Here is a 40,412-nt window from a genome sequence, read left to right as displayed (position 1 = left end):
CCCGGGGCGAAGTGGAGTTGGGGGCCGTGGGGGTCTTTGGAGTCGCGGACGGTGCCGGGTCGGGCGTCGTTGACCTCGATGCAGTCCCCGTCGTTGCCGCCGCTGTAGGACGACTTCCGCCACCGCTCGGGCCGGCCTTGCTGGTCAGTCCTGGCCATTCGCGTACTCCTCCGCTGCCGACTCGATCAGGGTCAGGGACGCCTCCGGAGAAAGCGCGGCGGCCCTCACGAGATCGAAGGATAGCGCGCACTTGGAAGTCGCGGACGGGTCGTCAATTAGTGTGCCTACATGGGGCCCTTCGATGTATGCCACGGGAGGGGCGTCGGCGAAGGTCATGAGGAGCAGAGTCCCTTCGAGGAGCGCATGGGCGCCCGCCGAGAACGGCAGAACCTGCACGATGATGCGGTTCTCCCGGATCAGGCCGGAAATGAAGGAGAGCTGCTCGGCCATCACGGCCGCGCCACCGACCGGTCGGCGGATCGTGGTTTCGTCCATGACCACCCACAACAGCGGGCTGGTTGGACCGTCCAAGATCTGCGCCCGGTCCATTCGCAGGCTGACGCGCTCGGAGATGTCCGATGCTGAGCGCAGGGGCTGAGCCGAGCGGAAGATGGTTCGCGCATACTCCGGTGTCTGAAGTAGCCCGGGCACGATGGCCGATGCGTAGGTGCTGATCGTCTTCGCCAACGGCTCAAGTTCGAGGGCTGCCGTGAAGTATTCGGCGAAGCGCGAACGACTGGCCAGCCGGTACAGGCGGGTGAAGTGTCCGTCCGTCCCGAGCGCGGCATCGAGCCGCTCCGACAGGTCTTCTTGCGGTCGGCGGATGGCCGACTCGATCTGGCCGATGTACGCGCCGGAGAAGAACAGCATCTCGCCCAGCGCCTCCTGGCTGAGGCCCCGGGCCTCGCGAAGGCGGCGGACCTCCGCGCCGTAGAACGCTCTGGGCGATTCGGACGGGTCGAGCGGCTTGGGGCTGGCCATGCGTCAGTTCCTCTGGCGTGCAAGGTGGTTGTTGGGCTCCGAGATCTGTTCAGCGTACGGCCGGGTGCCGAGTCTTAATGGCAGAACGCAGCCAAGCAGGAACGGAGAGTGCGCCGATGAACGTCTGCGTCGGGACCGGCGGGGGTGGCGGCAGGTGAGCAACCCGTTCTTCCGGCTCAGTGGTGACGAGCCGACGGAACTCCGCCCGAAGGGCTGGAAGTTGGGCAGGTGCTGGGTCTGCCGCCGCGACGGTGTGGTTTCCCCGGCGCTGAGCTTCGACCAGGGGGTCGGCGAGGGGCCCGTGTCGCTGCCGATCTGCCCGGACTGCGTGGGCCGCGCGGCCCGTCACGTGCACCGTGCGTGCTTGCGGGCGAACCTCGTGCGAACCGACACCGAGGGCCCGAAGCCGGATGACTCATGACCCACGACATGGCCGATCGCGACCTGGCTGCGCGGGCTCGGCAGCTGGCCCACGCGCTTCGGGAGCTGACGGGCGGGCAGGCGGCGATCACCCCGTCCCGGAGGGGTGGACTGCGCGTGACGCTCCGGGTGACGGCGCAGCTTGACCAAGCCCTCGCCGAGGCAGTGGCCCGGGTGCTCGCCCGGGGTGATCGGTTCGGGCACAGCAGGAGTCGGCGGTGGGAGCGGTTGTGGGCGGAGATCGACCCGCTGCCGGAGAGGGGAGTGGCGCAATGAGTCTGATCGAGTTCTATCCTGCCGGATTTCTCGGCCTGGACTGGAAGGCGGCGAGCGAGGACGTCGAAGGCGTTCTGCTCGCCGAGACGGGCGACGGCGTCGCCATCGCCCGGGCGACCGACCCGCGCAAGGTGCTGGTCCTCGACCCGGACGAGTGGGACGACCTGCTGCGCGCGGCCAAGTCCGGCCGGTTCGACGGCTTCCTGGGTGGCGGAGTGCTCTGCAAGTCCCCCCGGAGTCACCGCACGGGCTGCCCGCCGGAAGGCGAGGGGCGCGCGGCACTGCGCCCCAAGCCCGAGCTGTGACGCCCGCACACCTGCACGGCCTTGTCCTGCCCGGGCGAGGGTCCGCTTCAATGCCTGGGTGGTGAACTGGGCGGAAATGTATGACTGTTGCTTCGAGACCGATCGCGTCCCCGAGCTTCTGGAGCGCGTGGAGCGCGTGGAGCGCGAGAATGGCGACGCCGATGCGTGGAAGGAGCTGGGGTATCGGCTGGTCCTCGAACACGACTTGGTGTCGCCCGCCGGCTTCGCAGCGCTGCCACGTCTCGTGGGCCTCGCGTCCAGCAGCGACTCGGCGCGCTGTCTGGCCGGCGAGATCCTCGAACGCGCGGCCGGACACCACGGCTGCGACGATCTGTTCGCGTCCTGCGCGGATGCGGTCCTGGAGTTCCGGCTGCTGCTGGACCGGCACCTTCGGTCGCGACCGGCCGACTACCTCGTGGCCTTCCGTGCGCTGCTCGCCGCCGAGGAGCAGTACCACTGGGCGGCCGTCCTGGGCGACTTCACGGATGACTTCTACTGCGTGGACTGCCCCCACTGTGCTGTGGAGGTGGTGATCGCGATCGGCGACCACGGGCGTTACTCGGCGATCCGGGACTGGCACCTGGGAGATGTGAACAGGCGCGACCTGCGCCCGGCGTCCCCCGAGGATCTTTCGGGCGTCGGTCGCCGGATGCACGGCCTCGCTGCCCGCGACGGGGAGGACGTGATCGCTGCGGGGATCGTCCACCTGTTCGGCGATGCGGAGTGTCCGAGCTGCGCCTGCGTGTTCGACGTCGCGGACGAGTACACCTGCGCCAACCGCCCGACCGCTCCCGACCCGGCCGCATGCGGCCGCTAGCGATGTGCTTGCAATAGCAAGCGTTGGGGTGCAGACTGCCCGTATGGCATCACTGAACGTGGGCTCGCTCGGCGAGTACATCCGGGAGCAGCGGCGGAACGCGCAGTACTCACTGCGGCAGCTGGCCGAGGTCGCCGGGGTGTCCAACCCGTATCTGAGCCAGATCGAGCGCGGGCTGCGCAAGCCCAGCGCGGAGATCCTTCAGCAGATCGCCAAGGCGTTGCGGATCTCGGCGGAGACGCTGTACGTACAGGCCGGGATTCTGGAGGAGCGGGACGAGCAGGGGCCGGGGCTGCGGGCCGCGATCCTCGCCGACCCGCAGATCAACGAGCGGCAGAAGCAGGCCCTGCTGGCGGTGTACGAGGCCTTCCTGAAGGAGAACCAGGCCGCCGCCGCTCACCCGACCGACCCCGCGTGACCCGACCGCACGGGCGCACCCCGACCTGAAGGATTCGACATGCCGATCAGCGACGAACTCAAGAAGACCCTCACCGACCCCACCCCGCTGTACGCCCTGGCCGGCGCCGGCGACCTGGCCTACGAGAAGCTGCGTGAAGTCCCCGGCCAGCTGGAGGCGCTCGCCGCCGACCGCAAGGGCACCCAGGACAAGGCCGCCGCCGCCCTGCAGGACGCCGGCAGCAAGCTGGTCGAGGCGCAGGCGAAGGTCACCGGCGCGGTCACCGCGCTGCCCACCGACGTGAAGGAACTCCAGGCCAAGGCCCAGGAGTTCGCGATGCAGCAGGTCGGCCGGGCGCTGGAGTTCGCGGTCAAGGCCAAGGAGGTCTACGACGAGCTCGCGGTCCGCGGCCGCACCGTGGTGGACGCCGCGAGCACCCGCCAGCAGGGCACCGGCCCGGTCGTCGAGGCCGAGGTCGAGGAGCTCGTGCTGACCGAGGTCGTGGTGGACGAGCCCGCCGCCGAGTCCAAGCCCGCCGCGAGTAAGCCCGCCCGCGCCCGCAAGGTCCCCGCCGACTCCCAGTGACGAGCGGCCGGCGGCAAACTGCGGGGAACGGCACATCGCCGAAGGCCGTTGATCCGGGCAGTGTCCGTGCCAGGATGAGAGCGAGAGTGAGGAGCACCAGGTGCAGATCTTGTACATCGATCTCCTGAACCCCTTCTGGTGGCTGGCCACGGCGATCATCGGCTACAAGGTGTTCGCGTTCGCGGACGCGGCGATCCGCCGTGACGACGCGTACCGTGCCGCCGACAAGAAGACCAAGGGGTTCTGGCTGGTCGTGCTCGGCCTGGCCCTCGGCGCCGACCTGCTGTTCGGCGCCAACCCGCTCACCGGCCTGCTCACGCTGGCCGGCCTGGTCGCGGCGATCGTCTACGTGGTGGACGTCCGCCCCGCGATCAAGCTGCTCACCGACGGCCGCGGTCGCGGCCGCAACCCCGGGCCCTACGGCCCCTGGTGAGTCACCGGGCACAGGACTGAAGCAACAGGAAGGGGCGGCCCCGTACGGGGCCGCCCCTTCCTGCATGTCCGGCAGGCCGTCAGCCCATGATCACCGGGACGGGGTTGCGCTCCAGCAGCAGCACCGCGACATCGTCGGTCAGCGCCCCGCCGTTCAGCTCCTCGACCTCGGCGATCGCCGAGTCCACCAGCCGGCCCCGGGTCAGCCCGGCGGCCTGGTGGTCGGCGATCAGCTCGATCAGGCCCTCCTGACCCAGCCGCGGCGAACCCGCCCCGACCTTCCCCTCGACCAGCCCGTCGGTGTACAGCAGCAGCCGCCAGCCCGGGCCGAGCTCCAGCCGCAGCGCCGGCCAGACGGACTGGGTGGCGTCGCACGGCAGCAGGCCCAGCGCGGGGCCGGCCTGCTCGGACGGCAGCAGCACGGGGGCGGCGTCCGGCCCGAGCAGCAGCGGCGCGGGGTGCCCGGCCAGGAACAGCTCCGCGGACTCCGGCGCACCCTCCGCGCCGGGCCCGTCCAGCACCACCATGCAGAGCGTCGCGAAGATCTCGTCGCTGCGCCGCTCGTGCTCCAGCACGTGCTGCAGGGTGGTCAGCAGGTGCTGGCCGCTGAGCCCGGCGAACACCAGGGTCCGCCACGCTATCCGCAGCGCCACGCCGAGCGCGGCCTCGTCCGGGCCGTGGCCGCAGACGTCGCCGATCACCACGTGCACCCGGCCGTCCTTGGTGCGGACGGCGTCGTAGAAGTCGCCGCCGAGCAGGGCGCGGCGGCGGCCCGGCCGGTAGCGGCGGGTGAAAGCCAGGCCGGCGCCGTCCAGCAGCGGGGTGGGCAGCAGGTGGCGCTGGAGGCGGGCGTTCTCCTGGCCGCGGATCTCCGCCTCCACCAGGCGGCGCTGCGACTCGTCGGCGCGCTTGCGTTCCACCGCGTAGCGCAGCGCGCGGGCCAGCAACGGTCCGGCGGTGTCCTGCCGGACCAGGAAGTCCTGGGCGCCGGCGGCCACCGCGGCCGCGCCGAGTTCGGCGCCCGCGGTGTCGGTGAGCACCACCACGGCGGTGTGCGGGGCGCGCTGCAGCAGTTCGCGCAGCCCGTCCAGGCCGTCGTTGCCGGACGGCAGTTCGGCGGGCGCGCCGAGGTCGAGCAGCACGCACTGGAACTCGGGGTGGCGCATGCCGCGCCGGCCGTTGCCGGGCGGCGGCAGCACGGACAGCGCCTCGCGGATGCCGTCCACCCGGTGCAGTTCGGCGTGTCCGCCGAGTTCCCCGGCCAGCGACTCGAACAGCCGGTGCTCCGGCCCGTCGCCCTCGATCACCAGCACCCGGAAGTTCGCGGCCGAGGCCCGGGCCGGCTCGGCGCCGCCCTGAACGCCGCCGCCCTGAAAGCCGCCGCGCGGATGCGGTATCGGCGCGGATCCGGTGGTTCGGTGACGGCGCTGCTGCGCGCCGCGCCGGCTCTGACTGCGCTCGGCGGCCCCGGCGTCATTGGTCGCGTCGGGTGCCCGCCCGTCTCCCGTAGCGGGCATCGGTCGGTCCTTCCTTTCCCCGACAGGCCAACGGCCGGTGTCCGTCCACGGTGCCCGTGTGGCACCGGGCATCGGGGAGCTTCCCGCGACCATAACGTGATCTCCGAGGATTTCTTCGCCTGAGCGGCGCCGATGTGGTTATTGCCACGCTTCCGGTGGCCTTGTTCCGTAGGGTTTCCGCCACTGCAGAACCGGAGTTGACGGGAGTTGAGCAGCGGTGACGCGGATCACGCTGGTGCAGGGTGACATCACGGATCAGCTGGTGGACGCGGTGGTGAACGCCGCCAACAGTTCACTGCTGGGCGGCGGCGGGGTGGACGGGGCGATCCACCGCAAGGGCGGGCCGGAGATCCTCGCCGAGTGCCGGAAGCTGCGCGCCTCGCACTACGGAAAGGGCCTGCCGACCGGCCGGGCGGTGGCGACCACGGCGGGCCGGCTCCCGGCGCGCTGGGTGGTGCACACGGTGGGGCCGGTCTTCCGGGCGGAGGACCGCGAGCAGCGCACCGAGCTGCTGGCCTCGTGCTATCGGGAATCCCTTCGGGTGGCGACGGAACTGGGGGCGCGGACGGTGGCCTTCCCGGCGATCTCCGCCGGGATCTTCGGCTGGCCGCCGGACGATGCCGCTCGGATCGCCCTGACGACCGTGGCCGAGCAGGAGCCCGACCTGGACGAGGTGCGTTTCGTGCTGTTCGGTGCCGAGATGTACGAGGTGTTCGCGCGAGTGCGGGACGAGCTGGCGGGGTAGTTCGAAGCAGGGGGCGCTGAGTGGCGCTCGGGGGGCGCGCGACGGCGCATTCGAGCGCTCCCATGGTGACCCGCCCTGCCGTCAACACGCCAGGGGTATTCGATAACTCGTTCGAGTGAACTGCTGAACTGATGCCCGGATCGGCCGCGCCGACCGGGTACGGCGCCCGAACAGGCCGGCTCAGCGCGGCGCCAGCGCCGCCCAGTCCACCGTCAGCTCGCCCTGCCGCCGCCGGGCCGGCACGTCCCGCAGCGGCCAGTCCGCGGCCAGCGCCGCGCACGCCGCCACCCAGCGCTGCCGCGCCCCGAACGCCCCCAGCGGCGCGGCCGCCGCCCACGCCCGGTCGAAGTCCCGCAGGAAGGAGTGCACCGGCCGCCCCGGCACGTTGTGGTGGATCAGCGCCTTCGGCAGCCGCTCCGCCAGGTCCGAGGGCCGCTCCAGACTCCCCAGCCGGGCCGCGAAGGTCACCGTCCGCGGCCCCTCCGGGCCCAGCGCCACCCACACGTGCCGCCGCCCGATCTCGTCGCAGGTGCCCTCCACCAGCAGCCCGTCCGGAGCCAGCCGCCCGCACAGCCGCGACCACACCTCGGCGACCTGGTCCTCGTCGTACTGCCGCAGCACGTTCGCCGCCCGGATCAGCTGGGCCCGCGCCCCGCCGGGCAGCGGCACCTCGAAGCCGCCGCGCCGGAACTCCAGCAGCGGCGGGTCGGCCATCGGCAGCGCCGCCGCCACCCGGGCCGGGTCGATCTCGATCCCCACCACCCGGACGTCCGCCCGCACCGCCCGCAGCCGCGCCGCCAGTTCCACCGCCGTCCACGGCGCCGCCCCGTACCCCAGGTCCACCGCGATCGGCGGCTGCACCGCCGCGCGCAGCGCCCGCCCCGTCGTGTACGCGATCCAGCGGTCCATCCGCCGCAGCCGGTTGGTGTTCGTCGTCCCCCGAGTGATCGTCCCCACCGGCCGGCTCGACCGGCCCCGGGACAACGGCATGTCGCTTGCGGCCATGGTCACCAAGCCTACGCAGCGCCCGCCGGGCTCCCGGACGCCCGGTCCGGGCCGCTTGTCCCCCACCGGGAAGGTCGCCGGGAAGGTCGCCGGGAATACGGGGACGCGACGATGCGGTTGGCATGCTTGACGTGACTACCGCCCGCAGCTCCCGGCCGCGGGCGGCGGTGCGTGAACAGACCGAAACCGGTGCGGACGCAGCAGCGCCGCCGACGCAGCGACGGGCAGTGCCCAGGGAGGCTTCCGCAGGTGACCCACCACCTCGTCCGCACGCCCCGCGGGGAGTCGCGGTCGGCCGCAGCCCTTCCGCACCCGCGCCGTCCCCGCCGGATCGCGATGCTGAGCGTCCACACCTCGCCGCTGCACCAGCCGGGCACCGGCGACGCCGGCGGGATGAACGTGTACATCGTCGAGCTGGCCAAGCGCCTCGCCGACCTGGACATCGAGGTCGAGGTGTTCACCCGGGCGATCAGCTCGGACGACGCGCCGACCGTGCAGCTCGCCCCCGGCGTGCTGGTGCGGCACGTCACGGCCGGCCCGTTCGAGGGCCTGCTCAAGGAGGACCTCCCCGCCCAGCTGTGCGCGTTCACCCACGGCGTGCTGCGCACCGAGGCCGGCCACCGCCCCGGGTACTACGACCTGGTGCACTCGCACTACTGGCTGTCCGGCCAGGTCGGCTGGCTGGCGGCCGAGCGCTGGGGCGTGCCGCTGGTGCACACCATGCACACCATGGCGAAGGTGAAGAACGCGGCGCTCGCCGCGGGCGACACCCCGGAGCCGGCCGCGCGGGTGATCGGCGAGACCCAGGTGGTCGGCGCGGCCGACCGGCTGATCGCCAACACCGCGGAGGAGGCCGCCGAGCTGGCCCACCACTACGCGGCGCGCCCCGAGCAGCTGGCCGTGGTGCACCCGGGGGTGAACCTGGAGGTGTTCCGGCCGGGCGACCGCGCGGCGGCCCGCCACCGGCTCGGCCTGCCGCAGGACGCCGCGGTGCTGCTGTTCGCCGGCCGGATACAGCCGCTGAAGGCGCCCGACGTGCTGCTCAAGGCGGTCGCCCGGCTGCTGGAGCGCCGCCCGGAGCTGCGCGAGCGGCTGGTGGTACCGGTGGTCGGCGGCCCGTCCGGCACCGGCCTGGCCCGCCCCGAGAGCCTGCACAAGCTGGCCGCCCAGCTCGGCATCAACGACGTGGTGCGGTTCCGCCCGCCGGTCGGCCAGCGGCAGCTCGCCGACTGGTACCGCGCGGCGACCGCCCTGGTGATGCCCTCGTACAGCGAGTCGTTCGGCCTGGTCGCGCTGGAGGCGCAGGCCTGCGGCACCCCCGTGGTGGCGGCCGCCGTCGGCGGCCTGCCGGTCGCGGTCCGCGACGGCCTGACGGGCACCCTGGTCCCCGGGCACGACCCGGACGCCTGGGCGCAGGCGCTGCTGCCGTACGTCACCGACCCGGCGCTCGCCCGCGCCCGCGGTGAGCAGGCCGCCCGGCACGCGGCGGCGTTCGGCTGGCTGACGGCGGCCGGCTCCACCGCCGACGTGTACGCGGACGCGATGGCCGCGGCCCGCCCGGCGCACCGCCTCTGACGGCAGCTCACCGCGGAGCGCACCGTGACGGGGGCGACACCCCACCGCGGCGGGCGGCCGGTTAGCGTGGGGGCATGGCCGCCAAGGACGACGCACTTCCCCTCCTCCGTGCCGCGCTCGACGAGGCCGGTGTGGCCTGGGAGCCGGCCGCCACCGACCCGTACACGCTGGTCGCCACGCTGCCCGGCACCCGCAAGCTGTCCACCGCCTGCGCGCTGCGGGTCGGCGACCACACCCTGTCGGTGAACGCCTTCGTGATCCGCCGCCCGGACGAGAACCACGAGGGCGTGTACCGCTGGCTGCTGGAGCGCAACACCCGGCTGTACGGGGTGGCGTACGCGATCGACCGGCTCGGCGACATCTACCTGGTGGGGCGGCTGCCGCTGGAGGCACTGACCGCCGAGGCGGTGGACCGGCTGCTGGGCACCGTGCTGGAGAACGCCGACGAGCCGTTCAACACCCTGCTGGAGCTGGGCTTCGCCACCGCGATCCGCCGCGAGTGGGAGTGGCGCACCAAGCGCGGCGAGTCCACCTGCAACCTCACCGCCTTCGCACATCTGGCGAGCGAGAACCCGCCCACCGGCAGCTGAGCCCGGTATCCTCCCGCCCGGGGAGGAAACCGATGGATGCTGAACATGCTGCCGCACAACGGAAGTTGGAGTGGCTGGGGGTAGAACTCGACAGGGAGCTGGTGGAGCGCCGCCGCCGCCGGGACTGGGACCGCCGGCGGGCGCTGAGCCTGCAACTGGCCACCGTCAGCCTGTCCGCGCTGGTCACCGTGCTGCTCGGCCTCAAGGTCGGCGAGCCGCTGGCGAGCCAGCTGGCCGACGTGGCGCTGATGTGCGGAGCGCTGGTGACGGTGCTGGCCGCCTGGGCGGCCTTCTTCGGCTACCGGACGCTGTGGATCCAGCGCTCCGACACGGTGCACCGGCTGACCTCGCTGCGCCGCCGCCTCGCCCTGATGAGGGCCGAGTACGGGGACGCCGCCCCCGAGCCGGTGCGGGTGACGCTGCTGGTGGACGAGTACCAGGTGATCCTGGAGGACGACCACGACTCGTGGGTGCGGCTGCGGCGGAACGGCAACGGCGAGGCGGTGACCTGACGGCCGGACAGGCCCTGGTCAGACCTCCGCGCCGACCGGCTCGACGGCGGGTGCCACCGCTTCGGCGGGCTGCGGCCGACGGCGGCCGATCGGCACGAACGCGAGCGCCGCCAGCGTCCCTGCGGCGGCGCACGCGCCCCACAGCGCCCGGCTGCCCGCGTACTGCAGCAGCAGGCCGCCCGCCGCCGGGCCGAGGAAGGACGCCAGCGACCAGGACAGCGAGTACACGCCCTGGTAGCGGCCGCGGGCCCGGGCCGGGGAGTGCTCGGCGACCAGCGCCATCATGGTCGGCGCGTTCACGATTTCGCCGATCGTCCAGATCGCCACCGTCAGCGCGTACAGCCCGGCGGACGAGCCGGCCACCGCCGTCAGACCGAAGCCCCAGCCGGTCAGCAGCGCGCTCGCCACCAGCAGCGCGGTGCGGTTGCGGCCCTCCATCAGCCTGGTCAGCGGCAGCTGGAGCAGCACGATCAGTACGCCGTTGAGGCTGACCAGCAGGCCGTACTGGGCGGTCGTGATGCCGTGCTGCTCCATGTCGACCGCCAGCGTGGTCGAGCCCTGCTGGTAGATCAGCGCCAGCAGCAGGTTCACCCCGACCACCATCATGAACGGGCCGTCCCGGAACACCGCGCCCAGGCCCACCGTCGGGCCCGACGGCTCCTCGGCCGCCTCCTGCTCGGCGTGCGACAGTGTCTCGGGGACCTTCGCGAACACCACCACCGCGCACAGCAGGGTGGTCAGCGCGTCCAGCAGGAACAGCGTCAGATAGCCGTAACTCGCGATCAGTCCGGCCACCGCGGCGGAGGCGCCGAAGCCGATGTTGATCGCCCAGTAGTTCAGCGAGTACGCCCGCGCCCGGTCGGCGGCCGGCACCAGGTCGGCGATCATCGCCGAGACCGCCGGGCGGGAGGCGTTGTTCGCCAGACCCACCAGGAACGCCACCACCGCGATCGCCACCTGGCCGTGCGTGAAGCCCAGCACCGCCGTGAACACCGCCGTGGACACCTGCGCCACCAGCAGCGTGGGCCGCCGCCCGAGCCGGTCGGTCAGCACCCCCGCACCGAGCGCCGCGATCGCCGAACCCAGCCCGAACAGGCCCGCCACCAGGCCCGCGTAGGACGGCGAATAGCCGCGGTCGGCCGTCAGGTAGATCGCCAGGAACGTCACCACGAAGCCGCCCAGCCGGTTCACCAGCGTGGACGTCCACAGCCACCAGAACTGCCGCGGCAACCCGCCCGCCGCCCTGCGCGCTTCGGACACCAGACGGGCGGAGAGGGGCATGCGGGCTCCCGGAGCGGCGAAAACGGTAAGTTGCAAACCTGTTGATGGCACATTACGGCTGGCATGGACGCCCCGGCCATCGAATTTCCCCCTCCACTAAGCTGGCCCCATGGCTGACACGACCTACCGCTTGATCCTGCTCCGCCACGGCGAGAGCCAGTGGAACCAGAAGAACCTGTTCACGGGATGGGTCGACGTCGACCTCAACGAGAAGGGCGAGAAGGAAGCGGCCCGTGGCGGCGAACTGCTGCTCGCCGAGGACCTGCTGCCGGACGTGCTGCACACCTCGCTGCTGCGCCGCGCCATCCGCACCTCGCAGATCGCCCTGGACAAGGCCGACCGCCACTGGATCCCGGTCCGCCGCAGCTGGCGCCTGAACGAGCGCCACTACGGCGCCCTGCAGGGCAAGGACAAGGCCCAGACCCTCGCCGAGTTCGGCGAGGAGCAGTTCCAGCTCTGGCGCCGCTCCTACGACACCCCGCCGCCGGCCCTCTCCGACGACTCCGAGTACTCGCAGGCCGAGGACGCGCGCTACGCGGAGATCCCCTCCGAGCTGCGCCCGCGCACCGAGTGCCTGCAGGACGTCGTCCGCCGCATGCTCCCCTACTGGTACGACGCCATCGTGCCGGACCTCGCCGCCGGCCGCACCGTCCTGGTCACCGCCCACGGCAACAGCCTGCGCGCCCTGGTCAAGCACCTCGACGGCATCTCCGACGAGGCCATCGCCGGCCTCAACATCCCCACCGGCATCCCGCTCGTCTACGAGCTCGACGCCGACTTCAAGCCGGTCACCCCCGGTGGCCGCTACCTCGACCCCGAGGCCGCCGCGGCCGCCATCGAGGCGGTCAAGAACCAGGGCAAGAAGAAGTAGGACTTCCTCTCCCGATCGGCCCCCTGCCCGGTGCGACGAAGCTCCGGCCCAGGGGGCTGTTCCGTGTCCGGGTTGCCGGGGCGTCAACCGGCGGGCGGGGCAGGGTGGTTCAGACCACCGAGAATGGTTCAGACCATTGACGGCGGTCGGTGGGGCTTCTAGCGTGGGGGCCAATGCCAGCGCGGGCATGCCCAGGCCGGCCGCACCCCCACGCGGCCCCGCGCGTGTCCGCGTTCATGTACTCCATCCACCCCCACGGAGGAGCACCATGCGCAAGCGCAACATCCTGGCGGTCGGCCTCACGGCCGCCGCGGCGATCCTGGCGACGGCGATCCCCGCCGGCTCGCACGGGTACATCACCACCCCGCCGAGCCGGGCCGGCCTGTGCGGGGCGGGCGTGGTGAAGAAGTGCGGCCAGATCCAGTGGGAGCCGCAGAGCGTCGAGGGCCCGAAGGGCTTCCCGGCGGCCGGCCCGGCCGACGGCACGCTGTGCGCGGGCGCGGACCCGCGCTGGGCGCCGCTGGACGACCCGCGGGCCGGCGCCTGGCCGACCACCAAGGTCACGGCCGGTCAGCAGCTGACCCTGACCTGGAGCATCGAGGCGCGGCACGCCACCACGTCGTTCCGGTACTTCCTCACCAAGCCGGGCTACGACGCCACCACGAAGATCACCCGGGCGAACCTCGACCCGACCCCGTTCCTGACCGTGCCGATGGGCGGCAAGCAGCCCCCGGCCACGCTCAGCCACACCGCTACGCTGCCCTCCGGCCGGACCGGCCACCAGGTGATCCTGGCGGTCTGGGACATCGCGGACACCGGCAACGCGTTCTACCAGTGCATGGACGTCACCTTCTGACGCACCGCACGAAGGCATGAGCGAGGGCCGGGCACCAGGTGGTGCCCGGCCCTCGGCCGTGCCGTCAGTGGCCGCCGCCGCAGCAGTCGCCGGTCGCGCCGCCGCACTGGCAGGGTGCGCCGGACTGGCAGCCGCAGCCGCAGCCCGGACCGCAGCCGCAGCCCGCGGCGAGGACCGGTAGCAGCTTCGCCGCGGCCGGGGCGAGCGGGCTCGGCGGGGGAGTGGTCGGGTTGCCGGTCGTCTTCATCGCGCTGAAGCCTCCTCGTCCGGGCGGAGCCGGGCAGCCCGGTGGACGCCCGTCCCTTCGAGTGAAACGCCGCCCCGGCGCGCCGTCAACGGGCGCGCGGAGGCGGGGAGTTCGCGCGGCGTGCGCCCCCAGGAGGGCGCGCTGCGGAAACGATTGCTCGGCGGAGTCCCTTACTCGGCCGAGTCCGCGGTGGCGATGAACTCGTCCACGTGCTCGCCGGTGACCAGGAACACCACGCGCTTGGCGACCGAGACCGCGTGGTCGGCGAAGCGCTCGTAGTAGCGGCCGACCAGGGTGACGTCCACCGCGGTCTCGATGCCGTGGTGCCAGCGGTCGTCCAGCAGGTGCGAGAACAGCTCGCGGTGCAGCGCGTCGATCGCGTCGTCGTCCGCCTCCAGCTCCAGCGCCTTGTCCACGTCCTTGGTGGCGATCACCAGGCCGGCCTTGGCCACCAGACGCTGGGCGAGCTGCCCCATCTCCAGCACGATCGGGTGCAGGTCGTTGGGAACGGCGGTCTCCGGGTAGCGCAGCCGGGCCACCTTGGCGACGTGCCGGGCCAGGTCGCCGCAGCGCTCCAGGTCGGCGCTCATCCGCAGCGAGGTGACCACGATCCGCAGGTCGGTGGCGACCGGCTGCTGGCGGGCCAGCAGGTCGATGGCCCGGTTCTCCAGGTCGTGGTGCAGGTTGTTGATCTTCTCGTCGGCGGCGATCACGCTCTCCGCCAGCTCCAGATCCGCGTCCAGCAGTGCGGTGGTGGCCCGTCCCATCGCCGAGCCGACCAGGCGGGCCATCTCGACCAGTCCGTCGCTGATCGAGTCGAGTTCCTCGTGGTACGCGTCGCGCATTGCGCTCTTCTCCTCCAGTACCGGTGTCGGTGGCGGTGCCGACCGGACGCCCCGCACCGGGCGGCCCGACGCGGGGCCGACCGAACGGACGGCCGCTGCTGGTGGCGCGAATGGTAGCCGCGTCACCGCCCACACGGGCTTGCACGGCCCAGACTGAGCCGTTCCGGCGACCCCCCGCGGCACCGGCGGTGAATCGGCAGCATCGTGAAGGTGAATTCTCGGCAACGCGCGGCCGATGCCTTGATCGCACCCTTACGGAGCCCGCCCGGCCACCATTTACGCTGGCAGACATGGACGTGAACGTGGCCGCCGCCGCTGCCTGCGCCATAGCCGGGCTCGGCGTCGGTCTCACCGCCTCCATCGCCTTCCGCTGGAGCGAGCGCGAACAGGGCCGGGGCAAGGGCAGCAGCAGCGGCAGGAACCCCGGGCCGGAACCCCTCCAGGAACCGGCCCTGCCGCCCGGCGTGGACACCGTGCTCTCGGTGCTGCGCTCCTGCGCGATCGTGCTCGGCGAGGGCGACGAGGTGGTCAAGGCCTCCTCCGCCGCCTATTCGATGGGCCTGGTGCGCGGCGGCCGGGTGGCCGTGGACCAGATGCTCTCGCTGGCCCGCTCCACCCGCCGGGACGGCGAGATCCGGCAGATCGAACTGGAACTCACCCGCCCCGGGGCCGCCGCCCGGGCCGCCGAACCGCTGGCGGTCTCGGTCCGGGTCGCCCCGCTGGGCTCCCGGCTGGTGCTGGTGCTGGTCGAGGACCGCACCGAGCGCCGCCGGATCGAGGCGATCCGCCGCGACTTCGTGGCCAACGTCTCGCACGAGCTGAAGACCCCGGTCGGCGCGCTCTCCCTGCTCTCCGAGGCCGTCGCGGACGCCTCCGACGACCCGGAGGCGGTGCAGCGCTTCGCCGGCCGGATGCAGGTCGAGGCCACCCGGCTGGCCAGCCTGGTCCAGGAGATCATCGACCTCTCCCGGGTCCAGGACGACCAGTTGAAGGTCGACCCGGAGCCGGTCGCGGTGGACGAACTGATCGCCGAGGCGATCGACCGCTGCCGGCAGACCGCCGCCGCCAAGCAGATCGTCATCGCCGCGGGCGGCACCACCGGCCTGTACCTGGTCGGCAACCGCGGCCAACTGGCCGCCGCACTCGGCAACCTGGTGGAGAACGCGGTGAACTACAGTCCGCCGCGCACCAGGGTGGCGATCGCCACCCGCCGGATCTCCAGCGCCGCGGCGCTGGGCGAGGCGGACGGCGAACTGATCGAGATCTCGGTGACCGACCAGGGCATCGGCATCTCGGAGAAGGACCGCGAGCGGATCTTCGAACGCTTCTACCGGGTGGACCCCGCCCGCTCCCGCCTCACCGGTGGCACCGGCCTCGGCCTGTCCATCGTCAAGCACGTCGCCGCCTCGCACCGCGGAACCGTGTCGGTGTGGAGCGTCGAGGGCCAGGGTTCCACCTTCACACTGCGGCTCCCCGCCGGGCAGGCCCCGGCCGAGGACCGCGCATCCTCAGCAGCACCCACACTTCCTGCCCCGGAGGCCCGATCGTGACCCGTGTACTGGTGGTCGAGGACGAGGAGTCGTTCAGCGACGCCCTGTCGTACATGCTCCGCAAGGAGGGCTTCGAGGTGGCGGTCGCCGCCACCGGGCCCGACGCGCTGGAGCAGTTCGAGCGCAACGGAGCCGACCTCGTCCTGCTCGACCTGATGCTGCCCGGCCTGCCCGGAACCGAGGTCTGCCGCCAGCTGCGGGTCCGCTCCAACGTCCCGGTGATCATGGTCACCGCCAAGGACAGCGAGATCGACAAGGTCGTCGGGCTGGAGATAGGAGCCGACGACTACGTCACCAAGCCCTACTCCACCCGCGAGCTGGTCGCCCGGATCCGCGCGGTGCTCCGCCGCCGCGGCGAGGACGCGAACGGCGACGGCGCCGCCGCCCCCGGCGCGCTGGAGGCCGGCCCGGTCCGGATGGACGTCGACCGGCACGTGGTGACGGTGGACGGCGCCAAGGTCGACCTGCCGCTGAAGGAGTTCGACCTGCTGGAGATGCTGCTGCGCAACGCCGGCCGGGTGCTCACCCGGATGCAGCTGATCGACCGGGTGTGGGGCGCGGACTACGTCGGCGACACCAAGACCCTGGACGTCCACGTCAAGCGCCTGCGGGCGAAGATCGAGCCCGACCCGGGCGCGCCGCGCTACCTGGTCACCGTGCGCGGCCTGGGCTACAAGTTCGAGCCGTAAACCGTCCTTGCGACAGACCGGCGAAGGGGCCCCGCATCGGCGGGGCCCCTTCGTGTGTTGCCCGGTGTCAGTGCGCGGAAGCCGACGGGCTGCCCGCCGGGGCGCTCGGCGAGCCGCTCGCACCGGCGCCGGCGGACGGCGAGGACGCCGCGCCCGGGGAGGCGCTGCCGCTCGGGGAGGCGGGAGCCGAGGACGACGAGGTCTTGGCCTGCGGGCCGAAGCCCTGGTAGTAGCCGACGGCCGGCTGCACGTTGGCGTTGGCGGAGACGTCGCCGGCGCTCTTGAAGCTGAAGGTGGTGTCGGTGTAGCCACCGACCGAGACCTTGGCGTTCGGCACCTGGGCCAGCGCGGCGCCGCCCTTGCCGCCCAGCAGCACCGACTCACCGGCGTGGATGACGATCTGCGAGACCTGCGCGCCGTTCTCGTCGGTCAGCGTGGCAGCGGTGCCGCCGACCTTGACCCCGGTCAGCACCACGTCGCCCTTGGGCGCGGGGTTGGCGATGTTCACGGTGACGGCGACCGGGCCCGTGTACTCGCCGGCCGAACCCTCGGGGGCGACCACGACGATGTTGTTGAGCTTGACCGCGTTGTCGATCGAGGTCGCCGCGTTGTCCGGCTTGATCTGCAGCGTGTCGGCGTCGTTGCCCGCCGCGCAGGCGGACAGCGGGACGATCGCGGCGAGGACGATTGCGGCGGCAGCGCCGCGTCGAAGGCTCCGGCTCACGGCGGCGACTTCTCCTTGGAGGGGACGATCCCACGGAAAAGGGATCACGGTCGGTGGTCGAGGGCCAGACTACCGACCACACATATCCGGGAATCACGGGGTGGCCCCGTGTCGCGGTCCGATCACGATCCGGGCCGCTCGGCGAGTCGGAGGCAAAAACTCAAGATCCAATCATGGTTTCGGGAGCGTGACCAGAGGTTTCGCTGCCCAGGTCAGACCGCCTCCGACCTGCGAGAAGCCCCTGTCGAACACCGGTCGCAGCATGCGACGGGGGTGGTTGTCAAGCCCTGGAACCCGCCCTGACCTGCGAAAACGCCCTTCGGGTCAGCCGAAAAGCGTGTTATTCTGGAAAGCCACGGAAGGGGTCCTGTCACATGACGTTCAAGGTTGGCGACACGGTGGTCTACCCCCATCACGGGGCTGCGCTGATCGAGGCCATCGAAACTCGCCAGATCAAGGGTGTGGACAAGACCTACCTGGTGCTGAAGGTGCAGCAGGGAGATCTGACTCTCCGCGTTCCGGCGGAGAACGCCGAGTTCGTCGGTGTCCGCGACGTGGTGGGCCAGGAAGGCCTGGACCGCGTCTTCGAGGTGCTTCGCGCGCCCTACACCGAAGAACCCACCAACTGGTCGCGCCGTTACAAGGCGAACCTGGAGAAGCTCGCGTCCGGCGACGTGATCAAGGTCGCCGAGGTGGTCCGCGACCTGTGGCGCCGCGAGCGTGAGCGCGGCCTGTCGGCCGGCGAGAAGCGCATGCTCGCCAAGGCCCGCCAGATCCTGGTGAGCGAGCTCGCGCTCGCCGAGAACACCAACGAGGACAAGGCCGAGACGCTGCTCGACGAGGTCCTCGCCTCCTGAGGCTGGACAGCGTCTGGCCCAACTCGGCTTGATGCAGCGCCCGATGGTGCCCGCAAGGGCGCCTCGGGCGCTTCGCCGTGCCCGGAACGTGCGGTGAACGTGCCTGGAAGGGGGAGGCACGGCGGAGCGGTGGCGGAAGGGACGGCGCGGTTCCACTAACGTGCAGTCAGGAAGGGGGCCTGCCCGCTCGCGAATCCGCGCTCGGCACGGGCCATACCCATCGCGACCAAGGAGCCAAACCTGAACGCCTCAGCACAGCTCGCGGCAGCGGTCGTTCCGGCCGCCGGCCGCGGCGAGCGACTCGGCCCCGGCGCCCCCAAGGCGCTGCGCGAACTCGGCGGCGTCCCGCTGCTGGTGCACGCGGTCCGGGCGCTGGCCCGCAGCCGGGCGGTCGGCCTGGTGGTGGTGTGCGCACCGCCGGACGGCGTGGCGGAGGTCGTCGCGCTGCTGGACAGCCACGGCCTGGACGGCAAGGACGTCCGGGTGGTGCCCGGCGGTGCCAGCCGGCAGGAGTCGGTGCGGCTCGGCCTGGCCGCGATCCCGGCCGGCACCCCGGTGGTGCTGGTGCACGACGCGGCCCGCCCGCTGGTGCCCGTCGAGGTGGTGGACGCGGTGGCCGCCGCCGTCCGGGCCGGCGCCGGGGCGGTGGTGCCGGCGGTGCCGCTGGCCGACACCGTCAAGCGGGTCGAGCCGCAGCCGGCCGGCCCCGAGCCGGTGCTGGACACCCCCGACCGCTCCACGCTGCGCGCCGTGCAGACCCCGCAGGGCTTCGACCTGGCGGGCCTGCTCGCGGCGCACGAGAAGGCCGCCGCCGAGGGCGTCGAGGTGACCGACGACGCCGGGCTGATCGAGCGCTTCGGCGGCCGGGTGGTCGTGGTGCCCGGCCACGAGGAGGCGTTCAAGGTCACCCGCCCGCTGGACCTCGTCCTCGCCGAGGCCGTACTCGCCCGCCGGAGGGCCACCGATGCCTACTGAGAAGACCGCCCCGATCCTGCCGCGGATCGGCATCGGCACCGACGTGCACGCCTTCGAGGCCGGCCGGCCGCTGCGGGTGGCCGGGCTGGACTGGCCGGGCGAGACCGGCCTGGCCGGGCACTCGGACGCCGACGTGGCCGCACACGCCGCCTGCGACGCGCTGTTCTCCGCGGCCGGGATCGGCGACCTGGGCGCGCACTTCGGCACCGACCGCCCCGAGTGGGCGGGCGCGGCCGGCGTGGCGCTGCTCGGCGAGGCCGCCCGGCTGGTGCGGGAGGCCGGGTTCGAGATCGGCAACGTGGCGATCCAGGTGATCGGCGTCCGCCCGAAGATCGGCAAGCGCCGCGCCGAGGCGCAGGCCGCGCTGTCCGCGGCGGTCGGCGCGCCGGTGTCGGTCTCCGGCACCACCACCGACGGCCTGGGCCTGACCGGCCGGGCCGAGGGACTCGCCGCGATCGCCACGGCGCTGGTCTACGAACGGCCCGCCGCCTAGCCTGAACTGACGGACAGTCAATTCGCTGGTGCGGGAGGAAACATGGGCGTCGGGCTCGACGACAACGTGAGGAAGCTGCTGGACGCGAAGAGCTTCGCGGTGGTCTCCACCGTGCAGCCGGACGGCAGCCCGCAGTCCTCGGTGGTGTGGGTGAAGCGGGACGGCGACGACATCCTGTTCTCCACCGTCCAGGGGCGGCGCAAGCACCTGAACCTGGTGCGGGACCCGCGAATCAGCGTGCTGATCAACCCGGCGGACAGCCCGTACCAGTACTTCGAGGCGCGCGGCGAGGTCACCATGACCACCGAGGGCGGCCGGGAACTGATCGACGAACTGTCCCGCAAGTACCGCGGCCAGGACTACGCGTGGGACGGGCCGGACGCGGTGCGGGTGGTGGTGCGGCTCAGCCCGCGCAAGGTGGTCGCCAACTTCTGAGCGGGGCGCGCCAAGTGGCCGGAAGGTGGCGGGGCACCCCCCGCCGCCCACTACTCTGGACGGTGTGAGCCTTCGCCTGTACGACACCATGACCCGCCAGGTACGCGACTTCGTCCCGCTGGTGCCGGGCTGTGTCTCGATCTACCTGTGCGGTGCCACCGTTCAGGCGCCCCCGCACATCGGGCACATCCGGTCCGGACTCAACTTCGACGTGATGCAGCGGTGGTTCCGCTACCGCGGCTACGAGGTCACCTTCGTCCGCAATGTCACCGACATCGACGACAAGGTGATCGCCAAGGGGCGCGAGCAGTCCACCGAGTGGTGGAAGATCGCGCACGCCAACGAGCGTGCGTTCAACGAGGGTTACGACGCCCTCGGCTGCCTGCCGCCGAGCGCGGAGCCGCGGGCCACCGGCCACGTGCCGGAGATGATCGAGATGATGCAGGGGCTGATCGAACGCGGCCACGCGTACGAGGCCGACGGCAACGTCTACTTCGCGGTCACCACGTACCCGGAGTACCTGGCGCTCTCCAACCAGGAGTTGGAGAACCTGCGGCAGCCCTCCGGTGACAACGAGACCGGCAAGCGCGACCCGCGCGACTTCGCGATGTGGAAGGCCGCCAAGCCCGGCGAGCCGAGCTGGGACACCCCGTGGGGCCGCGGCCGCCCCGGCTGGCACCTGGAGTGCTCGGCGATGGTGCACAAGTACCTGGGCAGCTCCTTCGACATCCACGGCGGCGGGCTGGACCTGATCTTCCCGCACCACGAGAACGAGATCGCCCAGTCCAAGGCGTACGGCGACGAGTTCGCCAACTTCTGGGTGCACAACGCCTGGGTCACCATGAGCGGCGAGAAGATGTCCAAGTCGCTGGGCAACTCGGTGCTGGTCTCCGAGATGGTGCAGCGCTGGCGGCCGATCGTGCTGCGCTACTACCTGGCCGGCCCGCACTACCGCTCGATGATCGAGTACAGCGAGGAGTCGCTGCGCGACGCCGAGACCGCGTTCGCCCGGATCGAGGGCTTCATCGAGCGCGCCGTCGAGCGCTGCGGCATGGTCGACGCCGCGCCCGAGGTGCCGCTGGCGTTCGCCGAGGCGATGGACGACGACCTGGGCGTGCCGCAGGCGCTGGCCGTGGTGCACACCGCCGTCCGGCAGGGCAACAGCGCGCTCGGCGCGGACGACAAGGAGTCCACCGCCGCCCGTCTCGCCGAGGTCCGGGCGATGCTCGGCGTGCTCGGCCTGGACCCGCTGGACGACTTCTGGGCCGGCAGCGGCAGCCAGGGCGAGGAACTCACTGGCGTGGTCGACTCGCTGGTCAAGCTGGTGCTGGAGCAGCGCCAGGCGGCCCGCGCCCGCAAGGACTTCGCCACCGCGGACGCCATCCGCGACCAGCTCGGCCAGGCCGGGCTGGCGATCGAGGACACCCCGTCCGGCCCGCGCTGGACGATCAACCAGTAGCCCCTCGGGGCGCGTGGGGGCCGTACCTTTGTATGGGTGCGGCCCCCACGCACGAAGCAGACGCAGAGACAGGAAGTACAGCCATGGCCGGCAACAGCCAGCGCAGGAACCGCCGCAACCCCGGGTCGAAGAAGGGCGCGAGTGTCGGTACCGGCGGCCACAGCCGGAAGGCACTGCAGGGCAAGGGCCCGACGCCGCCCGGCGAGGCCCGCAAGGGGCACCCCAAGCAGCGTGCCGCCAACGCGGCGCTGAAGCGCGAGCGCGACGCCAAGTCCCGGGCCGGCATGCGCCGGGCCGGTGCCGGTTCGCGCAGCGGCCGCGGCGGCGCGGGCGCGGCCGAGCTGGTGGTGGGCCGCAACTCGGTGGTCGAGGCGTTGCAGGGCGGCGTGCCCGCGAACGCGCTGTACGTGCAGCAGTTCATCGACACCGACGACCGCGTCCGCGACGCCTTCCAGGCCGCCAACGAGCGCGGCGTCCCGCTGATGGAGGCCCCGCGCCCGCAGCTGGACCAGATGACCGGCGGCCTGAACCACCAGGGCCTGGTGCTCCAGGTCCCGCCGTACGAGTACGCGCACCCCGAGGACCTGCTGGACGAGGCCGCCAACCTCGGGCAGGACGCGCTGATCATGGCGCTGGACGGCGTCACCGACTCCCGCAACCTGGGTGCCGTGGTCCGTTCCGCCGCCGCGTTCGGCGCGCACGGCGTGGTGATCCCCGAGCGCCGCGCGGCCGGTATGACCGCCGGTGCCTGGAAGACCTCGTCCGGTGCGGCGGCCCGACTGCCCGTGGCCCGCGCCACCAACCTGACCCGCGCGCTGGAGGCCTACCAGAAGGCCGGTCTGATGGTGGTCGGCCTGGCCGCCGACGGCGAGGCCGAGATCGGTGACCTCGACGCGCTGACCGGCCCCGTGGTGATCGTGGCCGGCTCCGAGGGCAAGGGCCTGTCCCGGCTGGTGTCGGAGACCTGCGACCTGCGGGTGCGGATCCCGATGCCCGGCCAGACCGAGTCGCTGAACGCCGGTGTCGCCGCCGGCATCGTGCTGTACGAAGCGGCCCGGCTGCGCGCCAAGCGCTGACGGACCGTCGCGGCGCGTCGTTTTTGTGCGTCAACCGGTCGGGTCCGGTCGGACCCGACCGGATTTTTCATGATCACTTCAAAGCCCCGCCCGGAATCCACCCGGGAGAGTGTCCTCAAGGCCCGTCACCCGGTTAGAGGGGTGTGGACACCAGAACACCTCGGCGTTTCGGGCAGCGCTCCGCGGGGATAGACGACGGCCCGGGCCTCAACACGGTCCGGGTTCCGTCCGACCCGGCGAAGCTCAGCAGCACCCAGGCCAGTTTCCGGGTCAGGCTCTCCGGCCCGGTGACCGCATTGATCGACCGCCCGGCCGGTGCCGCCTTCGGCGACCCGTACAACCTGCAGCACGGCACCCGTCCGCTGGTCACCCCGCAGGTCGTGGTGCCCGCGGCGGCGGTGCCCACGCTGGCCGGGATCACCGCGGCCTCGGTCACCGGCACCGCGCCCCGCCGCAAGCCCCGGGTGGTCACCTGGAGCGGCCAGGCCGCGCCCGGCGACACCGCCGCCACCCAACTGCTCGAAGCCGTCCGGCTGAACACCGTCCCCGCCCCGGCGAAGGCCTTCGCCGAACAGGACACCCAGCAACTGCAGGCCGTCCCCCGGCAGTACGGGGCGGGCGCGGGCTCCGGGGCGGGCGCGGGCTCGGAGGAGTCCTCGCGGGTCGGTGTCGCCGAGCTGCTGGACGAGTCGGTGCGGGTCGGCGGGCACAGCTGGCAGCCCGAGGGCGAGCTGCCCGAGACACCGTCGCTCGGCGAGGGCTCCAAGCACGCCTGGTACCCCGGCCGCCGGGTCGACCTCGGCCTGGTGCTGCTGCCGCTGCGGGTGCTGCTCGGCTCGCTGTCGGTCTACGCCGGGTTCAGCAAGCTGTGCGACCCGGTGTACTTCGACGGCGGCGAGCGCGGCTCGATGATGCGCTGGCTGTCCTCGCTGCACCCCTGGGGGGTCGCCCGGCCGCTGCTGGACTTCGCCATGGCCCACCCGGTCGGAGCGGGCCTCGCGGTCTCCTTCGCGGAAATCGTGATCGGCGTGCTGTCCATCCTGGGCCTGTGGCAGCGGCTCGCCGCAGGCGGTGCGATGGCGCTGTCGGCGGCGCTGCTGTTCACCGTCAGCTGGAAGGCGGTGCCGGCCTACGACACCCCCGACCTGATCTTCCTCGCGGCCTGGAGCCCGCTGCTGATGGCCGGCGCCCCGTTCGCCTCGCTGGACGGCCGGATCGCCCTGGAGGCGTTCCGCCGCCACGGGCCCACCGAACCCGGCGCGGTCCGGCGACGGATGCTGCGCCGCCGCTCGGTGGTCACCGCCGTGGTGGTCGGCCTGACCCTGCTGACCGGCTCGCTGCTGGGCGCCGCCGTCCGTACCGGCCGCACCCAGACACCCGTGCACCCGCCGACGGACTACGGCTCCCCGGTCTGGCCGAGCAACGGACCGTCGCCCTCCCCGGCCGCCTCGACCTCGGCGCCGTCCCAGGGCCCCACCAAGGTCTCGCCCTCTCCCTCGCCCAGCCGCAGCAGCAGCGGCAAGCCCAAGCCGAGTGCCGGCACGTCCGGCAGCTCCAGCCCGGCGCCGCACGCCGGGGCCGGGGCGGGGGGCAGCACCGGCGGCACGAGCGGTTCCGGCGGCGGCACGGGCACCGGCGGCGCCGGAACGGGCGGTGCACCCAGCAGCCCGCGCTCGCAGCCCTCGCACGGGGTGATCGGCGGCCTCCTGGGCAGTGGGCCGCCGCTGCTGGAGCTCGGCATGCGGCCGACGGGCGCCGGCGGGACGGCCTGACGGCGGGCCGACGTACGGCGGGGCCCCTTCCGGGAGATCTTCCCGGAAGGGGCCCTTTCGTCGGTCTGGCGGGTGGGCGCGACACCGTGGGCGCGAAACCGGGGGGCGCGAAGCTGGGGCGCGGGGACTGCGCGACAAGCCAAGCACCCGTCAGCGAGGTCGCGATCAAGCGCAGGTCATTGCCCTGCGTCGCGAGCTTGCTGACGGGTGCCTTCCGTCTCGCGCGGTTCTCTGTGCCCCGGCTGTCAGCCGACCACGCCTGCTGCGAAGGAACCGTCGCAGACCGGGCGGGCGAAGGAGCGGGCGCGCTGGACGTCGCCCTGGTACTTCTTCACCGCGGCGCGGCCGAGTTCGCCGGCCAGGGCGCTGCAGTACGGGGTGAGGGAGGGCTTCTCGCGCATGGTGCGCTCCAGCAGGTCGAGCGCGGTGCCCGGGTTGTGGTTCTTCAGCTCCTCCATCAGATCGACCCGGAGCGCGTCCTGCGCGGCCAGGCCCTGGGTGTTGGGGGAGGTGGAGGTCCGGCCGATGGTGCCGTCCCCGCTGGATGCCGCGACCACCTGCTGATCCAGGCCCGTCGGCGGGGCCCACGGGACCCGGGTGACGGCGAGAGTGCCGGTGGTCACCAGGATCACCGGCAGGGTGAGGGCAACGGTCTGGCCGATTCGGCGAACGAGCTGTTTCACGCACAGGAGAGTAGCGGTGCGTGGCGGAATGGGCGCGCCGCGTTACCCCAACGAGTGACCGCTGTCCTGTTTTGTTCCGCCATCAGGTTGACGCGGGGCCCCGGCCCGGGAATGGCGGAACCCCCTGCCGACCGCGTGGGCAGGGGGTTCCGGTGCGCTCGTCGGTGACGGCGGCGAAGGGTCAGCGGCTGAGGCGCTCGCCGGTGGTGGCGAAGACGTGGGTCTCGTTGCCGACCGGGACGACGTGGATGGTCTCGCCGCGCTGCGGGATCTCACGGCTGTGCACGCGCACCACGATGTCCTTGTCCTGGCCCGACACCTGGGTGGTGCCGTACACGAAGCCGTCCGCTCCGAGCTCCTCGACCACGTTGACGGTGACCGCGACGCCCTCGACGCCGCCGGCCGGGACCACCTGGAAGTGCTCGGGGCGGATGCCCACCACGACGTTCTTCGCCTGGCCGGCCTTCGACAGGTCCTCGCGGTCGATGTTGATCACCGAGCCGCCGAACTTGACGCCGCCGTCCACCAGCGGAACCTCGACCAGGTTCATCGCCGGGGAGCCGATGAAGCCGGCCACGAACAGGTTGGCGGGCTTGTCGTACATGGCACGCGGGGCGTCGACCTGCTGGAGCACGCCCTTGTCGAGCACCGCGACGCGGTCGCCCATGGTCATGGCCTCGGTCTGGTCGTGGGTGACGTAGACCGTGGTGATGCCCAGGCGGCGCTGCAGGCCGGCGATCTGGGTGCGGGTGGAGACGCGGAGCTTGGCGTCCAGGTTCGACAGCGGCTCGTCCATCAGGAAGACCTGCGGCTGGCGGACGATCGCGCGGCCCATCGCGACACGCTGGCGCTGACCGCCGGAGAGCGCCTTCGGCTTGCGGTCCAGGTACTCGGTCAGGTCGAGGATCTTGGCGGCCTCCTCGACCTTGGTGCGGATGTCCGCCTTGTTGACGCCGGCGATCTTCAGGGCGAAGCCCATGTTCTCGGCGACGGTCATGTGCGGGTACAGCGCGTAGTTCTGGAACACCATCGCGATGTCCCGGTCCTTCGGCGGCAGGTGGGTCACGTCGCGGTCGCCGATGCGGATGGCGCCGTCGTTCACGTCCTCCAGGCCGGCCAGCATGCGCAGGGAGGTGGACTTGCCACAGCCGGAGGGGCCGACCAGGACGAGGAACTCGCCGTCGCCGATCTCCAGGTCGAGCGCGTCGACCGACGGCTTGTCGGCACCCGGGTAGACACGGGTGGCCTTGTCGTACGTCACAGAAGCCATGCTGCTTCGCTCCTTCACCGGCAGGAACGTGCCGGACGATCCGAGTAAAGGTGGAGTTGTCCCGGCCGCCCCGAGTGGTCTGGACCACCGACCCCGGCGCGGCTCCTCGTGACGGTACCTGCCGACTCCTTCTTTTGTCAGCCCTCGCCCGCCCCCGACTTCCGCATCGATCCGGTCACGACCCCCACCGCCCGCACCCGCCCCCGTCCCGGCAACCGCCCGCATCCCCCCGCCCCCGCCCGGTACACTGCCCACTGGTGCCGACGCGTATCCCGCGGACGGCCACCACGCCTCCTTAGCTCAGCTGGCCAGAGCACCGCTCTTGTAAAGCGGGGGTCGTCGGTTCGAACCCGACAGGGGGCTCTCGTTTCCACCTCGGATGAGCTGCAGGTTTGGCCTTCTGGGGGCTTCATCGCCGGCCTCGGACTTCTCGTCCGAGGCCGTTTGCGTGAGCGATGCGTGAGCGGATGACCCGGTGGGCTGGGGGTTTGCCGTGGACTGGACAGCCTTGCGCGGCCTGTTGGCCCGGGGGACGAGCTGCGCTGCGGCTTCGGCGATCGCCCGGTCGACCTGGGGGAGCAGGGTCGTGTAGGTGTCCGAGGTGATGCCGATCGAGGAGTGGCCGAGCATCTCCTTGATCGAGTGCAGGTCCGCGCCCGCCGCGTGAGCGAGGCTCGCCGCGCCGTGCCGGAGGTCGTGCAGCCGGATCGGCGGCAGGCCGGCCCCCTCGGCCAGCTCGCGGAACCGGTCGGTCACGGCGGTCGGGTGCAGCCACTCGCCGTTCTCCTTGGTGAAGACCCGGCCGGTCTCGACCCAGGCGTCGCACCACTGCTCGCGATCGGCCCGCTGCCGCTCGCGGTGCGCCGCCAGGACGGCCACCGTCTCGGAGTCGAGGGCGATCGTGCGGGCGCCCGCGTCGGTCTTGGGATCGTCCTCGTAGACCGCCCAGCCGTCCACGACGAGTTGCTTGGCCACCGTGAGGAGCCCGGCCTTCAGGTTGGTGTCGGCCCACCGCTGGCCGCACGCCTCGCCACGCCGGAGCCCCCGGAAGGTGATCAGGTGGAACAGCGCGTAGAGGCGGTCGCTGGCGGCTTGGTCGAGGAAGGCGCCGGTCTGCTCCGGCGTCCAGACCATCACCGAGGACGGCCGCTCGCCGGTGAGTTCCCACTGCTCGATCCGCTCCTCGGTCCACACGAGGGGCTTGGGGCGCTTCGCGGACTCCAGCTCGACGTGGGAGGCCGGGTTGAAGGTGATGATCTGCCGTCGGATCGCGGCGTTGAGGCCGGCGCGGAGGGTGGACCGGATCCGCTGGCAGGTCGCTGCGCTGACGGTCCGGCGGAACGGCTCCATCTCGGCGATGGCAGCCTTGAGGGCCTTGCGTTGGGCCCGGAACTCACGGCCCTTCCACGGGATCTGGGCCAGTTCGTCGATGGCGGTTCGGCGTTGGGCGTTCGCTTCGGCGATCTCAATGTTCGCGTCTTCGATGGCCGCGAACATCTCCTCCAAGTGCCGGACCCGGAGGCGGTCGAGCCTGATGTGGCCGATCCGCGGCTTGAGGTGCAGCCGGATGCTGCTCTCGTCGCGGCTGATCGCGGTCTGGCGGCCGCGCTTGCCAGCCAGCCACTGATCGAGCCACTCACCGACCGTCAGGCGGTTCTGGAGGTCCTGCCCGGAGGAGAGCCGGCGCCGGGTCTCGTCCACGTCGGGCAGTGGGGCCTTCTCGTGGGCGATCTTCTCCAGCAGGTCGGCTATCTGTGCGAGGCCGTCAGGGTCGTCCGCGTCTGGGATGTGCAGCAGCTCGCGAACCTGGTCGAGATCGGCCTGGGCGGTCTTCCGGGACTCATATCCGGAGCGGTTGAAGGACCGGCGTGAGCCGTCCTCGCGGTTGGGCAGCTCCTGGCGGACCGCGTAGGAACCGTGCTTGCGGCTGCCGAGCTTCGGGCAGGCCTTGCCAAGCGGCTTGCCGGTGTCGGCGTCCCGGCAGTAGCAGCGGTGGTAGGTGGAGCCCTTCACGGGGTTCCCTCCTTCATCCGGTCGTCCTTGTGGTCGGTGTCGAGGAATGCGAGGTGGCTGGGGAGCGGAGGGGGAGTCAGCCCCAGCTCGCGCATGCGGTGTCGGATCGGCACGAGCTCCGAGCGAACGGCCTTCACGAGGCGGCCGAACTCGGCTTCGGCACCGTGCGGCCAGTCCTCCCGCGCGCCGGAGAACTGGAGCTGCCAGGCGTCGTGGTGCCCGGTCCGGATGCGGTGCTCGACGCCCGCGTACTCGCGAAACACGGCCGCGTCGCCGAAGTCCAGGTCCTCGCCGGTGAACCAGCTGAACGCCGTCCACGGGTCTCGGCTCTCGTGCGGGAGGCAGTCCACGTTGGTACTCCCGCCGAGCGGGAAGACCAGGGCGGCCGGCGGCGCGTCGACTGCCTTGGCGAGCACGAGCAGCTCCGGGACGGTGAGGGTCAGTCGGCGCCCGGACTCCCAGTTCGCGATGACGTTGCGCGGGATGGGGTGGCCCAGCTCTTCACAGGCGTCGGCCAGGTCCTGCGCGGTCATGCCCAGCTCCTTCCGGCACCTACGAACCTCGGTGATCACGGTTCTCGTGACCTGCGCCGACCAAGATTCCACTTCGTCGTGTGTCATATCGACACTTTATTGCGGTGCAAGCTGCTCCTCGATCCCGGACTTGCCGGGGCCGCCGACCGGGGCTCGCCCCCTGTGAATGGAGACAGCTGTGCGAACTGAGACGGGCAACCAGGAGCTCACGGGCATGAGCCGGGCGGAGCTGCTCGCGTTGCCGGCCGCCATCGACCTGGATACCGCCAACCGCGCGATCGGCCTTGGCCGCAGCAAGGGCTACGAACTGGCGCGGCGGGACGCCTACCCGTGCCGCGTGCTGCGGCTGGGCAAGAAGTACCGGGTGATCACCGCAGACCTCCTGCGGCTGCTGGGCATCGACGTCGCGCCGGACGGTGCGGCTGCGTGACGACAAGGCCGCAGGTCGGGCCACGAGCTTGTCTGCCGTGAGAGGACTGCCACCGGAGCAGTGGATCTTCCGTCAGGGCGGCCGTATCGTCGCGTCGCCCGCCGGTCGCAAACCGGCGCAACGGACTCCACCAGCCTGCGAGTTGAGTCAAGTCGGCTCGTCGGCTCGGCAGGCCGGGAACGCGATGGCCCTCGGTGCTACGAACACCGAGGGCCGGGCGAAGTCCCCAGATCAGCGAATCAATTCAACCGGTGGCAGCGCGACGGTCGAGGTCGTGCGCACCAGCGAGGAGCTTCACCGTGAACTCTACTTCCCGCCAGCCTGCGTCGGGAGATCCGGCGGAGGGCTGGCCCGCCGTTGCCGTCCCCGGTCAACCCGGTCACTACCGACCGGCGGTCGGTCAGAACGACGTACTGACCGACCGGACTGACCGGGAGCCCGGTGCCTTGACCGGTCAGGTCACCGCTGACCCGGTCAGTGCCCCGGCGGGACAGGTCGGTGACCCGGACGTCTTCGGCGGGATGACCGGAAGCGGCGACCTGCCGGTCACTCCGTCATCGCCGGGAGCCGAGCTGCTCTGCGAACTCCGATCCGCCATAGCTCGCTTCGTGATCTTCCCGTCCGAGCAAGCTCTGGATGCCGTGACGCTGTGGGTTGCCGCCACCCATCTACAGCCCGCTTGGCAGCATGCCCCGCGTCTTGCCGTGATCGGCCCGGCCAAGCGCTGTGGGAAGTCTCGGCTGCTCGACATCGTCACCGAGACCGTGCACGACCCGCTCATCACGGTCAACGCGTCCTCGGCGGCCATCTTCCGGTCGATCACCGACCAGCCGCCGACCCTGCTCGTGGACGAGGCCGACACCATGTTCGGCACCGTCAAGGCGGCCGAGAAGAACGAAGACCTTCGGGGCCTGCTGAACGCCGGTCACCAGCGCAATCGCCCCACCCTGCGGGTGACCGGCCCGGACCACAAGGTGGTCAAGTTCCCCACCTTCGCCATGGCAGCCCTGGCCGGCATCGGCGACCTTCCGGACACGATCATGGACCGGTCAGTGGTCATCCGCATGCGCCGCCGCGCACCGGGCGAGCGCGTCTCCTCGTACCGCTCCGACCGGGACAACCCGGGCCTGCGCGAGCTGCGCGACGGCCTTCACGCCTGGCTGGTGCCGCTGACCGACGCGGCGACCGACATGGAGCCGCCCATGCCGGTCGACGACCGTGCCGCTGACACCTGGGAGCCCTTGGTGACGGTCGCGGACCTCGCCGGAGGTGAGTGGCCGGTGCGGGCTCGCGCGGCCTGCCGTGCCATGACCGCGTTCGAGTCCGGGCAGGACGAGGACGGCGGCCTGAGGACGAGGATCCTGGTCGACATCCGCCGCGTCTTCGCCGCCGGTGGCAACCCGGACGCCCTGTCCACCGAGCACCTCCTGACCGCCCTGAAGGCCGACTATGAGGCGCCGTGGGCCGAGTACGGACCGACGGGGCTGAGCGCCCGTGGCCTGCAGCTCCTGCTCAAGGACTACGGCATCGGCTCGATGAACATCCGCTTCCCGGATGGCGTGCAGCTCAAGGGTTTCACCCGCAACGGTTTCCTCGACGCCTGGAGCCGCTACTGCCCCGAGCCCGCTGAGCCGCATGCCGCTAACGGCAGCTGACTTGCCGCCAGTCGTACCACCCGTCCCCGCCCAGCTCAGGGCGGGGACGGGTTCGTTCTCCGCAACGGGTGCTGTCGTCCCGGGAGCGCCACCCGTACCGCCCTGACCAGGTGTGTAACGCGTGGGACGAGTGCAACCCGGTGGGCAGCGGACGGATTCTCAGTCGATCTGCTCGATGACATGGGCGACAGCGCCAACGGCGCGAAGAGCGCTGGCAGCTGCCCGAGCTGCGTCTTCGGGTTGGTCTTCGAGAACCGTCGTTGGAAGCTGGCCGAGGAGGAGTTTGCCGTGCCACAGACTGAGCCCGGTGAGTCGGCGGATCTCCTTCAGCACGTCCATGGTGCGGGCGCCAGGATCGGCCAACACGACGCTGTACGGCACGTCGTCACAGACCAGCGTGAAGTACCTGACTTCGCCGCCCATGCCCCCTCCAACTGCCGGTCCTTGAGAGCCTAGCCCCACACCGTCGAAGGCGGAGAGGGCCGCACGCGGAGCAAGTTGTGCGGTAAGCGCTGCTTACCGCGAGCCCCGGCCAGCCGGAGCAAGTTGTGGGGTAAGGAGTCCTTACCCCAGCCCCGCCCTGAGGGCGGAGCAAGTTGTCGCGTACGACGGTCCTACGGCCTCGCGCTATCTGCCCTGGTTGGTGGCTGCGCGAGGGCGCACAGCCACCAACCAGGCTCTTCGCCATTAGCCCCATGGGTTGGCTCGGCGATTGGGTGTCGCACGGTCGGCTCTTTGCGCGGCCGGGCTACGGGCGAATGACGATCGTGCTGATGGTGCCGTTGCCCCAGACGGTGGTGTTCATCATCATTCGGCCGTCCAGGGAAGCCGCAGTGAACTCTGGGACGAAGCGAGTGGTGAAGAGCGTTGCGAACCCGCTCCTCAGGAGATCCGCCTCGCTCCCCACCAAGTCCCACTGATCGAGTAGCCGCACTCGAAGCCACACCGTGTACGGCTCTTCGTCCGGATCCTCCCCAAGGCGCGCGCGGCCGACTGCGAGCAGGAACTCGCGGTTCCCGTCGAACAGCCCGTACTGCGTCGCCATCCGGTGCCAGCTCGCGTTGACCTTCTCGGCCATGTCCGAAGCGTCCAGATCGGCAACCTCGTGCTCGTGCGAGTCGAACCGCCCGTGCTCGGGTCCGGCGCTTGCGGGCGAGTGGCCCGGCGGGAGAGACGGCAGTTGGACCTCTCCATGGACCCGTTCGAGGAAGAGAAGCCCAGCGGGTGCGAGCAGGTTGTCTATCTCGGCATCGGTGAGAGTCACAGCGGCACGGTAGTCGCAGAGCACGGCCTCCTGGTCAGAATTTTCAGGAGGCGCGGAGTTGTAGTCAGTTGTCGAACCAGACGACGAGCCGGACATTCTCTCCGCCATGGGCATCGGCGAGGGCGCTCATGGCCTTCCACACCGGTGCCCACTCGCCGTCCTCCGGCACGGCGTCCCGGCGCACCATTCGCACGACGCGGAGCAGCCTCCCGTCCTCGATCCACTCGGCGCCTTCCGACCTGCCTTGACTGTCGCGGAACGACTTGCCCGTCCGTACCCAACCCCGGTCCGGCGTGCGCGTGTACTCGTGAACGCGCTCGTCCACGGCGTCGGCGGGTTCGTCCCAGTCGACCGTGGCCAGTTCGGCCCAGCTGATCCAGGACGGGCTGTGCCCATCGGGGGCCCATTCCTCGTACGCCTGTCGGGTCTGGGGCGACACGTCGGCGGGTATGCCTCGATCTCCGGCCAGTGGGCGGAAGCCGGCATGGTTCCGCACGCCGAACAGGCAGCCGAAGGCGTCGTAGCTCCGCCCGCCGTACAGCAGGTCCAGGTCTATCGCCGCGTGCCAGCGCGCCTTGTCCTCGTCGAGCGTGCCGTAAGTGGCCCGGCACTCGACGAACCCGTGTATGTCGGCTCCCATGAGATCGGATTCTCCGGGCCGGACGGACAGACCGCCAGGAGTTTTCAGGCTGTCCGTCCTGGTCGGACGCGTCGAAGCGGACGGTTGGCTGAGTGGGGGCGACACGGCAGTTGCTGTGCCCCGGGAGGAGCAAGTTGTCGCGTTGGATATCCCAAGGGCTACCCGGCGCCGGTCCCTCGAACGGCGGGCTGGGCGCTGGTGATCTCGGAGAGCCGCCTCCGCAGGGGCTTCTCCAGGTCGAGGTTGTCGTCCCGGGTGGTGGTCTGCAGGAGTTCAGTGATGACCACGAGTTCCGCGAACCTCCCTGCAGCCGTGTCGAGGATGTGGCCGAGCCGCCGCCGGATTTCGGCAGCGGTGTCCGGGACAAGGAGGCTGTAGGAGTACAGCAGTGCGGCGTCGTATCCGGCGGGCGCGATGCCCCAGCCTTCCCAGTCGAGGACGGTGAGGGTCGGGCCGGTGAGGTTGGCCCAGTGCAGGTCGCCGTGGGCGGTGGTCCAGGCGGGTGCCTTGGTGTCGATCGCCATGCCGAGGTACTGCGGCATGGCGCGGTCGAGGTATTCCTGGCGGACTGCCACTCGTTCGCTGGGGACGGTGACGATGGCGTCGAGGGCGGTGCTGAGTGCGTCCCACCAGGCGTCGTCCAGGTCGGGAGCCTTCCGGAGGGTCGGCTCGTGGGTGGTGATGGTGGGGACGGTGATCCTGTCGTACAGCTCGGCCAGGTAGCCGTGCTCACCGTTGGTCCAGGTGTGTCGGCCCCTCAGATGCGGCCTGGGGACCGCAGGGGGCATGAGCCGTTCTGCCTCCTGCGGTCCCTCCCAGAGCTTTCCTCCTGCCTTGTCGGCCGGGGCGGACACCAGGCGAAGCCATCCCTCGCCGGACGCCGTGGCAACCGGGCGGCTGAGGGTACGTCCACGCCAGCCCCATGCGTCGCGCGAGCCGATCGGCGTCGCGTCGAGCGCCGCTGCGGCTGTGGCGTGCATCCCGCGCATCCGCTCGGCGATGTCCGGCTCAGGTTCCGAGTACATCAACGACCCTTCGCAGCACGTCCGGAGACAACGGCGGACGGCCGACGGCATCGGCGGCCTGCGTCCAGTGTTCCGGATTCCCCGTCGACAGAAGCACGCGTTTCACTCCGGTGGTCGAGGCGACGACGGCGAGGGCAGCCTGCGCGGGCGTGCTGCCAGGGCTGATCAGGTCGATCAGCTCACGGGTCACGATGCCGGGGATCTCGCCACCGTGGAGCGGGGCGGAGGCGAACACTTCCAGTCCCGCATCCAAGGCATCGACCAGCGGGCCGTGTCCGTCGAGGGCCTGGGCGACAGCGCCGAGGTGGACGAGGGAGATGGGGAGTTGGATCGCCCGCAGGTGGTGCTGCGGGCCGCCGGCCTTGGTCGCGAGTTCGAGCAGGGCAGACACGTCGAAGAGCCCGCTGCTGAAACCACGCCAGGTAGCCACTCCGTAGGAACTGATGACGCGCTGGCTGCACGCCTCCTCCAAGGCGAGGAACGCGGAGTAGAGCCGGTCGGCGATCTCGTCTTCCTGGCAGTCGTGTTCCGGGTTGTGCAGGAACACCACGTCGGGGATGCGGCCGAGCATGCGCCTGCTACGGGCGACCTGCCACGCGATGTAGTCAGGTGCCAGGCAGTGCCCGCGCTTGGCATCACCGGCGGACAGTGCACCAGCGCGCACTCCGATCCGCCTGGCACTGGGAGGGACGAAACCCACCTTCGTGGAGACGTGAAGATCCGGATACGCCGCCAGAACCAGGGCCAGTGCCGCCTCCGCCCGACCACCCTCGTAGTTGGGCGCGGTATCCACCCAGTCGGCACCCCGGGAAGCGGCCCTCACTGCGGCCTCGGCCACATCGTGACAGCGGTAAGTGCCGAGGCCCAGCCGGGCGGTCATTGTGGGCCTCCGATCGCAGCGGCCTGGCCGTCGACCAGCTCCGTCACGACACCAGCCGCTTGGCCGAGAGTGATGCCTGCGGCCTGAGCGAGATCGGCCAGCCGGTAAGGTTCCCCGTCGGCGAGGAGCGCGAGCATCGGCTCGGCCTTGGCGGCGAAGGTCCACTCCTCGCCTCCGGCGGTAAGCCGGACTGTGCCGTCGGGCATGGCCGCGAGCGCGGGCCGCGTGGTGACCAGGCGTACCTGCAGGTCGGCATCCGGTGGGGCCGCCGTGATGTGGGGCAACGACGGTGCGAGCCGGGCTCGCTCGGTGGCGTCGCGGGCGGAGGAGAAGCGGGCGATCAGGTCGTCGCTCTCCAGCTCGGTCTCGATGAGCTTGCCGATCGTGTCGAGGAAGGCGCGTTGCTCCTCGGCGGCCCCGAAACGCGGGACATCCGCTCGGATGGCCTGGTGAGCACGCAACATCTCCGACAGCCAGGTGATCAAGTCGGCACCCGTCGTGCTCTGCAGCCCGCACGTGACGTGCAGCGAGTGCTGGCCCTCGGAGGCGGCGACGGCGTGCCACCAGCCCCGAGGCAGATAGAGCACATCGCCGGCGGTGAGGACCAGATCGGCGACGGGCTCCTCGGGCGGTGGCTCAGGCGTCTCGACGTCGCGGTGCATCGGCAATGCGCGGGTGGGGCCGTAGATGCGCCAGCGCTTCGCGCCGTCGAGCTGGACGACGACCACGTCGTGATCGTCCCAGTGGACGCCGAAGCCCTCGGTGCCGGTCCAGGAGGCGTACAGGTTGACCTGTGCGCCGGTTCGCAGCCAGCGCTCCAGCTGGCCGGCCAGAGCGCCGATTCCGGCGTGGAGTTCGTCGACGGCGTCCAGGACCAGCGTGGCACCCGCGGCGAGACGCTGGTGCAACTCGGAGGGCTGGAGCTGGTGCCAGACGGTGCTCCGCCGGGTGGTGATCGGCCGGGAGTAGGTGTGCGCGGGCACCTGCTCCCCGTTGGCGGCGAGGCGGAAGCGAGGGGGTTCGAACCGGTGGTGGGTCAGTATGGCGTTGAGGTCATCCCAGCTCATCAACCCGGCGAGTGACGCGGCTTCGCCGCGCGCGACCTTGAAGCTGCGGCTGAGCGTCTGGGCGAGGAAGTCATCCCCGCCCAGACGCTCAACCACCGAGAAGTGCTCGGCGGTCATCGTGATGCAGCCGTCAGTCGTTGGTGTCGGTTCGGCCGGTGGAGCCGCCGTCCGACGGCTGCTCGCCACGCGAGCGGGCCGCGGCCACCTTGGTGCGGGCGACCAGAAGGCCGTCGCCCTCCAGCTCGGCGCTGCTCGTCAGGTTCTCGGGCATGAAGCCCTCCTTCGGAATTATTGGGGCGGACCGACTGCCCGGCCCCGTCGTGGGTGCAGCGATGTATCGGTGCCAGGCGAACCTGGCATCGAACGTCAGGTGGCTTGGCTGCGCCGCTTGGCTGTCGACCGGCGCGGCCACCTGTATTCCTCCCAACCCGAGTTGGACGGGGAGGAAGCTCTGTCAGGCGCTGGCCGGCATGGTGTCCCGAGCCCTGGGGGCAGCAGCTCTCACGAGCGCGGTGAGTCGCGGGCACCCGACACCGCCGCAGCAGTGCCGACCTCGAACCAGAGCCGCTTGCCCGCTGGGTCCGGCTCCGCGCCCCAGTCCGTCGCAAGTGCCGCCACCAAGAACAGCCCTCGCCCGCCGGTGGCATCGAGATCCTCCCCACCTGCGTCCGGCAGCTCGCGGCTGACGTCCGTCACCGAAACGCGCAGCCGCTCACCGTTCCAGGACACGCACACGGCGCACGGGGCCTCCGTGTGGATTACGGCGTTGGTGATCAACTCGCTGGACAGCAACTCGACGTCGCGAAGCGCGTCCTCGGCCAGTGGCAGGTCCCACCGACGCACCGCCGCTATGACCTTCCGTCGAGCGTCCGGCACGGCCTCGGCACTGGGCTGCAGACGAAAGCCGAACGGTGCTGGTACGGGGGCATTGAGAGTGGCGACGGACATGAGTGCGGACCTTTCACCGGAACGAGGTCGGCAGCGGGCCGATTCGCGCCGGGAATTCACCCGGCAGGTCTCTACAGAACCGCCTCTAACGCCGGTGAACCAGAGCAGAATTGATGCAGCGATGAGGTATCCATGCCGCAAACCCGGCCATGACCTGGCGTGTTACGGCTACGGACGAACTGGCGCATCACGAGAGGGCAGGGATGGCACCCAAGCGGCACCAGCTCATCCAGCGCAGGGAGGCCGTCGGCCACACCCAGGAGTCCCTGGCCGAAGCCCTCCAGGTGGACCGTACGACCGTGGGGCGCTGGGAGAGCGGCAGAGGCACCCCGCAGCCCTGGATGCGACCGAAGCTCGCCCATGCCCTGAAGGTCTCGGTCGACCAGTTGGCCGAGATGCTGCCAGCACCGCCGGCAAACCGCGCAGCAATTCCGCGCCCCGGCGATGGCAGAGAAGACCACCCGCCCGCACTGCCAGGACGGCGTACGGACCCGGACAACGACATCGTTGCGGCGGTGGCGGCCGATTCCGCGGAGTCGGCCCTCTTCCTGCACTTCGCGAGCGCCTCCAACGTAGACGACACGCTTCTGGAGCAGATCGACGCGGACATCGCCAGGCTGGCAGCGGACTACGTCAGCAAGCCCCTGTCCGAGCTCTTCCAGGAAATCGGAGCGCTGCGGCGCGGCGTGTTCGAGTTACTCCAGGGGCGCCAGCATCCCTACCAGGCAAGCCACCTGTACCTGCAGGCCGGGCGTCTGTGCGGCCTGGCCACTCACGTGGCCCTCGACCTTGGCCAGTACACAGCTGCGGCCACCCACTCACGAACAGCGTGGCGCTGCGCAGAGTCAGCCGGCCACAACGGCCTTCGGGCCTGGATCAGATCCGTCCAGTCCCTGATCGCCTACTGGCAGCAGGACCACCGCCAAGCCGCCGAGCTGGCCCGAGCCGGACTGCCCTACACCAACGGCGGGACCGTCGCAGCCCGCCTTCTCAGCCTCGAAGCCCGAGCCACCGCCGCACTGGGTGACAGTGCGAACGCGCTACGAGCCGTATCGGCAGCGGAGGCCGCACGGAGTGCAGCAGTCGGCGTCGTGGATTCTCCTGGCGTGTTCACCTTCCCCGAGGCCAAGCAGTGGACCTACGCCGGCACGGCCCTCCTGACCCTGGGCAGTCGGCCGCACGTGAACCGCGCTATCGAGGCGTCGTCCAAGGCCATCGACTTGTATGAGTCTGCTCCGCAGCAGGAGCGGTCCTCCGGCGACTTGCTGGCCGCGCGCCTCGACCTCTCCAACGCCCACCTGGCCCACGGCGATCTTGACGGCGTGCAGGCGAACCTCTCGATCGTCCTGGATGCCGCACCGGGCCGGAGAACAGCGAGCATCTCGACGCGACTCCAAACGCTGAGCAGCCGCCTCGCCGACCCCGCCTACACCGGCTCCCCCCTCGTCCGGAGTCTCCGTGAGAATGTCCGAGAAGCCTGCTCTCGACCCGCACTCACGAACCCTCCGGAGCTGCCCAAGTGACGAGCAACACCGCACAGCAGGACGCCGCAGTCGCTGACAAGACGATCCTCGCGAACAGCGCCTACGCCGACGGACGCCATCTGGCCGCTCGCCAGTCGATCTACCGCTGGCAGCAGCCGCAGTATGACCTGCCGGGGATCGTCCTAGAGGAGTTGGCCGGCACGAGCGGTACTGTGCTCGACATCGGCTGCGGCAACGGCAAGTTCGTTAGCCGCCTGCACAAGGACCGCCTCGACCTCCAGGTCGTCGGGATAGACATCTCGGCAGGTATTCTCGCCGACGTCCCAAAGCCGGTTCTGGTGGCCGACGCCCAAGCTCTGCCCTTCGCTGACGACAGCGCCGACGCGGTGCTGGCCCTGCACATGCTCTATCACGTGGGGAATATCCAGGGGACGATCCAGGAACTGGCCCGAGTGCTCCGCCCCGGTGGTGTCCTCATCGCCTCGACTAACAGCGACACCGACAAGCGCGAGCTCGACGAGCTCTGGGTCAGGGCCGCAGGCGAGGTTCTGGGTATGCCCGAGGGGCCAGCGCGGTTGTCTCTGAGCTCGCGCTTTTCGTTGGAGAAGGCCGCAGTCTTCCTTGGGACTGCGTTCCACGAGATCCAGCGTCGGGACCTTCCCGGTACCATCGCGGTCACCGATCCAGTCCCCGTCGTTGCCCACCTCGCGTCCTACGAAGCGTGGGCTGAGCAATGTGGCGTCCCCTTTCGGGAGACTGTCAGTCGGGCGGCTGATATTGCCGCTGCAACCATCAAGGCCGAAGGTTCGTTCAATATCACGTGCCTCGGTGGAATTCTTGTATGTCGGCGGTAGCCTACGAAAAAATATGGCCGATGATCTCCGTGTTTCGGATATGGCCTCGCTGCCAAGACCAAGGCTAACGGGTGTGCCGGAGGAGGGCTGGGTCGAGGCTCAACGCGAGCAGTCCAGCATCCAGCCCGGCAATCAGATTTGTCCCAGAAGAGGTTAGCGCTGACACACGCCGATAGACCGGTATTTCAAGAACGCATCGGGCGGTCCCTATGTGCCATAGGCGAACTATGCGGTCGTCGCCAGCCGTGGCGATGAGGTCGTCGCCGTTGATTCGTATCGTGCAAAGAGCGGTAATCCATGGAACATTGAAGCCCAGCCAGGGGAGTCTCTGTCCAGTTATGGGATCCCACAATTCTACTGAGCCGTCATCCGCTGATGTGACGATCAGATCTTCACCGTCAAGTCGCAGGTTGGAGATCGCCGTAATCCAGCGAGTATCACCCTCCAAGTGAAGGCGGGCGCGGCCGCTCGCAGGATCCCACAACCACACTGAACCATCCACAATGGCGAGCAAGTCATGCCCATTTACCTTCACGGAGCCGACTGCTCGGACGGAACCAGTGTGGGCTGGCGTGTGGCATAGGAGACCTGTAACCGGATCCCATAGCTGTACCGATTCACTGGCGATGGCGAGTAGGTCATGACCTTTCACCCGGATTGAGCACATCGCTGTTATTGATGTAGCGTAGTCCCCCAAAGTGTCATAGAGGCTTCCAGTGGCAGGATCCAGCAGCTGCGTCTCCTGGCCATCTGCCGCAGCTGCAAGAATTTGGTGCCCGCCAACATAGATGGCGCATAGTGCAACAGTCGCTCGCGCGCGGTCCTCTTGTTGGGTCACTTGAGCATTCTGCGATACGGGATTCCAGAGTCGTATAGTTCCGTAGTTTGCGTAGGCATCCTCACCGTTGTCCGCAACGGCAAGGAGGTTCTGGCCTTCCATTTGCACCGAGCACGCCGCAGTGGCCTCGCTTGAGTGTCCCATCAGCGTATACGCAGGAAGCTGGGTCGAGAGATTCCAAAGTTGCGCGACCTTATCGTCATCTCTATCGTCGTAGATCGTGGCAAGGAGGTCGCGGCCCTCGACTCTAGCCGAGCAAAGCGTGTTCACGGGGCGTGCATCTAGAGTAAGGAACAGGCTCCCGGTCTCCGGATTTAGCAGGTTGACTCCTGCTGACGAGGCGCTAGCAATCAATTCGATGTCGCCAGCACGGACCGTGCACATCGTATAAATTGAGCGACCCTGAATCGTATGGTGTGCACTGGCCGTTGCTAGGTCCCAGATCATGAGCGTGCCGTCGGTGCTGGCGCTGGCAAGCATCTCGCGGTTCCCGACATGCACTGCACACAATGCGGTAACCCAGCCCGTATGGCCTTCCAAA

General features: G+C 70.7%; 45 protein-coding genes, 1 tRNA gene and 1 pseudogene. 26 read left to right on the top strand and 21 right to left on the bottom strand.

Going from position 1 to position 40,412, the window contains the following annotated elements:
* Together ACZ6R9_RS02270 and ACZ6R9_RS02265 are read right to left on the bottom strand one after the other, a co-directional pair.
* The coding region (locus ACZ6R9_RS02270; RefSeq protein ID WP_465536786.1) for a DUF397 domain-containing protein at positions 1-158 on the bottom strand (158 nt) is incomplete at its 3' end.
* Entirely contained in the window at positions 145-981 is an 837-nt protein-coding gene (locus ACZ6R9_RS02265) for a helix-turn-helix domain-containing protein (RefSeq protein ID WP_465535929.1), read from the bottom strand. The genes ACZ6R9_RS02270 and ACZ6R9_RS02265, both read right to left, overlap by 14 nt.
* 417 nt (positions 982-1,398) lie before the next feature.
* Between ACZ6R9_RS02265 and ACZ6R9_RS02260 the strand changes: the two genes are divergently transcribed.
* The 6 genes from ACZ6R9_RS02260 to ACZ6R9_RS02235 all read left to right on the top strand — a co-directional run bounded on the left by ACZ6R9_RS02260 (position 1,399) and on the right by ACZ6R9_RS02235 (position 4,214).
* On the top strand, positions 1,399-1,677 hold the full coding sequence (locus ACZ6R9_RS02260) for a hypothetical protein (protein ID WP_465535927.1): 279 nt from the start codon (positions 1,399-1,401) through the stop codon (positions 1,675-1,677).
* The gene (locus ACZ6R9_RS02255; protein WP_465535925.1) at positions 1,674-1,982 is read left to right on the top strand and encodes a hypothetical protein; all 309 of its coding nucleotides are present in this window, start codon (positions 1,674-1,676) and stop codon (positions 1,980-1,982) included. Before ACZ6R9_RS02260 ends, ACZ6R9_RS02255 begins: the two co-directional genes overlap by 4 nt.
* A gap of 58 nt (positions 1,983-2,040) precedes the next feature.
* Entirely contained in the window at positions 2,041-2,799 is a 759-nt protein-coding gene (locus ACZ6R9_RS02250) for a hypothetical protein (protein ID WP_465535923.1), read from the top strand.
* A 43-nt stretch (positions 2,800-2,842) separates the two neighbouring features.
* A complete protein-coding gene (locus tag ACZ6R9_RS02245; RefSeq protein ID WP_380484170.1) occupies positions 2,843-3,217 on the top strand; it encodes a helix-turn-helix domain-containing protein in 375 nt (124 codons plus the stop codon).
* Between the two features lie 39 nt (positions 3,218-3,256).
* Entirely contained in the window at positions 3,257-3,781 is a 525-nt protein-coding gene (locus tag ACZ6R9_RS02240) for a hypothetical protein (protein ID WP_465535921.1), read from the top strand.
* 106 nt (positions 3,782-3,887) lie between these two features.
* A complete protein-coding gene (locus tag ACZ6R9_RS02235; protein WP_380484480.1) occupies positions 3,888-4,214 on the top strand; it encodes a DUF2516 family protein in 327 nt (108 codons plus the stop codon).
* Between the two features lie 79 nt (positions 4,215-4,293).
* On the opposite strand, the gene ACZ6R9_RS02230 is transcribed toward ACZ6R9_RS02235, so the two are convergent.
* Positions 4,294-5,730: a PP2C family protein-serine/threonine phosphatase gene (locus tag ACZ6R9_RS02230; RefSeq protein ID WP_465535919.1), complete on the bottom strand. Its 1,437-nt coding sequence runs from the start codon at positions 5,728-5,730 to the stop codon at positions 4,294-4,296.
* 217 nt (positions 5,731-5,947) lie between these two features.
* Between ACZ6R9_RS02230 and ACZ6R9_RS02225 the strand changes: the two genes are divergently transcribed.
* Positions 5,948-6,475, top strand: a complete 528-nt coding sequence (locus ACZ6R9_RS02225; protein ID WP_380484176.1) for an O-acetyl-ADP-ribose deacetylase — start codon at positions 5,948-5,950, stop codon at positions 6,473-6,475.
* A gap of 180 nt (positions 6,476-6,655) precedes the next feature.
* On the opposite strand, the gene ACZ6R9_RS02220 is transcribed toward ACZ6R9_RS02225, so the two are convergent.
* Positions 6,656-7,465 (bottom strand): methyltransferase domain-containing protein, encoded by an 810-nt coding sequence (locus tag ACZ6R9_RS02220; protein ID WP_465536784.1) that lies wholly within the window; start codon positions 7,463-7,465, stop codon positions 6,656-6,658.
* A 264-nt stretch (positions 7,466-7,729) separates the two neighbouring features.
* On the opposite strand from ACZ6R9_RS02220, the gene mshA reads away from it, so the two are divergent.
* The 3 genes from mshA to ACZ6R9_RS02205 all read left to right on the top strand — a co-directional run bounded on the left by mshA (position 7,730) and on the right by ACZ6R9_RS02205 (position 10,157).
* The gene (gene mshA, locus ACZ6R9_RS02215; protein WP_465535917.1) at positions 7,730-9,055 is read left to right on the top strand and encodes a D-inositol-3-phosphate glycosyltransferase; all 1,326 of its coding nucleotides are present in this window, start codon (positions 7,730-7,732) and stop codon (positions 9,053-9,055) included.
* Positions 9,056-9,129: 74 nt separating this feature from the next.
* On the top strand, positions 9,130-9,645 hold the full coding sequence (locus ACZ6R9_RS02210) for a type III secretion system chaperone family protein (RefSeq protein ID WP_465535915.1): 516 nt from the start codon (positions 9,130-9,132) through the stop codon (positions 9,643-9,645).
* 32 nt (positions 9,646-9,677) lie between these two features.
* A complete protein-coding gene (locus ACZ6R9_RS02205) occupies positions 9,678-10,157 on the top strand; it encodes an SLATT domain-containing protein (RefSeq protein WP_465535913.1) in 480 nt (159 codons plus the stop codon).
* 18 nt (positions 10,158-10,175) lie between these two features.
* Here ACZ6R9_RS02205 and ACZ6R9_RS02200 read toward each other — a convergent pair whose 3' ends face one another.
* A complete protein-coding gene (locus tag ACZ6R9_RS02200) occupies positions 10,176-11,438 on the bottom strand; it encodes an MDR family MFS transporter (RefSeq protein WP_465535911.1) in 1,263 nt (420 codons plus the stop codon).
* Between the two features lie 109 nt (positions 11,439-11,547).
* On the opposite strand from ACZ6R9_RS02200, the gene ACZ6R9_RS02195 reads away from it, so the two are divergent.
* On the top strand, positions 11,548-12,309 hold the full coding sequence (locus ACZ6R9_RS02195; protein WP_380484186.1) for a phosphoglyceromutase: 762 nt from the start codon (positions 11,548-11,550) through the stop codon (positions 12,307-12,309).
* A 268-nt stretch (positions 12,310-12,577) separates the two neighbouring features.
* Positions 12,578-13,165 carry a lytic polysaccharide monooxygenase auxiliary activity family 9 protein gene (locus ACZ6R9_RS02190; protein WP_380484188.1) on the top strand — a complete coding sequence of 196 codons (588 nt, stop codon included), beginning with the start codon at positions 12,578-12,580 and terminating at the stop codon, positions 13,163-13,165.
* 64 nt (positions 13,166-13,229) lie between these two features.
* Here the strand turns inward: ACZ6R9_RS02190 and ACZ6R9_RS02185 are convergent, their stop codons facing one another.
* Both ACZ6R9_RS02185 and phoU read right to left on the bottom strand, forming a co-directional pair.
* Positions 13,230-13,412, bottom strand: coding sequence for a hypothetical protein (locus ACZ6R9_RS02185; protein ID WP_380484190.1), 183 nt, complete (start codon positions 13,410-13,412; stop codon positions 13,230-13,232).
* 170 nt (positions 13,413-13,582) lie between these two features.
* Positions 13,583-14,257 (bottom strand): phosphate signaling complex protein PhoU, encoded by a 675-nt coding sequence (gene phoU, locus ACZ6R9_RS02180; RefSeq protein ID WP_380484192.1) that lies wholly within the window; start codon positions 14,255-14,257, stop codon positions 13,583-13,585.
* Positions 14,258-14,547: 290 nt separating this feature from the next.
* Between phoU and ACZ6R9_RS02175 the strand changes: the two genes are divergently transcribed.
* Positions 14,548-15,807, top strand: a complete 1,260-nt coding sequence (locus tag ACZ6R9_RS02175) for a sensor histidine kinase (protein ID WP_380484194.1) — start codon at positions 14,548-14,550, stop codon at positions 15,805-15,807.
* Positions 15,804-16,496: a two-component system response regulator PhoP gene (gene phoP / locus ACZ6R9_RS02170; RefSeq protein WP_380363657.1), complete on the top strand. Its 693-nt coding sequence runs from the start codon at positions 15,804-15,806 to the stop codon at positions 16,494-16,496. The genes ACZ6R9_RS02175 and phoP overlap by 4 nt, the downstream gene beginning before the upstream one ends.
* Before the next feature lie 67 nt (positions 16,497-16,563).
* Here the strand turns inward: phoP and ACZ6R9_RS02165 are convergent, their stop codons facing one another.
* Positions 16,564-17,220, bottom strand: a complete 657-nt coding sequence (locus tag ACZ6R9_RS02165; protein WP_380484196.1) for a DUF461 domain-containing protein — start codon at positions 17,218-17,220, stop codon at positions 16,564-16,566.
* A 374-nt stretch (positions 17,221-17,594) separates the two neighbouring features.
* Here ACZ6R9_RS02165 and ACZ6R9_RS02160 point away from each other — a divergent pair, with 374 nt between their 5' ends.
* The 7 genes from ACZ6R9_RS02160 to ACZ6R9_RS02130 all read left to right on the top strand — a co-directional run bounded on the left by ACZ6R9_RS02160 (position 17,595) and on the right by ACZ6R9_RS02130 (position 24,287).
* Positions 17,595-18,077 carry a CarD family transcriptional regulator gene (locus tag ACZ6R9_RS02160; RefSeq protein WP_014136563.1) on the top strand — a complete coding sequence of 161 codons (483 nt, stop codon included), beginning with the start codon at positions 17,595-17,597 and terminating at the stop codon, positions 18,075-18,077.
* Between the two features lie 213 nt (positions 18,078-18,290).
* Positions 18,291-19,052 carry a 2-C-methyl-D-erythritol 4-phosphate cytidylyltransferase gene (gene ispD / locus ACZ6R9_RS02155; protein WP_380484483.1) on the top strand — a complete coding sequence of 254 codons (762 nt, stop codon included), beginning with the start codon at positions 18,291-18,293 and terminating at the stop codon, positions 19,050-19,052.
* The gene (gene ispF / locus ACZ6R9_RS02150; protein WP_465535907.1) at positions 19,042-19,545 is read left to right on the top strand and encodes a 2-C-methyl-D-erythritol 2,4-cyclodiphosphate synthase; all 504 of its coding nucleotides are present in this window, start codon (positions 19,042-19,044) and stop codon (positions 19,543-19,545) included. Before ispD ends, ispF begins: the two co-directional genes overlap by 11 nt.
* A 42-nt stretch (positions 19,546-19,587) precedes the next feature.
* Positions 19,588-19,980: a PPOX class F420-dependent oxidoreductase gene (locus ACZ6R9_RS02145; RefSeq protein ID WP_380484200.1), complete on the top strand. Its 393-nt coding sequence runs from the start codon at positions 19,588-19,590 to the stop codon at positions 19,978-19,980.
* A gap of 64 nt (positions 19,981-20,044) precedes the next feature.
* Entirely contained in the window at positions 20,045-21,439 is a 1,395-nt protein-coding gene (cysS, locus tag ACZ6R9_RS02140; RefSeq protein WP_465535904.1) for a cysteine--tRNA ligase, read from the top strand.
* A gap of 83 nt (positions 21,440-21,522) precedes the next feature.
* The gene (rlmB, locus tag ACZ6R9_RS02135) at positions 21,523-22,515 is read left to right on the top strand and encodes a 23S rRNA (guanosine(2251)-2'-O)-methyltransferase RlmB (protein ID WP_380484204.1); all 993 of its coding nucleotides are present in this window, start codon (positions 21,523-21,525) and stop codon (positions 22,513-22,515) included.
* Between the two features lie 287 nt (positions 22,516-22,802).
* On the top strand, positions 22,803-24,287 hold the full coding sequence (locus ACZ6R9_RS02130) for a DoxX family protein (protein WP_465535902.1): 1,485 nt from the start codon (positions 22,803-22,805) through the stop codon (positions 24,285-24,287).
* Positions 24,288-24,532: 245 nt separating this feature from the next.
* On the opposite strand, the gene ACZ6R9_RS02125 is transcribed toward ACZ6R9_RS02130, so the two are convergent.
* A complete protein-coding gene (locus tag ACZ6R9_RS02125) occupies positions 24,533-24,970 on the bottom strand; it encodes a hypothetical protein (RefSeq protein ID WP_380484208.1) in 438 nt (145 codons plus the stop codon).
* A gap of 181 nt (positions 24,971-25,151) precedes the next feature.
* Complete coding sequence (locus ACZ6R9_RS02120; RefSeq protein WP_380484210.1) at positions 25,152-26,240, bottom strand: ABC transporter ATP-binding protein; 1,089 nt, start codon at positions 26,238-26,240, stop codon at positions 25,152-25,154.
* Positions 26,241-26,529: 289 nt separating this feature from the next.
* Here ACZ6R9_RS02120 and ACZ6R9_RS02115 point away from each other — a divergent pair.
* A tRNA-Thr gene (locus ACZ6R9_RS02115) sits at positions 26,530-26,603 on the top strand.
* A 161-nt stretch (positions 26,604-26,764) separates the two neighbouring features.
* On the opposite strand, the pseudogene ACZ6R9_RS02110 reads toward ACZ6R9_RS02115, so the two are convergent.
* A pseudogene (locus ACZ6R9_RS02110) lies at positions 26,765-28,253 on the bottom strand (site-specific integrase); the annotation flags it as partial.
* Positions 28,250-28,873: a helix-turn-helix transcriptional regulator gene (locus tag ACZ6R9_RS02105; RefSeq protein ID WP_465535899.1), complete on the bottom strand. Its 624-nt coding sequence runs from the start codon at positions 28,871-28,873 to the stop codon at positions 28,250-28,252. The gene ACZ6R9_RS02105 and the pseudogene ACZ6R9_RS02110, both read right to left, overlap by 4 nt.
* A gap of 127 nt (positions 28,874-29,000) precedes the next feature.
* On the opposite strand from ACZ6R9_RS02105, the gene ACZ6R9_RS02100 reads away from it, so the two are divergent.
* Positions 29,001-29,216 (top strand): hypothetical protein, encoded by a 216-nt coding sequence (locus ACZ6R9_RS02100; RefSeq protein WP_238863802.1) that lies wholly within the window; start codon positions 29,001-29,003, stop codon positions 29,214-29,216.
* Between the two features lie 521 nt (positions 29,217-29,737).
* On the top strand, positions 29,738-30,871 hold the full coding sequence (locus ACZ6R9_RS02095; protein WP_465536781.1) for a DUF3631 domain-containing protein: 1,134 nt from the start codon (positions 29,738-29,740) through the stop codon (positions 30,869-30,871).
* Positions 30,872-31,030: 159 nt separating this feature from the next.
* Here ACZ6R9_RS02095 and ACZ6R9_RS02090 read toward each other — a convergent pair whose 3' ends face one another.
* From ACZ6R9_RS02090 to ACZ6R9_RS02055, 8 genes are all read right to left on the bottom strand, one after another.
* Positions 31,031-31,294: a ribosomal protein L7/L12 gene (locus ACZ6R9_RS02090; RefSeq protein WP_465535897.1), complete on the bottom strand. Its 264-nt coding sequence runs from the start codon at positions 31,292-31,294 to the stop codon at positions 31,031-31,033.
* A 325-nt stretch (positions 31,295-31,619) separates the two neighbouring features.
* A complete protein-coding gene (locus ACZ6R9_RS02085) occupies positions 31,620-32,135 on the bottom strand; it encodes a hypothetical protein (protein WP_465535895.1) in 516 nt (171 codons plus the stop codon).
* A gap of 64 nt (positions 32,136-32,199) precedes the next feature.
* Complete coding sequence (locus tag ACZ6R9_RS02080) at positions 32,200-32,775, bottom strand: hypothetical protein (RefSeq protein WP_465535894.1); 576 nt, start codon at positions 32,773-32,775, stop codon at positions 32,200-32,202.
* A gap of 158 nt (positions 32,776-32,933) precedes the next feature.
* A complete protein-coding gene (locus ACZ6R9_RS02075; RefSeq protein WP_465535893.1) occupies positions 32,934-33,563 on the bottom strand; it encodes a phosphotransferase family protein in 630 nt (209 codons plus the stop codon).
* A gap of 220 nt (positions 33,564-33,783) precedes the next feature.
* Entirely contained in the window at positions 33,784-34,680 is an 897-nt protein-coding gene (locus ACZ6R9_RS02070; protein WP_465535891.1) for an aldo/keto reductase, read from the bottom strand.
* Complete coding sequence (locus tag ACZ6R9_RS02065; RefSeq protein ID WP_465535889.1) at positions 34,677-35,864, bottom strand: cupin domain-containing protein; 1,188 nt, start codon at positions 35,862-35,864, stop codon at positions 34,677-34,679. Before ACZ6R9_RS02065 ends, ACZ6R9_RS02070 begins: the two co-directional genes overlap by 4 nt.
* Before the next feature lie 13 nt (positions 35,865-35,877).
* Positions 35,878-36,018: a hypothetical protein gene (locus ACZ6R9_RS02060; protein ID WP_465535887.1), complete on the bottom strand. Its 141-nt coding sequence runs from the start codon at positions 36,016-36,018 to the stop codon at positions 35,878-35,880.
* Positions 36,019-36,248: 230 nt separating this feature from the next.
* On the bottom strand, positions 36,249-36,695 hold the full coding sequence (locus tag ACZ6R9_RS02055) for an ATP-binding protein (RefSeq protein ID WP_465535885.1): 447 nt from the start codon (positions 36,693-36,695) through the stop codon (positions 36,249-36,251).
* A gap of 149 nt (positions 36,696-36,844) precedes the next feature.
* On the opposite strand from ACZ6R9_RS02055, the gene ACZ6R9_RS02050 reads away from it, so the two are divergent.
* Both ACZ6R9_RS02050 and ACZ6R9_RS02045 read left to right on the top strand, forming a co-directional pair.
* The gene (locus tag ACZ6R9_RS02050; RefSeq protein WP_465535883.1) at positions 36,845-38,218 is read left to right on the top strand and encodes a helix-turn-helix transcriptional regulator; all 1,374 of its coding nucleotides are present in this window, start codon (positions 36,845-36,847) and stop codon (positions 38,216-38,218) included.
* A complete protein-coding gene (locus ACZ6R9_RS02045; protein ID WP_465535881.1) occupies positions 38,215-39,033 on the top strand; it encodes a class I SAM-dependent methyltransferase in 819 nt (272 codons plus the stop codon). Before ACZ6R9_RS02050 ends, ACZ6R9_RS02045 begins: the two co-directional genes overlap by 4 nt.
* A gap of 64 nt (positions 39,034-39,097) precedes the next feature.
* Here the strand turns inward: ACZ6R9_RS02045 and ACZ6R9_RS02040 are convergent.
* Positions 39,098-40,412 (bottom strand): WD40 repeat domain-containing protein (locus tag ACZ6R9_RS02040; protein ID WP_465535879.1); only part of this gene is annotated, 1,315 nt, incomplete at its 5' end.

Source organism: Kitasatospora sp. NPDC048662 (assembly GCF_055587065.1).
The sequence above is the reverse complement of the archived record's forward strand: the minus strand, read 5'-3'. Positions and strand labels throughout refer to the sequence as shown.

What these genes read in the sequence shown, in the direction of transcription:
- ACZ6R9_RS02050 (WP_465535883.1), top strand. Translation starts at nt 36,845, where the DNA reads ATGACCTGGCGTGTTACGGCTACGGACGAACTGGCGCATCACGAGAGG.
- ACZ6R9_RS02105 (WP_465535899.1), bottom strand. Translation starts at nt 28,873, where the DNA reads ATGACACACGACGAAGTGGAATCTTGGTCGGCGCAGGTCACGAGAACC.
- ACZ6R9_RS02260 (WP_465535927.1), top strand. Translation starts at nt 1,399, where the DNA reads ATGACCCACGACATGGCCGATCGCGACCTGGCTGCGCGGGCTCGGCAG.
- ACZ6R9_RS02200 (WP_465535911.1), bottom strand. Translation starts at nt 11,438, where the DNA reads ATGCCCCTCTCCGCCCGTCTGGTGTCCGAAGCGCGCAGGGCGGCGGGC.
- ACZ6R9_RS02265 (WP_465535929.1), bottom strand. Translation starts at nt 981, where the DNA reads ATGGCCAGCCCCAAGCCGCTCGACCCGTCCGAATCGCCCAGAGCGTTC.
- ACZ6R9_RS02060 (WP_465535887.1), bottom strand. Translation starts at nt 36,018, where the DNA reads ATGCCCGAGAACCTGACGAGCAGCGCCGAGCTGGAGGGCGACGGCCTT.
- ACZ6R9_RS02255 (WP_465535925.1), top strand. Translation starts at nt 1,674, where the DNA reads ATGAGTCTGATCGAGTTCTATCCTGCCGGATTTCTCGGCCTGGACTGG.
- ACZ6R9_RS02080 (WP_465535894.1), bottom strand. Translation starts at nt 32,775, where the DNA reads ATGGGAGCCGACATACACGGGTTCGTCGAGTGCCGGGCCACTTACGGC.
- ACZ6R9_RS02190 (WP_380484188.1), top strand. Translation starts at nt 12,578, where the DNA reads ATGCGCAAGCGCAACATCCTGGCGGTCGGCCTCACGGCCGCCGCGGCG.
- ACZ6R9_RS02220 (WP_465536784.1), bottom strand. Translation starts at nt 7,465, where the DNA reads ATGCCGTTGTCCCGGGGCCGGTCGAGCCGGCCGGTGGGGACGATCACT.
- ACZ6R9_RS02070 (WP_465535891.1), bottom strand. Translation starts at nt 34,680, where the DNA reads ATGACCGCCCGGCTGGGCCTCGGCACTTACCGCTGTCACGATGTGGCC.
- ACZ6R9_RS02075 (WP_465535893.1), bottom strand. Translation starts at nt 33,563, where the DNA reads ATGCCCCCTGCGGTCCCCAGGCCGCATCTGAGGGGCCGACACACCTGG.
- ACZ6R9_RS02095 (WP_465536781.1), top strand. Translation starts at nt 29,738, where the DNA reads ATGACCGGAAGCGGCGACCTGCCGGTCACTCCGTCATCGCCGGGAGCC.
- ACZ6R9_RS02245 (WP_380484170.1), top strand. Translation starts at nt 2,843, where the DNA reads ATGGCATCACTGAACGTGGGCTCGCTCGGCGAGTACATCCGGGAGCAG.
- ACZ6R9_RS02065 (WP_465535889.1), bottom strand. Translation starts at nt 35,864, where the DNA reads ATGACCGCCGAGCACTTCTCGGTGGTTGAGCGTCTGGGCGGGGATGAC.
- ACZ6R9_RS02090 (WP_465535897.1), bottom strand. Translation starts at nt 31,294, where the DNA reads ATGGGCGGCGAAGTCAGGTACTTCACGCTGGTCTGTGACGACGTGCCG.
- ACZ6R9_RS02160 (WP_014136563.1), top strand. Translation starts at nt 17,595, where the DNA reads ATGACGTTCAAGGTTGGCGACACGGTGGTCTACCCCCATCACGGGGCT.
- ACZ6R9_RS02100 (WP_238863802.1), top strand. Translation starts at nt 29,001, where the DNA reads ATGAGCCGGGCGGAGCTGCTCGCGTTGCCGGCCGCCATCGACCTGGAT.
- ACZ6R9_RS02210 (WP_465535915.1), top strand. Translation starts at nt 9,130, where the DNA reads ATGGCCGCCAAGGACGACGCACTTCCCCTCCTCCGTGCCGCGCTCGAC.
- ACZ6R9_RS02195 (WP_380484186.1), top strand. Translation starts at nt 11,548, where the DNA reads ATGGCTGACACGACCTACCGCTTGATCCTGCTCCGCCACGGCGAGAGC.
- ispF (WP_465535907.1), top strand. Translation starts at nt 19,042, where the DNA reads ATGCCTACTGAGAAGACCGCCCCGATCCTGCCGCGGATCGGCATCGGC.
- ACZ6R9_RS02240 (WP_465535921.1), top strand. Translation starts at nt 3,257, where the DNA reads ATGCCGATCAGCGACGAACTCAAGAAGACCCTCACCGACCCCACCCCG.
- ACZ6R9_RS02120 (WP_380484210.1), bottom strand. Translation starts at nt 26,240, where the DNA reads ATGGCTTCTGTGACGTACGACAAGGCCACCCGTGTCTACCCGGGTGCC.
- ACZ6R9_RS02145 (WP_380484200.1), top strand. Translation starts at nt 19,588, where the DNA reads ATGGGCGTCGGGCTCGACGACAACGTGAGGAAGCTGCTGGACGCGAAG.
- ACZ6R9_RS02185 (WP_380484190.1), bottom strand. Translation starts at nt 13,412, where the DNA reads ATGAAGACGACCGGCAACCCGACCACTCCCCCGCCGAGCCCGCTCGCC.
- ACZ6R9_RS02230 (WP_465535919.1), bottom strand. Translation starts at nt 5,730, where the DNA reads ATGCCCGCTACGGGAGACGGGCGGGCACCCGACGCGACCAATGACGCC.
- rlmB (WP_380484204.1), top strand. Translation starts at nt 21,523, where the DNA reads ATGGCCGGCAACAGCCAGCGCAGGAACCGCCGCAACCCCGGGTCGAAG.
- phoU (WP_380484192.1), bottom strand. Translation starts at nt 14,257, where the DNA reads ATGCGCGACGCGTACCACGAGGAACTCGACTCGATCAGCGACGGACTG.
- ACZ6R9_RS02175 (WP_380484194.1), top strand. Translation starts at nt 14,548, where the DNA reads ATGGACGTGAACGTGGCCGCCGCCGCTGCCTGCGCCATAGCCGGGCTC.
- ACZ6R9_RS02055 (WP_465535885.1), bottom strand. Translation starts at nt 36,695, where the DNA reads ATGTCCGTCGCCACTCTCAATGCCCCCGTACCAGCACCGTTCGGCTTT.
- ACZ6R9_RS02205 (WP_465535913.1), top strand. Translation starts at nt 9,678, where the DNA reads ATGGATGCTGAACATGCTGCCGCACAACGGAAGTTGGAGTGGCTGGGG.